The 57,671-nt window shown below is 71.4% G+C and carries 32 protein-coding genes and 1 pseudogene (2 of these 33 only partly in view); 13 read left to right on the plus strand and 20 right to left on the minus strand.

Going from position 1 to position 57,671, the window contains the following annotated elements; translation table 11 throughout:
- The 3 genes and pseudogenes from OOJ91_RS07670 to OOJ91_RS07680 all read left to right on the plus strand — a co-directional run.
- Nucleotides 1-6,425, plus strand: the 3' portion of a protein-coding gene (locus tag OOJ91_RS07670) for an SDR family NAD(P)-dependent oxidoreductase (RefSeq protein ID WP_439117053.1). It extends 166 nt beyond the left edge of the window; 6,425 of the gene's 6,591 nt are visible here — the last part of the coding sequence; its start codon lies beyond the left edge, outside the window; the stop codon is at nucleotides 6,423-6,425.
- A 48-nt stretch (nucleotides 6,426-6,473) separates the two neighbouring features.
- Nucleotides 6,474-18,302, plus strand: coding sequence for a type I polyketide synthase (locus OOJ91_RS07675; protein WP_266243887.1), 11,829 nt, complete (start codon nucleotides 6,474-6,476; stop codon nucleotides 18,300-18,302).
- A gap of 40 nt (nucleotides 18,303-18,342) precedes the next feature.
- Nucleotides 18,343-22,791: pseudogene (locus tag OOJ91_RS07680) on the plus strand (type I polyketide synthase); the annotation flags it as partial.
- 69 nt (nucleotides 22,792-22,860) lie between these two features.
- Here OOJ91_RS07680 and OOJ91_RS07685 read toward each other — a convergent pair.
- The 9 genes from OOJ91_RS07685 to OOJ91_RS07725 all read right to left on the minus strand — a co-directional run bounded on the left by OOJ91_RS07685 (nucleotide 22,861) and on the right by OOJ91_RS07725 (nucleotide 29,505).
- Nucleotides 22,861-23,064 (minus strand): ferredoxin, encoded by a 204-nt coding sequence (locus OOJ91_RS07685; RefSeq protein ID WP_266243889.1) that lies wholly within the window; start codon nucleotides 23,062-23,064, stop codon nucleotides 22,861-22,863.
- Nucleotides 23,065-23,088: 24 nt separating this feature from the next.
- Nucleotides 23,089-23,865, minus strand: coding sequence for a thioesterase II family protein (locus OOJ91_RS07690; RefSeq protein ID WP_266243890.1), 777 nt, complete (start codon nucleotides 23,863-23,865; stop codon nucleotides 23,089-23,091).
- Nucleotides 23,866-23,880: 15 nt separating this feature from the next.
- The gene (locus OOJ91_RS07695) at nucleotides 23,881-24,972 is read right to left on the minus strand and encodes an alpha/beta hydrolase (protein WP_266243891.1); all 1,092 of its coding nucleotides are present in this window, start codon (nucleotides 24,970-24,972) and stop codon (nucleotides 23,881-23,883) included.
- Entirely contained in the window at nucleotides 24,969-25,730 is a 762-nt protein-coding gene (locus OOJ91_RS07700) for a 2-oxo acid dehydrogenase subunit E2 (protein WP_266243893.1), read from the minus strand. Before OOJ91_RS07700 ends, OOJ91_RS07695 begins: the two co-directional genes overlap by 4 nt.
- Complete coding sequence (locus tag OOJ91_RS07705; protein WP_266243894.1) at nucleotides 25,730-25,951, minus strand: acyl carrier protein; 222 nt, start codon at nucleotides 25,949-25,951, stop codon at nucleotides 25,730-25,732. Before OOJ91_RS07705 ends, OOJ91_RS07700 begins: the two co-directional genes overlap by 1 nt.
- Nucleotides 25,952-25,953: 2 nt before the next feature.
- Nucleotides 25,954-27,003, minus strand: coding sequence for a 3-oxoacyl-ACP synthase III family protein (locus tag OOJ91_RS07710; RefSeq protein WP_266243895.1), 1,050 nt, complete (start codon nucleotides 27,001-27,003; stop codon nucleotides 25,954-25,956).
- The gene (locus OOJ91_RS07715) at nucleotides 27,000-28,529 is read right to left on the minus strand and encodes an FAD-dependent monooxygenase (RefSeq protein ID WP_266243896.1); all 1,530 of its coding nucleotides are present in this window, start codon (nucleotides 28,527-28,529) and stop codon (nucleotides 27,000-27,002) included. Before OOJ91_RS07715 ends, OOJ91_RS07710 begins: the two co-directional genes overlap by 4 nt.
- On the minus strand, nucleotides 28,529-29,104 hold the full coding sequence (locus OOJ91_RS07720) for an allene oxide cyclase barrel-like domain-containing protein (protein WP_266243897.1): 576 nt from the start codon (nucleotides 29,102-29,104) through the stop codon (nucleotides 28,529-28,531). The genes OOJ91_RS07715 and OOJ91_RS07720 overlap by 1 nt, the downstream gene beginning before the upstream one ends.
- A 101-nt stretch (nucleotides 29,105-29,205) precedes the next feature.
- Complete coding sequence (locus OOJ91_RS07725; RefSeq protein WP_266243898.1) at nucleotides 29,206-29,505, minus strand: hypothetical protein; 300 nt, start codon at nucleotides 29,503-29,505, stop codon at nucleotides 29,206-29,208.
- Between the two features lie 202 nt (nucleotides 29,506-29,707).
- On the opposite strand from OOJ91_RS07725, the gene OOJ91_RS07730 reads away from it, so the two are divergent.
- The 4 genes from OOJ91_RS07730 (at nucleotide 29,708) to OOJ91_RS07745 (ending at nucleotide 36,543) form a co-directional block, all read left to right on the plus strand.
- Nucleotides 29,708-31,618: an HAD-IIIC family phosphatase gene (locus OOJ91_RS07730; RefSeq protein WP_266243899.1), complete on the plus strand. Its 1,911-nt coding sequence runs from the start codon at nucleotides 29,708-29,710 to the stop codon at nucleotides 31,616-31,618.
- Between the two features lie 399 nt (nucleotides 31,619-32,017).
- Nucleotides 32,018-32,851 (plus strand): AfsR/SARP family transcriptional regulator, encoded by an 834-nt coding sequence (locus tag OOJ91_RS07735; protein ID WP_266243900.1) that lies wholly within the window; start codon nucleotides 32,018-32,020, stop codon nucleotides 32,849-32,851.
- Nucleotides 32,848-33,618, plus strand: coding sequence for a thioesterase II family protein (locus OOJ91_RS07740; RefSeq protein ID WP_266243901.1), 771 nt, complete (start codon nucleotides 32,848-32,850; stop codon nucleotides 33,616-33,618). The genes OOJ91_RS07735 and OOJ91_RS07740 overlap by 4 nt, the downstream gene beginning before the upstream one ends.
- Before the next feature lie 102 nt (nucleotides 33,619-33,720).
- The gene (locus OOJ91_RS07745) at nucleotides 33,721-36,543 is read left to right on the plus strand and encodes a helix-turn-helix transcriptional regulator (RefSeq protein WP_266243903.1); all 2,823 of its coding nucleotides are present in this window, start codon (nucleotides 33,721-33,723) and stop codon (nucleotides 36,541-36,543) included.
- Nucleotides 36,544-36,596: 53 nt separating this feature from the next.
- Here OOJ91_RS07745 and OOJ91_RS07750 read toward each other — a convergent pair whose 3' ends face one another.
- The 3 genes from OOJ91_RS07750 to OOJ91_RS07760 form a co-directional block, all read right to left on the minus strand.
- The gene (locus OOJ91_RS07750) at nucleotides 36,597-37,478 is read right to left on the minus strand and encodes a TIGR03619 family F420-dependent LLM class oxidoreductase (RefSeq protein WP_266243905.1); all 882 of its coding nucleotides are present in this window, start codon (nucleotides 37,476-37,478) and stop codon (nucleotides 36,597-36,599) included.
- Between the two features lie 83 nt (nucleotides 37,479-37,561).
- A complete protein-coding gene (locus tag OOJ91_RS07755) occupies nucleotides 37,562-39,097 on the minus strand; it encodes an FAD-dependent monooxygenase (protein WP_266243906.1) in 1,536 nt (511 codons plus the stop codon).
- 5 nt (nucleotides 39,098-39,102) lie between these two features.
- Complete coding sequence (locus tag OOJ91_RS07760) at nucleotides 39,103-40,323, minus strand: cytochrome P450 (RefSeq protein WP_266243907.1); 1,221 nt, start codon at nucleotides 40,321-40,323, stop codon at nucleotides 39,103-39,105.
- Between the two features lie 150 nt (nucleotides 40,324-40,473).
- Here OOJ91_RS07760 and OOJ91_RS07765 point away from each other — a divergent pair, with 150 nt between their 5' ends.
- Both OOJ91_RS07765 and OOJ91_RS07770 read left to right on the plus strand, forming a co-directional pair.
- Entirely contained in the window at nucleotides 40,474-42,033 is a 1,560-nt protein-coding gene (locus OOJ91_RS07765; RefSeq protein WP_266243908.1) for an MFS transporter, read from the plus strand.
- Nucleotides 42,034-42,164: 131 nt separating this feature from the next.
- Nucleotides 42,165-42,713, plus strand: a complete 549-nt coding sequence (locus OOJ91_RS07770; RefSeq protein ID WP_266243909.1) for an acyl-CoA-like ligand-binding transcription factor — start codon at nucleotides 42,165-42,167, stop codon at nucleotides 42,711-42,713.
- Nucleotides 42,714-42,734: 21 nt separating this feature from the next.
- Here the strand turns inward: OOJ91_RS07770 and meaB are convergent, their stop codons facing one another.
- Genes meaB through OOJ91_RS07785 form a run of 3 tightly spaced genes read right to left on the minus strand, consistent with a single transcriptional unit; the run spans nucleotide 42,735 to nucleotide 47,829 of the window.
- Nucleotides 42,735-43,739 carry a methylmalonyl Co-A mutase-associated GTPase MeaB gene (gene meaB / locus OOJ91_RS07775; protein WP_266243910.1) on the minus strand — a complete coding sequence of 335 codons (1,005 nt, stop codon included), beginning with the start codon at nucleotides 43,737-43,739 and terminating at the stop codon, nucleotides 42,735-42,737.
- A complete protein-coding gene (scpA, locus tag OOJ91_RS07780) occupies nucleotides 43,739-45,940 on the minus strand; it encodes a methylmalonyl-CoA mutase (protein ID WP_266243912.1) in 2,202 nt (733 codons plus the stop codon). The genes meaB and scpA overlap by 1 nt, the downstream gene beginning before the upstream one ends.
- The gene (locus OOJ91_RS07785; protein ID WP_266243914.1) at nucleotides 45,937-47,829 is read right to left on the minus strand and encodes a methylmalonyl-CoA mutase family protein; all 1,893 of its coding nucleotides are present in this window, start codon (nucleotides 47,827-47,829) and stop codon (nucleotides 45,937-45,939) included. The genes scpA and OOJ91_RS07785 overlap by 4 nt, the downstream gene beginning before the upstream one ends.
- Before the next feature lie 215 nt (nucleotides 47,830-48,044).
- Here OOJ91_RS07785 and OOJ91_RS07790 point away from each other — a divergent pair, with 215 nt between their 5' ends.
- Nucleotides 48,045-48,890: a metallophosphoesterase family protein gene (locus OOJ91_RS07790; protein WP_266243915.1), complete on the plus strand. Its 846-nt coding sequence runs from the start codon at nucleotides 48,045-48,047 to the stop codon at nucleotides 48,888-48,890.
- Between the two features lie 62 nt (nucleotides 48,891-48,952).
- Here OOJ91_RS07790 and OOJ91_RS07795 read toward each other — a convergent pair whose 3' ends face one another.
- The gene (locus tag OOJ91_RS07795; RefSeq protein ID WP_266243916.1) at nucleotides 48,953-51,142 is read right to left on the minus strand and encodes an MMPL family transporter; all 2,190 of its coding nucleotides are present in this window, start codon (nucleotides 51,140-51,142) and stop codon (nucleotides 48,953-48,955) included.
- 178 nt (nucleotides 51,143-51,320) lie between these two features.
- On the opposite strand from OOJ91_RS07795, the gene OOJ91_RS07800 reads away from it, so the two are divergent.
- Together OOJ91_RS07800 and OOJ91_RS07805 are read left to right on the plus strand one after the other, a co-directional pair.
- On the plus strand, nucleotides 51,321-52,541 hold the full coding sequence (locus OOJ91_RS07800) for a sensor histidine kinase (protein WP_266243918.1): 1,221 nt from the start codon (nucleotides 51,321-51,323) through the stop codon (nucleotides 52,539-52,541).
- Nucleotide 52,542: 1 nt separating this feature from the next.
- Entirely contained in the window at nucleotides 52,543-53,226 is a 684-nt protein-coding gene (locus OOJ91_RS07805) for a response regulator (protein WP_266243920.1), read from the plus strand.
- Between the two features lie 52 nt (nucleotides 53,227-53,278).
- Here the strand turns inward: OOJ91_RS07805 and OOJ91_RS07810 are convergent, their stop codons facing one another.
- The 4 genes from OOJ91_RS07810 to OOJ91_RS07825 form a co-directional block, all read right to left on the minus strand.
- Nucleotides 53,279-54,676 (minus strand): acyl-CoA synthetase, encoded by a 1,398-nt coding sequence (locus OOJ91_RS07810; RefSeq protein WP_266243921.1) that lies wholly within the window; start codon nucleotides 54,674-54,676, stop codon nucleotides 53,279-53,281.
- 73 nt (nucleotides 54,677-54,749) lie between these two features.
- Complete coding sequence (locus tag OOJ91_RS07815; RefSeq protein WP_266243922.1) at nucleotides 54,750-56,027, minus strand: MFS transporter; 1,278 nt, start codon at nucleotides 56,025-56,027, stop codon at nucleotides 54,750-54,752.
- Nucleotide 56,028: 1 nt separating this feature from the next.
- The gene (locus OOJ91_RS07820; RefSeq protein ID WP_266243924.1) at nucleotides 56,029-56,613 is read right to left on the minus strand and encodes a winged helix-turn-helix domain-containing protein; all 585 of its coding nucleotides are present in this window, start codon (nucleotides 56,611-56,613) and stop codon (nucleotides 56,029-56,031) included.
- Nucleotides 56,614-56,843: 230 nt separating this feature from the next.
- Nucleotides 56,844-57,206 carry a hypothetical protein gene (locus tag OOJ91_RS07825; protein WP_266243925.1) on the minus strand — a complete coding sequence of 121 codons (363 nt, stop codon included), beginning with the start codon at nucleotides 57,204-57,206 and terminating at the stop codon, nucleotides 56,844-56,846.
- A gap of 309 nt (nucleotides 57,207-57,515) precedes the next feature.
- On the opposite strand from OOJ91_RS07825, the gene OOJ91_RS07830 reads away from it, so the two are divergent.
- Nucleotides 57,516-57,671 carry the 5' portion of a hypothetical protein gene (locus OOJ91_RS07830; protein WP_266243926.1) on the plus strand. The gene runs 417 nt beyond the window's last position, so only the first 156 of its 573 coding nucleotides appear in the window; the start codon lies at nucleotides 57,516-57,518; the stop codon falls past the right edge of the window.

The following is a 57,671-nucleotide window of genomic DNA, read 5'->3' on the forward strand; positions in this document are numbered from 1 at the left end:
GCCCGGAGGACCTGTGGGACCTGGTCCTCAACGAGCGCGACGTGGTGAGCCCGTTCCCGCGCGACCGCGGCTGGAACGTCGAGGAGCTCTACGACCCGGAGCCCGGCCTGGTGGGCAAGTCCTACGCCCGCGAGGGCGGCTTCCTCGACGACGCCGACTACTTCGATCCGGAGTTCTTCGGGATGAGCCCCCGCGAGGCGCTCTCCACCGACCCGCAACAGCGGCTGCTCCTGGAGACCGCGTGGGAGGCGGTCGAGCGCGCCGGCATCGACCCGACGTCGCTGAAGGGCAGTCGTACCGGTGTGTTCGCCGGTGTCATGTACAACGACTACGGCGCGCGGCTGCTCTACCGGGGCAGCGCCGGCCTGGCGGCGTTCGACGGCAGCGCGGGCAGCGTGGCGTCCGGCCGGGTGTCCTACACGCTGGGTCTGGAGGGCCCCGCGGTCACTGTGGACACGGCCTGTTCGTCGTCGCTTGTCGCCGTACACCTGGCCTGTCAGGCCCTGAAGCAGGGTGACTGCTCGCTCGCTCTGGCCGGCGGCGTCGCGGTGATGGCGACGCCTGTGGCGTTCCTGGAGTTCAGCCGGCAGAAGGGGCTGGCGCCGGACGGGCGCTGCAAGGCGTTCGCGGCCGGCGCGGACGGCGTGGGCTGGGGTGAGGGCGCGGGTCTGTTCCTGTTGGAGCGGTTGTCCGACGCGCAGCGCAACGGCCACAAGATCCTCGCCGTGGTGCGTGGGTCGGCGGTCAACCAGGACGGCGCGTCGAACGGGCTGACCGCGCCGAACGGTGTGGCCCAGCAGCGCGTGGTGCGACAGGCGTTGGCGAACGCGCGCCTGGCCGGGGACGAGGTCGACGTCGTGGAGGCGCATGGGACGGGTACGACGTTGGGTGACCCGATGGAAGCCGAAGCGCTCCTGGCGACCTACGGACAGGACCGACCCACCGACCAACCCCTCTACCTCGGCTCGGTCAAATCCAACATCGGTCACACCCAAGCCGCCGCCGGCGCCGCCGGCATCATCAAAATGATCTACGCCCTACGCCACGCCACCCTGCCCGCCAGCCTCCACATCGACGAACCCACCCCCCACGTCGACTGGTCCACCGGCACCATCCGCCTCCTCACCCACACCACCGACTGGCCACAACACCAACGCCCCCGCCGCGCCGGCATCTCCGCCTTCGGCGTCTCCGGCACCAACGCCCACGTCATCCTCGAACAAGCCCCCGACCCCACCACCACCACCAACCCCGACCCCGACCCCGCTGCCACCGACACGGCCGGCAACGAGAACACCAGCCCGTGGCCCACCACCTGGCTGCTATCCGCCCGCGACACCCACGGCCTGCACCGCCAAGCCACCACCCTGCACCACTGGAACACCACCACCGGCCACCACGAACACCCCGACACCATCGCCACCACCCTCGCCCACCACCGCACCCACCACCCCTACCGCGCCGCCATCCTCACCACCGACGAACACCCCCACCTCACCACCACCCTGCACACCCTCACCACCACCACCGACCACCCCGCCCTCATCACCACCCCACCCACCGGACCCACCACCGGCAAAACCGTCTTCGTCTTCCCCGGCCAAGGCAGCCAATGGGACCGCATGGCCACCACCCTGCTCCCCACCTCCCCCACCTTCCGCCAACACCTACACGACTGCGCCGACGCCCTCACCCCCCACACCGGCTGGAACCTCATCGACGTCCTCACCCAACACCCCGACGCACCACCACTCGACGGACCCGACATCATCCAACCCGCCCTCTGGGCCGTCATGATCTCCCTCGCCAAACTCTGGCAACACCACGGCATCCACCCCGACGCCGTCATCGGCCACTCCCAAGGCGAAATCGCCGCCGCCCACATCGCCGGCGCCCTCACCCTCGACGACGCCGCCACCCTCATCACCCGCCGCTCCCAAACCCTCACCCACCTACCACCCGGCGCCATGGCCGCCATCAACCTCCCCGCCCACACCATCACCGAACACCTCACCACCTACAACAACCCCACCACCACCCTCACCATCGCCGCCCACAACAGCCCCACCCACACCGTCATCGCCGGCAACCCCGAACAAATCCACCACTACATCAACCACTGCCACACCCACAACATCAACGCCAAACTCATCCCCGTCACCTACGCCAGCCACAGCCACCACATCGAACCCCTCAAACCCCACCTCCTCACCACCCTCAACACCATCACCCCCCACCCCGCCACCATCCCCTTCCACACCACCACCAACCCCCACCCCACCGGCGAACCCACCGACACCACACACCTCACCGCCCAATACTGGTACGACAACCTCCGCAACCCCGTCCACCTCCACCCCACCATCACCACCCTGCTCACCACCGGCCACACCACCTACATCGAAACCAGCCCCCACCCCGTCCTCACCCCCGCCATCACCACCACCACCGAACACCACCCCCAACACCCCAAAACCACCATCACCGGCACCCTCCGCAAAAACCACCACGACCCCACCCAATTCCTCACCAACCTCGCCACCATCCACACCCACACCACCCACACCCCCACCTGGCCCACCAACACCACCCACACCACCACCACCCCCACCTACACCTTCGACCGGCGCCGCTTCTGGCTCGACGTGCCGTCGACGACAGGCGACCCGAGCGACGTCGGACAGGAAGCGGCCGAGCACGGCCTGCTGGGCGCCGTGGTCGCTGTGGCAGAGGGCGACCAGCTCCTGCTGACCGGCCGGATCTCGCTGGGGACGCATCCCTGGCTCGCCGACCACGCCGTCCTGGGCACCGTCATCCTCCCCGGCGCCGCCCTCGTCGACATGGCCCTCACCGCGGGGCAGCGCACCGGTACGCCGTACCTGGAGGAACTCACGCTGGCGAACCCGTTGTCGCTGCCCGATGAGGGCGGCGTCCGGGTGCAGGTCGCCGTGCAGGCCGCCGACGCGGGGCGCCGTACGGTCGCCATCCACGCCGCTCCCGAGACGTCCGAGCAGGACGGCTGGACACTGCTGGCGTCCGGGACGCTGAACGCGCAGGCGACGACGACCGACGCGTACGAGACGGCCGCCGAGTGGCCCCCGCCCGGAGCGGTGGCGGTGGACGTCGCCGACCACTACGAGCGGCTCGCCGAGCGCGGCTACGACTACGGTCCGGCGTTCCAGGGGCTGACCGCCGCCTGGCGTCTGGGCGACAGCATGGTCGCCGAGATCGAGCTGCCCGCCGAGCGGGAGGCCGAGCTGACCCGGTTCACGGTGCACCCCTGCCTGCTCGATGCCACGCTGCACGCCCTGGCGCTGGACGGCGACGAGAGCGGCGGCATCCGGCTGCCGTTCGTGTGGAGCGGCGTCCGGCTGCACCAGGGCGGCGCGCGGACGCTGCGGGTGCGGCTGACACCGGAGGGTGCCGACCGCATCCGGGTGTCCGCCGCCGACGCCGAGGGCCGGCCGGTGTTCACAGTCGACAGTCTTGTGGTCCGCGCGACGTCGGCCGGCCAGCTCACCCCGGCCGGCGACTCCCTGTACCGGCTGGACTGGCAGGACGTGCCGCTGGCCGCGGACACACCGGAACCGGCCGAGGGCGCCTGGGCGGTGCTCGGGCCCGACCCGGACGGCGTGGCCGACGGCCTCGGTTTCCCGGTCACCCGGCACGCCGATCTGGCCGCGTTGCAGGCCACCCTCGACGCGGGCGGCGCGGTCCCGGACGTCGTACTCGCGCCGTGCCCGGCCCCGTCCCCGGCGATCGGCCCGGTGCCCGCCCAGGCCCGGGGCGCGGTCGCCGACGCCCTCGCGCTGATCCAGCAGTGGCTGGCCGACGAGCGGGTGGGCGGAGCCCGACTGGTGCTGGTGACCCGGGCCGCGGTCGCGGCCGTGCCGGGCGATCACGTACGGGACCTGACGAACGCGCCCGTGTGGGGACTCGTCCGCACCGCCCAGGTGGAGAATCCGTACCGACTGGTCCTGCTGGACCTGGACGGGCGACCCTCCTCGCTGGCGGCGCTGCCGGCCGCGCTGGCCACGGCGGAACCGCAGATGGTGCTCCGCGACGGCACCGCCACAGCGGCGCGGGTCGCCCGCTCCGGCGACCACCACGGGCTGCCCGTACCCGAGTCGGCCCCGGCATGGCTGCTCGGCACCACCGGCACCGGAACCCTCGACCAGGTCGCCCTGCTGCCGAACGACGAGGCGGCGGCACCACTTCAGCCCGGTCAGGTACGCGTCTCGGTGCGGGCTGCCGGCCTCAACTTCCGCGACGTCCTCATCGTCCTCGGCGTCGTCGACGACACTCGGCGGCTGTCCGACGAGGGGGCCGGGGTCGTCGTGGAGGTGGCCCCCGACGTCACCGACTTCACGCCCGGCGACCGTGTCATGGGCCTGTTCACAGGTGGCGTCGGGCCGCTGACCGTGACCGACCACCGCTTCCTGATCGGCATCCCGCCCGGCTGGACGTTCGCGCAGGCAGCAACGGTGCCTGTCGTGTTCATCACCGCCTACCACGGGTTGGCCGACCTGGCGCAGGTGCAACCCCGGGAGTCGGTGCTGGTGCACGCCGCCACCGGAGGGGTCGGCATGGCCGCGCTACAACTGGCCAAGCTCTGGGACCTCGACGTGTACGCCACCGCCAGCGAGGGCAAGTGGGACACCCTGCGCGCCCTCGGGATACCCGACGAGCGCATCGCCTCATCCCGCAACCTGGACTTCGAGGCCACCTTCCGGGACGCCACCGGGGGCCACGGCGTCGACGTGGTGCTCAACTCCCTCGCCAAGGACTACGTGGACGCCTCGTTGCGGTTGCTCGACAACGGCGGACGGCTGATCGAGATGGGCAAGACCGACATCCGCGACGCCGCCGAGGTCGAGGCCGCCCACCCGGGTCGTACGTACGCCGCCTTCGACCTTGCCGACCCCGGCCCGGAACGCATCCGGGAGATCCTCACCGACCTGGCCCGGCACTTCGCCAAGGGCCACCTGAGCCCGCTGCCGCTGACCGGCTGGGACATCCGGCAGGCGCCTGACGCGCTGCGGTTCCTCAGCCAGGCCCGGCACGTCGGCAAGATGGTGCTGACCCTCCCGGTCACGCCGGAGCCGGAGGGCACCACACTGATCACCGGCGGCACCGGCGTCCTCGGGGCGATGCTGGCCCGTCACCTGGTGGCCGCCGGCACCCGTCGCCTGCTGCTGACCAGCAGGCGCGGCCCGGCCGCGCCCGGCGCCACCGAACTGCGGCAGGAGCTCGCCGACCTGGGCGCCGAGGTCACCATCGCCGCGTGCGACGCCGGTGACCGCGAAGCCCTCGCCGCCACGCTCGCCGCGATCCCGACCAAGCACCCGCTCACCACAGTCATCCACGCCGCCGGCGTCATCGGCGACGGCACGATCGAGGCGCTCACCGCCGAGCACATCGACCTGGCCATGCGACCGAAGGCCGACGCCGCCTGGCATCTGCACGAGTTGACCCGCGATCTGGACCTGGCCCGGTTCGTGCTGTTCTCGTCGGCGTCCGGCACGCTCGGCTCGCCGGGGCAGGGCAACTATTCCGCAGCCAACAGCTTCCTCGACGCACTGGCGCACCGTCGTCGCGCCGAAGGACTGCCGGCCATCTCGCTGGCGTGGGGGTACTGGGAGCAGGTCACCGGGATGACCCAGCATCTCAACGACAACGACCTGCAGCGGATGTCCCGCGGTGGCATCCTGCCGATCAGCGACGAGGACGGGATGGCCCTCTTCGACGCCGTACAGGACACCGCCGCGGCCAGCCTCGTCCCGGTACGGCTCGACCTGCGTGCCATCCGAGCCAGCACCGCGTCGGCGGACATGGTGCCGCCGCTGCTGCGTGGCCTGATCCGCCCGGCCGTCAGGCGCTCCGCCACGACGGGCCCGGCCGGAGCGGGCACCGAGGCGCTGCAGTTGGCCGGCCGGTCGGAGCAGGAGCAGCTCAGCCTTTTGCTGGCGCTGATCCGGCAGAACGTCGCGGCCGTGCTGAACCACTCGGCCGACGGTATCGACGCGGACCGGTCCTTCAAGGACCTCGGCTTCGACTCGTTGACCGCTGTCGAGTTCCGCAACCGGCTGACGACGGGGACCGGCGTCACGTTGCCGGCCACGCTGGTCTTCGACCATCCGACCCCGAACGCTCTGGCCGAGTCGCTGCGCGAAGCGATGCTGCGAGACGCCGCACCTGCCGCGCCGTCGGTGCTCAGCGAGATCGACCGGCTGGCCGCCCAACTGGGCGTTGCCGCCCGCGACGACGCGCTGGCCGAAGAGGTCGCGCGACGGCTGCGCAGCCTGATGAACGCGTGGAGCGACGCCCGTGGCGAGGTCGCGGGGACCGACCCCGCCGACGACCTCGAGGCGGTGACCGACGATGAGCTGTTCCGTGCCCTGGACGACGAGCTCGAGACGAGCTGAGCCGCAGGTGTTCCCGATCGTGACCCGACTGACCAGGGCGGAGACCCGATGAGTGACAACGAAGAGAAGCTCCGGGAATACCTGAAGCGTACGACCGCCGACCTGCGTCAGGCTCGCCGACGCCTGCGCGAGGCCGAGGAGCGGCACCTGGAACCGATCGCGGTCATCGGCGTCAGCTGCCGGTTCCCCGGCGGGGTGCGCAGCCCGGAGGACTTCTGGGAACTGCTGGAGACCGGCACCGACGCCATCGGCCCCGGACCCACCGACCGCGGTTGGGACCTGCGCGAGCTGTACCACCCGGACCCGGACCACTCGAGCACCACGTACGCCACCGAGGGTGGCTTCCTGGACGACGCCGGCGACTTCGATCCGGAGTTCTTCGGGATGAGCCCCCGCGAGGCCCTGGCGACCGACCCGCAGCAACGGATCCTGCTGGAGCTGGCCTGGGAGGCGTTCGAACATGCCGGCATCGTGCCGGCGTCCGTGCGGGGCAGCCGTACCGGCGTCTTCACGGGTGTCATGTCGCAGCACTACGCCCAGGCGGTCAAGGACTTCGAGGGCTACATCATGACCGGCACGCTGAGCGCTGTCGCGTCCGGGCGGATCTCGTACACCTTCGGGTTGGAGGGTCCGGCGGTCACCGTGGACACGGCCTGTTCGTCGTCGCTTGTCACCCTGCACCAGGCGTGCCAGTCCCTGCGGACCGGTGAGTGCGACCTCGCGCTGTCCGGTGGGGCCACCGTGATGGCCACCCCCAACGCCTTCCTGGAGTTCAGCCGCCAGCGGGGCCTGGCGCCGGACGGCCGCTGCAAGGCGTTCGCGGCAGCCGCCGACGGGACCGGTTGGGGTGAGGGCGCCGGCCTGCTGTTGTTGGAGCGGTTGTCCGACGCGCAGCGCAACGGCCACACGATCCTCGCCGTGGTACGCGGCTCGGCAGTGAACCAGGACGGCGCGTCCAACGGGCTGACCGCGCCGAACGGGCCCTCACAGCAGCGGGTCATCCAGGCCGCGCTGGCCAATGCCCGGCTCACCGCGGATCAGATCGACGCGGTGGAGGCGCATGGGACGGGTACGACGTTGGGTGACCCGATGGAAGCCGAAGCGCTCCTGGCGACCTACGGACAGGACCGACCCGCCGACCAACCCCTCTACCTCGGCTCGGTCAAATCCAACATCGGTCACACCCAAGCCGCCGCCGGCGCCGCCGGCATCATCAAAATGATCTACGCCCTACGCCACGCCACCCTGCCCGCCAGCCTCCACATCGACGAACCCACCCCCCACGTCGACTGGTCCACCGGCACCATCCGCCTCCTCACCCACACCACCGACTGGCCACAACACCAACGCCCCCGCCGCGCCGGCATCTCCGCCTTCGGCGTCTCCGGCACCAACGCCCACGTCATCCTCGAACAAGCCCCCGACCCCACCACCACCACCACCACCACCACCAACCCCGACCCCGGCCCCGACCCCGCTGCCACCGACACGGCCGGCAACGAGAACACCAGCCCGTGGCCCACCACCTGGCTGCTATCCGCCCGCGACACCCACGGCCTGCACCGCCAAGCCACCACCCTGCACCACTGGAACACCACCACCGGCCACCACGAACACCCCGACACCATCGCCACCACCCTCGCCCACCACCGCACCCACCACCCCTACCGCGCCGCCATCCTCACCACCGACGAACACCCCCACCTCACCACCACCCTGCACACCCTCACCACCACCACCGACCACCCCGCCCTCATCACCACCCCACCCACCGGACCCACCACCGGCAAAACCGTCTTCGTCTTCCCCGGCCAAGGCAGCCAATGGGACCGCATGGCCACCACCCTGCTCCCCACCTCCCCCACCTTCCGCCAACACCTACACGACTGCGCCGACGCCCTCACCCCCCACACCGGCTGGAACCTCATCGACGTCCTCACCCAACACCCCGACGCACCACCACTCGACGGACCCGACATCATCCAACCCGCCCTCTGGGCCGTCATGATCTCCCTCGCCAAACTCTGGCAACACCACGGCATCCACCCCGACGCCGTCATCGGCCACTCCCAAGGCGAAATCGCCGCCGCCCACATCGCCGGCGCCCTCACCCTCGACGACGCCGCCACCCTCATCACCCGCCGCTCCCAAACCCTCACCCACCTACCACCCGGCGCCATGGCCGCCATCAACCTCCCCGCCCACACCATCACCGAACACCTCACCACCTACAACAACCCCACCACCACCCTCACCATCGCCGCCCACAACAGCCCCACCCACACCGTCATCGCCGGCAACCCCGAACAAATCCACCACTACATCAACCACTGCCACACCCACAACATCAACGCCAAACTCATCCCCGTCACCTACGCCAGCCACAGCCACCACATCGAACCCCTCAAACCCCACCTCCTCACCACCCTCAACACCATCACCCCCCACCCCGCCACCATCCCCTTCCACACCACCACCAACCCCCACCCCACCGGCGAACCCACCGACACCACACACCTCACCGCCCAATACTGGTACGACAACCTCCGCAACCCCGTCCACCTCCACCCCACCATCACCACCCTGCTCACCACCGGCCACACCACCTACATCGAAACCAGCCCCCACCCCGTCCTCACCCCCGCCATCACCACCACCACCGAACACCACCCCCACCACCCCAAAACCACCATCACCGGCACCCTCCGCAAAAACCACCACGACCCCACCCAATTCCTCACCAACCTCGCCACCATCCACACCCACACCACCCACACCCCCACCTGGCCCACCAACACCACCCACACCACCACCACCCCCACCTACACCTTCGTCGCCGAGCGGCACTGGCTCACGGCGAACGCCACTGTGAAGCCCGGACAGCTCGGGCTCGACGACCCCCGACACCCGATCCTGCGCGGCAGCATCAGCCCGGCCCGCAGTCAGACGACAGTCCTGAGTGGACAGCTCTCCCTCGACACGCATCCGTGGCTCGCCGACCACGCCGTCCTGGGCACCGTCATCCTCCCCGGCGCCGCCCTCGTCGACATGGCCCTCACCGCCGGCGCCCACGCCGGCGTACCGCACCTGCGGGAACTGACCCTCGCCAGTCCCCTGCTCGTCCCGGAGACCGGAGAACTACGGATCCAGGTCCAGGTGGGCAAGCCGGACGCCGACGGACACCGCGCCGTCACAGTCGACTCGACGCCGGCGGGCGTGCGGGACACGGAGAGCACCGTGGCCGGCTGGACGACGCACGCCACTGGCGTCCTCACCGAGACGCCCGAGCGACTGCCGGCCGACGAACCCGCGCCGGCCACCTGGCCGGCGGCCGGCTGGAAGCCGTTCGACGTCGAGGACGGCTACACCGAACTGGCCGAACGCGGGTACGAGTACGGCCCGGCGTTCCGCGGGTTGGAGGCCGCCTGGCGCGCGGGCGACCACGTGTACGCCGAGGTGCGCCTGCCCGACGCGGCCGGCAGCGGATTCGCCCTGCACCCCGCGCTCCTCGACGCCACGCTGCACGCGGCCGGGTTGGGACGCCCGGACGACGGGACGGTACGCCTGCCGTTCGTCTGGAGTGACGTACACCTGCACTCCGCGCCCGCGACGGCCGCCCTGCGCGTACGGATCTCCCCGACCGGCCCGGACGCCATGTCCGTGCGTCTCTGGAACACCGAGGGCGAACCCGTCGCCACGATCGGCACGCTTGCCCTTCGGCCTCTCCCCGCCGGCGGCCTGACCGCGCTCGCCGGCGACGCCGCCCGGCCGTACCACGTCGACTGGACCGTCGTCGCCTCCGCTGGCGCGACCCCGCGCCAGTACGCGCTGATCGGCGCGGCCGGCGACGAGCCGGCGGACGCGCTGCGGGCGGACGGACACACAGTGCGCAGCTATCCCGGGATCGGCGTCCTGCGCGAGACCGGCCACACCCCGGACGTCACGCTGCTCTTCACCGGCACCGACGGTGAGGACCCGGTCGGCGACGCACACGACGCGGCCCGACGCACCCTTGCGGACGTCCAGGAATGGCTGCGTACCTCGGACGGCCGGCTCATCGTCGTCACCACTGACGCGCTGGCGGTATCGGTGTCCGACCACGTCGACGGCCTGCCCGGCTCGGTCGTGCACGGCCTGGTGCGCTCCGCCAACTCGGAACACCCGGGTCGGTTCGGGCTGATCGACCTGCAGCGACCGGCCGAGGACGCCGCGCTGCTGTCGGCGGCCGTGGAAGCCCTGACCGACGAGGAGACCGAGATCGCCGTCCGCGACGGCGAGGTGTACGCGCCTCGGCTCAGCGACTCCGCCGGCCGAGCCCTGTCGGTCCCCGAGACGACCGAGTGGTCGCTGGCGGCCACCGAGAAGGGCACGTTGGATGCTCTCGCGCTGGCGCCCGACCTGTCGGCGCGGCGGCCGCTCGGTCCGAACGAGATCCGCCTCGCGGTCCGGGCCAGCGGCCTGAACTTCCGCGACGTGCTGATCGCCCTGGACATGTATGGAGGTGACGTACCGCTGGGCAGCGAGGGCGCTGGTGTCGTCACCGAGATCGGCGCCGAGGTCACCGGCATCGCACCCGGCGACCGGGTGACCGGCCTCATCCCCGGCGGCATCGGGCCGGTGGTGGTCACCGACCACCGACTGGTCGTTCCGATCCCCGGCGGCTGGTCGTTCGCGCAGGCCGCCACGGTCCCGGTCGCCTTCCTCACCGCCTGGTACGGCCTGGTCGAGGTCGGGCAGCTCAAGGCCGGGGAGACCGTGCTGGTGCACGCGGCGGCCGGTGGTGTCGGCATGGCGGCGGTCCAGGTGGCCCGCGCCCTCGGCGCCCGCGTGCTCGGCACCGCCAACCCCGCCAAGTGGGGCGTCCTGGCCGCGATGGGCCTGGACCCCGGCGACATCGCCTCCTCCCGCGACGCCACCTTCGAAGCCGCCTCGCGGGCGGCCACCGGCGGCAGGGGCGTGGACGTGGTGCTCAACTCGCTTACCGGTGAACTTCTCGACGCTTCCCTTCGACTGCTCGCGCCGGGCGGCCGACTGGTGGAGATGGGCATCACCGACCGTCGCGGTGACCAGGTGCAGGCCGCCTATCCGAACGTCTCCTATCTGCCGTTCGAGCTGTTCACGGCCGAGCCGGACTGGATCCGGGCGGCCCTGGGGGAACTGGTCGCCCGATTCCGCGACGGCGTGCTGTCGCCGTTGCCCCTCACGGCCACCGACGTACGCTTCGCGCCCGACGTGCTGCGCCGGTTCGCCCAGGGCCGGCACACAGGCAAGCTGGTGCTGACCATGCCGACCCGGCCGGACCCGGAGGGCACGGTCCTGGTCACCGGTGGCACCGGAACGCTCGGCGCGCTGCTCGCCCGACACCTGGTGCAGACAGGTGTGACCCGACGGCTCGTCCTGACCAGTCGTCAGGGGGCCGACGCGCCGGGCGCCGACGACCTGCGCCGGGAACTGGCCGACCTCGGCGCGGACGTGGACGTGGTGCCCTGCGACGTCGCCGTCCGCGCGGACGTCGCGCGCGTGCTGGCCGGGATCGATCCGGCGCATCCGCTGACCGCTGTGGTGCACGCCGCCGGGCGCCTGGAGGACCACCTGGTCACCGACCTGAGCGCGCAGGACGTCGAGGACGTGCTGCGGGCCAAGGTGGACGGCGCGTGGCACCTGCACGAGCTGACCGCCGGGGCCGACCTTCGGGCGTTCGTGTTGTTCTCCTCGGTAGCCGGCATCCTGGGTGCACCCGGGCAGGCCAACTACGCGGCCGCGAACACCTTCCTGGACGCGTTGGCGCAGCACCGTGCGACTGCCGGGCTCCCGTCGACATCGATGGCCTGGGGGTACTGGGAACAGGCGACCGGTCTGACCGAGCACCTCGGCGAGACCGGGGCACGCCGCATCAGCGGCAGCGGTCTGATCCCGCTCACCGCCGCGCACGGCCTGGCGCTGTTCGACGCGGCGCTCGCCGGCGCCCATCCGCTCAGCGTCCCGGCCGGGCTGGACCTGACCGCCCTGCGTGCCCGCGCCGCGCGTACGGCGGTTCCCGCAGTGCTGCGTGACCTGGTCCGGTCCGGCGCTCGGCGTGCCGGGGCGGGTTCAACCAGCCCGGTACGTCGGCTCGCCCGGATGGACGAGGCCGAGCGACGCGCCGCCCTGCTCGACCTGGTCCTGGCCAGCGCCGGCGCGGTTCTCGGCCACGCCGACGGCCAGACCATCGACCCGGGTCGGGCGTTCAAGGAGCTGGGTTTCGACTCGTTGACCGCTGTCGAGCTGCGCAACCGGCTCGGCGCGGCCACCGGCCTGCGACTGCCGGCCACGATGATCTTCGACTATCCGACGCCCGGCGAACTCGCCGCGTTCCTGGACACCGAGTTCGCCGGTTCGGCCTCGGCAACCGTGGCGCCCGCCGCGCCGGTGGCCGTGCGGGTCGACGATGACCCGATCGCCATCGTGGGCATGAGCTGCCGGTACCCGGGCAGCGTGGCCAACCCCGAGGATCTCTGGCGGCTCGTCGAAGCCGGCCGGGACGTCATGTCCGACTTCCCCGCCGACCGCGGCTGGGACGTCGACACGCTCTACGATCCGGAGCCCAACCAGCGCGGCCGCAGCTACGTGCGGCGGGGCGGATTCCTCGACGGGGCGGGTGACTTCGACGCCGACTTCTTCGGCATGAGCCCCCGCGAGGCGGTGGCCACCGACCCGCAGCAGCGGCTGCTGTTGGAGACCGCGTGGGAGGTCGTGGAGGCGTCCGGCATCGACCCGACCTCGCTGCGCGGCAGCCGCACAGGCGTGTTCGCCGGTGTGGTCGCCCAGGAGTACGCCCCCCGCCGGGACGAGATCCCGGAGGACCTGGAGGGCTACATCATGACCGGCAACACCACGAGCACGGCCTCCGGCCGCGTCTCGTACGTGCTGGGCCTCGAGGGCCCGGCGGTCACTGTGGACACCGCGTGCTCGTCGTCGCTCGTCGCCCTGCACCAGGCCTGCCAGTCCCTGCGCGGCGGCGAGTGCGACCTGGCCCTCGCCGGCGGCGTCACCGTGATGGCCACTCCCGGCCTGTTCGTCGAGTTCAGCCGGCAGCGCGGGCTCGCGGCCGACGGCCACTGCAAGCCGTTCGCGGCCGCGGCCGACGGGACCGCCTTCGCCGAGGGCGTCGGGCTGCTGCTGCTCGAACGGCTCTCCGACGCTCAGCGCAACGGGCATCAGGTGCTCGCCGTGGTGCAGGGCAGCGCCATCAACCAGGACGGCGCCTCCAACGGCCTCACCGCGCCGAACGGCCCGTCGCAGCAGCGGGTCATCCGCGCGGCGCTGACCAGCGCCGGGCTCTCCGCCGCCGACGTGGACGTCGTCGAGGCGCACGGCACCGGCACCGCGCTCGGGGATCCCATCGAGGCGCAGGCGCTGCTCGCGACGTACGGCAGGGAGCGGCCGGCGGACCGGCCGCTGCTGCTCGGCTCGGTGAAGTCGAACCTCGGGCACACCCAGGCCGCCGCCGGCGTCGCCGGCATCATCAAGATGGTCCAGGCGATGCGGTACGGCGTCGTGCCGGCCAGCCTGCACATCGACGCGCCGACCCCGCACGTCGACTGGGCGGCCGGTGCGGTCCGGCTGCTCACCGAGCCGACGCCGTGGCCGGAGGCCGGCCGGCCGCGCCGTGCCGCGGTGTCGTCGTTCGGCATCTCCGGCACCAACGCGCACGTCATCATCGAACAGCCGCCCGCGACGGCGGCGGAACCGCTGGCCGGGGAGCATCCGCCGGTGCTGGCGTGGTCGCTGACCGCCAAGTCGCCGGATGCGCTGCGGGAGCAGGCCCGACGGCTGGGTGACTTCCTCGGCGAGCACCCCGAGGCGGCAGCGGACGAGGTAGCTGTCGCGCTGGCGACCACCCGCGCCCGCTTCGACCACCGGGCCGTGGCAGTGGGTGAGGCGGCCGAGCTGGTCGTGTCCCTGGACGATCTCGCCGCCGGGCGGCCGACTCCGGCGATCGTCACGGGTGCCGTGTCCGGCGGCCGCACCGCGTTCCTGTTCACCGGTCAGGGCAGCCAGCGCGCGGGGATGGGTCAGTCGCTGTACGGGACGTACCCGGCGTTCGCGACGGCGCTCGACGCAGTGGCGGCCGCTCTCGACGAACACCTCGACCAGCCGATCCGGCGGTTGCTCTTCGCCCCGCGCGAATCGGCCGACGCGCGGATGCTTGACCAGACGCAGTACGGCCAGCCCGCGTTGTTCGCCCTCGAAGTCGCCCTCTTCCGACTGCTCGAATCCTGGGGGGTGCGCCCCGATGTGCTCATCGGCCACTCGATCGGAGAGTTGGCCGCGGCGCACGTGGCCGGTGTGCTGAACCTGCCCGACGCCTGTGCCCTGATCACCGCCCGGGGCCGGCTCATGCAGCAGGCGCCGGATCGGGGCACGATGATCGCGGTCGCCGCGGCGGAGGACGAGGTCGTGCCGATGCTGGCCGGCTGGGAGGAACAGGTCGCGATCGCCGCGATCAACGGCCCCGCCTCGGTGGTCCTCTCCGGCGACGAGGCGGCCGTGACCCAGCTCGCCGAGCACTGGCAGCGGGCGGGCCGCCGCACCAAACGGCTGCGGGTCAGCCACGCCTTCCACTCGCCGCACATGGACCGGGTGCTTGCCGAGTTCGAGGCGGTGGCCGGGCGGCTCACCTTCGGTCCGCCCACGATCCCCATCGTCTCCAACCTGACCGGTGCGCTCGCGACCGACGAGGAGTTGTGCTCGCCGGCCTACTGGAGCGCCCAGATCCGCCGGCCCGTCCGCTTCCTCGACGGCATGCGTACCCTGGCCGGGCTGGACGTCCGCCGGTTCCTGGAGGTCGGTCCGGACGCGGTGCTGTCGGCCGCCGGGCCGGACTGTCTCCTCGACCAGGAACGCGCGGCGGCGACGTTCGCCTCCGCCCTGCGCTCCGAACGGCCGGAGGAACGGACGCTGCTCAGCGCCGTGGCAGCCGTCAACGTCCGCGGCACCGACGCGGACTGGGCCACGATCGCCGGCAGCCGGGGCGCCCGCCCGATACCGCTGCCGACGTACCCGTTCCAGCGCCGCCGCTACTGGCTGCGACCCATTGGCCGGCCGGGCGACGCCACCGGCTGGGGCCTGGACGCCACCGCGCACAGCTTCCTGGCCGGCGCTGTCGGCCTCGCCGACGGCGCGGGAACGATCTTCACGGGGCGGCTGTCCCGCGCCACCCAGCCCTGGCTCGTCGACCACGCGGTCGGCGGTGTGGTGCTGCTCCCCGGCACGGCGCTGCTGGAGATCGCGCTGGAAGCAGGGGCCGCGCTCGGCGTCGGCCATGTCGCGGAGCTCGCCCTGGAAGCTCCCCTGGTCCTCCCGGACGACGGGGCCGTCCAACTCCAGGTCTCGGTGGGGACCGACACGGGCAGCGGCGACCGGCCGATAAGCGTGCACGCACGGCCCGAGGACGGCACCGGCGCGGAGCGGCCCTGGACCCGGCACGCGGCGGGCGTGCTCACCGAGGTGCCGAACCGGACGTACGCTCCCGCCCCGGCGGCGTGGCCACCGCCCGGCGCCGAACCTCTGCCGGTGGAATCCCTCTATCCGGTCCTGAGCGACGCCGGCCTGGACTACGGGCCCGCCTTCCGCGGGGTGGAAGCCGCGTGGCGCTCCGGCGGTGACCTTCTCGCCGAGGTACGGCTGCCCGAGACGGCGCGCGCAGCCGGCGGCTTCCTCGCCCACCCGGCCCTTCTCGACGCGGCGCTGCATCCGCTGGCCCTGACCGCCGGCCCGGACGAGGACGGGGACTCCTCCGGCCCCCGGCTGCCGTTCGTGTGGCAGGGGGTCACGTCCTGGCAGCCGTCCGGTGATCTCGTCCGGGTCCGGCTGACACCGGACGGGTCGCAGTCGGTCGCGATCACCGTGACCGACGCCTCGGGACGGCAGGTGCTCAGCGCCGAGAGCCTGGCGCTGCGCCGGATCTCCGCCGATCAGCTGGCTGCGGCCGGCGCCACGAGGACCGACAACCTGTACGTCGTCGACTGGGTGGAGCCGCAGGTGGCGCAGACCCCGTCGGAGCCCACCCGGTACGCGGTCCTGGCCGACGCCGACCCGGAGGTCCGGGCGGCGCTGGCGGCCGAGCAGCACCTCGACGTTCCCGCCCTCGCGGCCGCGGTCGACGCGGGCACGCCGGTGCCGGACGTGGTCATCGCCGGCCTGCCGGCCCGCTCGAACGACCCAGCCGCGGACGTCCATCTGGTCAGTCAGGCGGCCCTGCGCCTGGTGCAGGCATGGCTGGCCGCCAGCTCCCTGTCCGGTGCGCGCCTCGTGCTTGTCACGCGCGGTGCGGTGGCACCGCGCCCGGGCCTGACCACCGACCCGGTCGCCACGGCCGCGTGGGGGCTGGTGCGCTCGGCGCAGTCCGAGCACGCCGGGCGGTTCACCCTCGTCGACCTCGACGAGCACGCCGATCCGCTGACGAGCCTGACGCGGGCCCTGGCTACCGGAGAACCGCAGGTAGCGGTGCGCGACGGGGTCGCGCTCGCGGCTCGACTGACGCCGTTCGACGCCACGGGCGACATCGACCGCCCGCAGGTGCGTCCGAACCCGAACGGGACAGTCCTGGTCGTCGGCGCGACCGGCGGTCTCGGTCGCCGGCTCGCGCTGCACCTGGCTCGCCGGCACGGCTCGGTGCGGTTGCTGCTCGTCAGCCGCAGCGGCCGGACCGCGGACACGGCCGAGTTCGAGGCGCAGCTCACCGCCCTGGGCGCCCGGTTCCGGATCGCCGCGTGCGACGCGTCCGACCGCCGGGCGCTCGCGGACCTGATCGCGTCGTTGCCCGCCGACGAGCCACTGACAGGCATCGTCAACGCGGCCGGTGTGGTCCACGACGGCGTGGTGGCCACCATGACGGCGGCGCAGGTGGACACGGTGCTCACCGCCAAGGCTGACGTCGCCTGGAATCTGCACGACCTCACCCGGGAGTCGGACGTCGCGCACTTCGTGATGTTCTCGTCCTTCGCCGGTGTGGTCGGCGGCCCGGGCCAGGCCAACTACGCGGCGGCCAACGCGGCCCTGGACGGGCTGATCGCGCACCGGCGTGCCGTCGGGCTCCCGGGGGTCTCGATCGCCTGGGGCGCCTGGGATCAGACCGGGCTCACCGCCGTCCTGGACCAGGCGGACCAGGCCCGGATGCGGCGGACCGGCATCGTGCCGCTCGCTGAGCAGCAGGGGCTCGCGCTCTTCGACGTGGCCACCGAGGCCGGGCCCGCCGAGCTGGTCGCCGCCCGCCTGGACCGCACGGTGCTGCGGCGGCAGGCGGCGGCCCTGCCACCGCTGCTGCGGGCGTTGGTGCCGTCGGCGCGCACGACGGCGCCGTCCGGGCCGGTGCTGGCGGACCGGTTGGTCGGTCTCGACGAGGAGCAGGCGGACGCCGCGGTGCTCGACTTCGTCAGGTCCAGCGCGGCAGCCGTGCTGGGCCACGCCGACGTCGGCGCGGTGGAGTCGGACAAGCCGTTCACCGCGCTCGGCATGGATTCGCTGGCCGCCGTGGAGATGCGCAACCTGCTCACCGAGGGGACCGGGCTCCGGTTGACCGCCACCATGGTGTTCGACTTCCCGACCCCGGCGGCGCTGGCCCACCATCTGCGGACGCAGGTGGCGCCGGCCGCGACCGACGCGGCCGGCTCGATCCTCGCCGAACTCGATCGGATCGAGGCCGCTCTCGCCGACACCAGCGGCTGGGACGACACCACCCGCGGCGGGGTCACCGGCCGCCTGGAGTCCCTGCTGGCCCGGTGCCGACCAAGCGCGGACCTCACGGTCGACGAGGTCGTCGACCGGATCCAGACCGCCAGCCACGACGAGATCTTCGAGTTCATCGATCGCGATCTCGGACGGAGCACGAAGTGAATCACCGGTACCCGGGAGGCGCAGTCCGATGACGAACGAGTCCAACGAGGCGAAGCTGGTCGACTACCTCAAGTGGGTCACCGGCGATCTGCACAAGGCCCGACAGCGCATCGCCGAGCTGGAGTCGGCGACGCCGGAGCCGATCGCGGTGGTGGGGATGGGTTGTCGGTATCCGGGGGGTGTGCGCTCAGCCGATGACCTGTGGGACTTGGTCGTTCAGGGCCGCGACGCCGTGTCCGGGTTTCCCACCGGACGGGGCTGGGACATCGACGCCCTCTACGACCCCGACCCCGACCACCCCGGCACCACCTACTGCCGCGAAGGCGGCTTCCTGCACGACGCCGGCGACTTCGACGCCGACTTCTTCGGCATGAGCCCCCGCGAAGCCCTCGCCACCGACCCCCAACAACGACTCCTGCTCGAAACCGCATGGGAAACCATCGAACACGCCGGCATCGACCCCACCACCCTGCGCGGCACCCGCACCGGCGTCTACACCGGCATCATGTACGCCGACTACGGCGCCCGCCTCATGCACAACCCACCCCCCGGCTACGAAGGATTCCTCGGCAACGGCAGCGCCGGCAGCATCGCCTCCGGCCGCATCGCCTACACGTTGGGCCTCGAAGGCCCCGCCGTCACCATCGACACCGCCTGCTCCTCATCACTGGTCGCCATGCACCACGCCGCCACCGCCCTACGCAACGGCGAATGCGACCTCGCCCTCGCCGGCGGCGCCACCATCATGGCCACCCCCAACGTCTTCATCGAATTCTCCCGCCAACGCGGCCTCGCCCCCAACGGACGCTGCAAACCCTTCTCCGACACCGCCGACGGCACCGGCTGGAGCGAAGGCGCAGGACTCCTCCTGCTCGAACGCCTCACCGACGCCCACACCAACAACCACCACATCCACGCCATCCTGCGCGGCTCCGCCATCAACCAAGACGGCGCCTCCAACGGACTCACCGCCCCCAACGGCCCCGCCCAACAACGCGTCATCCACGCCGCCCTCACCAACGCCCACCTCACCCCCACCGACATCGACGCCATCGAAGCCCACGGCACCGGCACCACCCTCGGCGACCCCATCGAAGCCCAAGCACTCATCAACACCTACACCCCCCACCGCACCCACCCCCTCTACCTCGGCTCCATCAAATCCAACATCGGCCACACCCAAGCCGCCGCCGGAGCCGCCGGCACCATCAAAATGATCCAAGCCATCAACCACGCCACCCTCCCCCCCACCCTCCACACCACCACCCCCACCCACCACATCGACTGGCACACCACCCCCCTACAACTGCTCACCACCACCACACCCTGGCCCACCACCAACCACCCCCGCCGCGCCGCCATCTCCTCCTTCGGCATCTCCGGCACCAACGCCCACATCATCATCGAACAACCACCCACCCCCACCACACCAACGCCGACCCCGACGCCGGCGCGGGTCACGCCGTGGATCCTGTCCGCGAGGACGCCACAGGCCCTCACCGAGCAGGCACACCGACTAGCCAGCCACCTCGACAGTCATCCCGACGCCGATCCCGTCCACGTCGGACGTGCGCTGGCCGGCACGCGTACCCGGTTCGCCGAGCGGATGGTCGTCACGGGCACCGATCTGGACGAGTTCCGTTCGGCACTGAGGGCGTACCCGGAGGGTGGCCGTGCGGTGCGCGGCCGGGCTCAGGGACAGCCCGGCCGGGTCGCCTTCCTCCTCACCGGCCAAGGCAGCCAACACCTCAACATGGGCCGCCAACTCCACCACACCTACCCCGCCTTCGCCCACGCCTTCGACACCACCTGCGCCGCCCTCGACCCCCACCTCCCCCAACCCCTCAAAACCATCATCTGGGGCACCAACCCCCACCACCTCAACCAAACCCTCTACACCCAACCCGCCCTCTTCGCCATCCACACCGCCCTACACCACCTCCTCACCACCCTCAACCTCACCCCCGACTACTACCTCGGCCACTCCATCGGCGAACTCACCGCCGCCCACCTCGCCGGACTCTGGACCCTCACCGACACCGCCCACCTCATCACCACCCGCGCCACCCTCATGCACCACCTCCCACCCGGCGGCACCATGCTCGCCATCAACACCCACCCCCACAACCTCCACCACACCCTCACCCACCACCCCACCGCCACCATCGCCGCCCACAACTCCCCCACCAACACCGTCATCGCCGGCCCCACACACACCCTCAAAACCCTCGCCCAACACTGGCGCGGCCAGGGTCGCAAAGTCACCGAACTCAAGGTCTCCCACGCGTTCCACTCGCCACTCATGCACGACGCCGCCGAACAGTTCGCCGAGGTCGCCGCCAAAGTCACCTACCACCCCACCACCACACCGATCATCTCCAACCTCACCGGAGAACCCGCCACCACCGAACAACTCACCGACCCCCACTACTGGGCAAGCCTCATCGAACAACCCGTCCAATTCGCCGCCGGTCTGCAAACCCTGCACAAGCACGGCGTCACCACCTATCTCGAACTCGGACCCGACGCCGTCCTCAGTGGCCTTGCCCGGGAGACGCTCCGCGACCCGACCACCGCCGAGCTGCTTCCGCTGATCCGTCGCGATCGGCCCGAGGCGACAACAGTCCTCGGGGCGGCAGCGGCGGCGTGGGTGAGTGGACGGAACGTGGACTGGACGGAGGTTGTCGGCACGGCCGCCCCGGGGCCGGCCTTCCCTCTGCCGCGGTATCCGTTCCAACGGCAGACGTACTGGCTCGAATCCGGCGCCGCGAGCGGGTCGGACGACGAGAACGAGGGTCAGTTCTGGGACGCCGTGACGAACCAGGACGCCAAGGCGCTCGCCGGCCTGCTGGGCGATTCGGACGCCACCGGGGCCCTGCGCTCGCTCCTGCCGGCCCTCGCCGACTGGCGCCGGCAGGGAAGCTGGTGGCACCGCATCGGCTGGCGGCCCGACACACGCGTCGCGACGACGGCCACCACCGGCCGGTGGATCGTGGCCGTCGCCGAGGGCGCCGAGGCCAAGGAGGTCGAGGAGGTCGTCGCGTGCCTGGCCGAGCACGGCGTCCAGGTCACCACGGTCGCCGTGGGAGCCAGCCTGGCGCAGAGTCTCCTGGCCGAGGCGGTCGGCGACGGCGACGTCGCAGGTGTGCTGTCGATGCTGGGGATGAGACCGACACGGGAACTCCTCGACGCCCTGCGGACGCTCGAGCGCACCGATGACGTCTGGTTGCTCACCCGTGGCGCGGCCGCCGTCACCACCGAGGATGACGCGCCGTCGCTCGACCAGGCGCAGCTGGCCGCGTTCGGCCGGGCCACGGTCACCGCGTATCCGCACCAGCCGATCGCCCTGGTCGACGTCGGTCCCGGCGCGGCCGCGATGGCGCAGCTACCGCACCTGCTCGCCGAGCGGGCCGAGGGTCAGGAGGTCGCGTTGCGGCCGGCCGGTCGGTTCGTCCGTCGTCTGGAACGAACCCGGGTCGCGCCGGCACACGACCCGTCGGCCTGGTCGCCGGCCGGCCGGATCATGCTGGTCGGCGAGGGAGCGCTCGCGTCGGCGACCGAGTCCTGGCTCCGGACGGCGGGCGCCGAGGTCGTCCGCGAACAACGGGACACGGTGGCCGACGTGCTCGGGCAGCCGGCGGAGACGCAACCGACCGCTGTCGTCCTGGTCGCCGACGGGCAGGGGAAGTCGCACGGCGAACCGCTCTCGGTCGCCGACGTCGAACGCGAGGTCGATTCCCTGGTGCCGGTGGCCACCGAGATCGACAGGCTCACCCGCGGTGCCGACGGACCGACGATGGTGGTCCTCAGCTCGCTGGCCGGGCAGCTCGGCGTACCGGAGATGGTGAACGCCGCACCGGCGCTCGCCGCACTCGACGCCCTGATCCGGCGCCGCCGCGCCGCCGGGTGCCCGGCGGTGGCGGTGGCCTGGGGCAGTGTCCGCGGTCAGAACGCCCAGCCGGCCCCGAGCGGGATGCGCCCGGTGGCGGTCGGCCTGGCCCTGTCCGCCCTCGACCGTGCCGGGCTGCTCGGTGAGCGCGGTGACGGCCTCGTCGTCGTCGACGCCGACTGGGCCACGATGGCCCGGTCGCTCCCCGGTCCGCTGCTGTCCGGGCTGGTCGGCACCGAGCCGGTGTCCGCCACCGAGACCGTCGGCGACACGGGCGGGCAGTGGCGGACCGCGTACGCGGCCGCCCGCGACGACGACGAGCGGGTCGCCCTCCTGCTCGGCCTGATCCGTGGCCACGCGGCCGCCGTACTGGGTCAGCCGGACGCCGACGCGGTGCCGGTGGACCAGGAGTTCCTGGAACTGGGGTTCACCTCCTTCACCGCGCTGGAGCTGTACAACAAGCTGGTGGAGGTGGTGGGGGTGGAGCTGTCTCCGCTCGCGATCTACGACCACGCGACGCCCGCGGCACTCGCCCGACACGTACGCGAGGAGCTGGCGCACGCTGGGGACGAGCTGGCGCCTGTCGACGGCGAGAGCTGAGCGCGGCGAAGTGGCCGCACCTCCACGGAGGTGCGGCCACTCGTCCTGCCCGCGACACGAGCGGGTGGGTCAGGTCTGCGCGATCTCGTTCAGGGAGATGGCCCCCGACGGGCACAGGTTCACCGCCTCGCGTACGTCCTCGTCCTCGTCGGCCCCACGCGGCTGCCGCAGCACCACGACCATGCCGTCGTCGTCCTGATCGAAGAGAGCGGGCGCCGTCATCACGCAGCGTCCCGTGCCGAGACAGATGTCCCGGTCGGCATTGGCGATCATGGGAAAGTCCTTCCGCAGAGGGGTTCAGACCACCGCGACGCGCCCGCTCGCGGAAGCGAGCAGGGTTCGCAGGTACGACAGCAGCAGCGGCCGGGACTCCTGGTGGAAGAAGTGGCCTCCCGGAAGCTCCCGCACAACGCCACCGGCCCTGGTCAGGCGACGCCAACGCGCCATCTGCTCCGGGGTGACGATCGGGTCGCCGGCGCCGGTGAAGATGTTGATGGGGCAGTCCAGGGGGTCGGTTTCGGAGCCGACCCCGTACAGGTCCCGTGGCTCGCAGAGCGCCAGGTCGTCGCGGAGCAGCGCGATGGCCGCGTCCCGCCACTGCGGGTAGGACATCAGCGCGGCCGACATCCCGCCGATGCCCACGAGCATCCGCTCCAGCTCGTCGTCGGGGCGGTCGAAGAAGCCCGGGGTCCGGCGATCGGTGCCGGGTGCGCCGGGCGGCTGACAGGCGCCGACGTTGACCATCAGCGGCCGCGACCGGCCGGTCTCGAACCGCATCCGAGCCCAGGAGTACGCGAGCATCGCGCCCATGCTGTGCCCGTAGAAGGCGTACGGCTCGTCGAGCAGAGCGCCGAGTTCGCCGTCGAGCTGCTCCAGCAGGACCGCCAGGTCGCGGATGCGCGGCTCATTGACACGCGCCTCGCGTCCGGGTAGCTGGATCGGCAGCACGTCGACGCCCGGCCCGAGGCGGTCGCGCCAGGTCATGAACGGCCGGGCCGTGGAGCCCGCGGGATGCAGGCACAGCAGGCGTACGGTGGCCGCCGGATCCGGAGCGGCCAGCAGGTACCGGCTCATCGGCATCTCCTCTGGTCAGTGCCGTGTCGCGCCGGGAAGACGGCGGCGGGCGCGCATGAGGCCGAGGGCGAGGCCCATCCCCGCGCGCGCCACCGGCAACCGCCCCGCCATCCGCAGGATCGTCGCGAGTGTCCACAGTCGGGTCTCGGCGACGTGCGCCGGCGCGCCGTGCACGTCGTCGTACTCGAGGACCCGTAGATCGCGCACGTGGTCGCGCAGCAGCGCCAGTTCGGAGCCGGGGATGATCTCGTCTCGGAGACACGACACGTAGGCGATCGGGACGCGGAGCCCGGCCAGGATCTCGGTGGGCAGCGCCCACTCCTCCAGGGGCGTACCGCTGTCCGTGAGCTTCGTTCCGGTCAGTCGGCTCAGGGTGTCGACGGTGATCCGTGGCACGCGCGGCCACCAGACCGGGTCCAGGAAGAACTCCCGCGCCGGGGCGCCGACGGTGACCACCCCGCGGATGCGCGCGTCCTCGGAGGCGCAGCGCAGGGCGAGATGCCCGCTGAAGCTGAGCGCCATGAGGATCGTGGTGGCGGTGTCCGCGCGGTCGCCGAGGGAATCCAGCAACGCGCTGAGAAATCCCGCGGACTCCGGCGTGTACCGCATGGTGTTCTCACCGACGCCGGGCAGCTCGGTGACGACGACTGCCATCCCGATGCGACCGGCGCCGGCGAGGACGGGCGCCCACTGTTCCTTCACGCTGACGATGCCCCCTGTCACGACCAGCAGGGGGCGCGGATCGGTGGCGGAGAGGCCGGCGGCCCAGGCGCGTACGCGACAGCCGTCGACAGTCACCTCCAGGGGCTCGATGTCGTCGCGGCCACGGCGCCAGGCGTCGAAACTCCGCACGCAGCCCTCCTGGGCCTGCGCCCGGGCCGGCCCGTCGACGTAGGGGAAGCGTGCCATGGCGTACCGGGCGCTGGCGCCCAGCAGGTCGCCGCGGTTCCGCGCCTCGCTCGCCGCCGCCGACCACTGGCACGCCCATGATCCGGGGGCGCCCTCCTCGTCGGACGTGATCCCGGCCAGCACCGCCTCGTAGTCGGCGATGCCCTGGCCGCGGGCGTGCAGCCGGGCGAACTGCCGCAGCTCGGCCAGGTCCCTCACGCGAACCCCTCCAAGGCGTCCTTGATGTCGGCGAGGACGTCGGCGGCCTCGGCACCGTCGATCACCCGGTGGTCGAAGGCCAGGCTGAGCCGCATCGAGGGCGCCACGGTGACCGCACCGTCGCGGGCCACAGGCCTGTCGACGATGCGGCCGACGCCCAACGTGATCGTCGTGCCGCCCACGGAGTAGAAACCGTCCACCGGCCGGTGCCCGAGCGAGGTGACCGAGAAGCTGCCGAGCAACTCCTCCCGCCGTACGGCGGAGCGTGTCACCACCCGGTAGGCCAGTCGGCCGAGCAGCGGGGGCAGGCGGTGCAGCAGTCGTACGCCCCGGAATTCGTCGTGCTCGGCCGGGTCGACGGCCTTGATGGCGTCGATCCGATCCTGCACCTCGTCGAGGCCGGCGGTGTCCAGGCCCGGCACGAGGGCGCTCAGCACGATGCGCTCGCCGGCGAGGGTGGAGTCGATGGCGAGCTTCCCGGTGACTGTGGCGTACCTCGTGACACGAGGTCGACCGCGCCCGCTGATGGCCGCGTTGGCGTCGGGGTGCTTGGCCAGCACGGCGCCCCCGGCGAGCAGCACGTACGAGACGAGCGAGTAGCGGCGGTCGTCGGCTTTGGCGGCTGCCCGGTGCCGAAGCACCGCGGTCATGTCCACCTCGGTGTCCAGGAAGACGGCGCCGAAGGGCCGGATGTACTCCAGGAAGTAGAGGGTGTGCCGTCGCTGTGCGGCGAGGGCGGAGGTGCCGTCGCCGCCCATCACGCCACCGACGCCACGTAGAGCTGTTCGAGGTTTGTGGCCTCGAGCAGGTGCGGAAGGGACAGCTGCCGGCCGGATGCGCTCTCCAGGGTCGTCAGCAGGCCGAGCAGGTGCATCGAGTCCCAGCCGGGCAGTTCGTCGAAGTGCCGGCCGATGTCGGCCGGTGTCACCTCGAGGCCCAGCTCGTCTCCCACCAGGTCAACGAACTCTTCGATGGTCACGGCTACCCCTTCGAGTAAGCGACTTCCAGAGCCAGTCCGGCCTTGATCCACTTGCTCGACTCGACTGCCACCAGTACCGAGCGCGACCCCGGAGCCAGCTCGTCGAGTCCCTGTTCGAGCTGGAGGAACGGCAGCGCGTTGCCGTTGTTGCCGGTCTGGGCGACACAACTGACCTCTCGGGTGGCCGGAGCGAGGCCCATCTCCTTGACGATGGTCTGGGTCATCCGGCCGGACAGCTGGGGTGGGAAGACGACGTCCAGCTCGTCCTTCGCCCAGCCCGTACGGTCCAGCAGCTCGTCCAGGATCTCGACGGCGAGGACGGGCACTCCGAGTTCGATGGCCTTGTAGTCCTCGAAGGCGCCGGGGCGGTCGGCGCCCCGGTCGGCCAGTCCGAACCATTCCACGGTCTGCCCGGGCGGTCGGCCCAGCCCGGTGAACCGGACGAACAGGTCGCGTACCACCACCTGCTTGCCCGGGCCCGGCTCGGCGCTGAGCACCGCGGCGCCCGCGCCGTCGCCGAACAGCAGCGCGTTGATCTGTTCGCCGGGGCTGCGGTCGCCGAACTCCACGCTGAGGTCGAAGTGCTTGGCGCAGACGTCGCCGCCGAGCACGAGCACGGTATGGTGCCGGCCGCTCGCGATGAGCTGCCGCGCGACGTCCAGTGCCTGGAGTGCGCCTGTGCAGCCGGACTGCATCTGGTAGGTCGGCACGTCGTTGATGCCGAGCCGGTCGGCGATCAGGTTGACGGTCGCGGGCATGAGCTGGTCGGGCGTCGCGGTGCCGAGCACGACCACGTCGACGTCCTGGGCCGTGATCCCGGCCCGGGACAGGGCGGCGTGCGCCGCGGTCTCACCCAGGTCGGCGAGGGAGAACCGGACCTCGGCGGTGTCGAGGTCGACGGCGAGATACCGGCTGCTGGTACCGACGAACATCGCCACCCACTGTTCCCACAGCCGGTTCTGACCGAAGCGCCGCGCCAGCATGGCGTTGTCGATCCGTTCGCCGGGCAGCGCGGATCCGACCGAGCGCAGGTAGACGTCGGGGGCGCTCATCGGCCCGCCTCCGCCGCTGTGGTGTCGTCGCCGCCGGGCGCACCGAGCCAGGTGGTCAGGGCCAGTTCGAGTCCCGCCGCGTCGGTGCCGGTGCGATCGGCCCAGGCGACCACCCCGTCCGGTCGGACCAGCAGCGCCGCCGCGTCCAACTCGGTTGACGGCTCCGCGGTGACGACGTCGAGGCGGCCGGCCCAGCCGGTGAGATCGGGCTGTCGCAGGGTCCCGCCGGAGGCGTCGACGAGCACGCCCCGGCCATCGTGCAGGGTCTGGGTCAGCGCGACCGCGCCACCGCTGGTGGCCACCTCGACCGCCGGCACGGGCCGGCCGAGCAGGGGGTGCGCGCTGGCCGGCTTGGACCGCCGCCCGGGATAGCTGATCGGGTAGCGCACCTCGGTGATGGTGCGGACGAGATGGTCGTTGACGTCCTCGAAGGCGACAAGCTCACCGAACATGTCGCGCAGGGGCCCGATGGTCTCCGGCGGGTACTGCAGTGCCAACTGGGCATCGGTGCTCATCCGGACGCGGTCGCCGACCGGGTGCCGCTCGGCGTGGTAGGTGTCGAGCAGACCCGGTGGCGCCCAGCCGTTGATCGCCCCGGCCAGCTTCCAGCCCAGGTTCGCGGCGTCGTGCAGGCTGGTGCTGGTGCCGTGGCCGGCGCCGAAGTAGTGCACGTGCGCGGCGTCACCGACGAGGAAGACCCGCCCCCGACGGTACGAGGTGACGAGCTGCGTCAGACCGGAGTAGCGGTAGATCCAGTCGGGTTGCCCGACGGTCAGGTCCTTGCCTGTGACTCGCGCGATGGACGCCCGCAGTTCCTCGACCGTCTCGGGTGCCTCGGGATCGTCGGGCAGCCTGCCGAACTCCATGGTCATGAGCCGCACCCGTGTCGGGTGCACGGGGTGCGGCACGACAGCGAAGATTCCCGTCGGGTAGTTCGCGGACTCCCACTCGCCGTCCGCCTCGTCGAAGTCGGCGAGGAGTCCGTACCAGGAGATGCTGCCCTGCCGGGTCGCGAAACCGGCGAGAGCGCGTACGGCGCTGTTCTCACCGTCGCAGCCGACCAGGTAGGCGGCCGTCAGGTCGTACTCGCCGTCCGGGCCGCTCACGCGGACGGCCACGTCGTCGGCATCGTCGTCCGGCCCTCGTTCGACGGCCGTCAGCGTGTGGCCTCGACGGATGTCGGCGCCCAGCTCGCGCGCTCGTTCCTCGAGCACCCGGACGGTGCTCGCCTGCGGGATCATCAGTGAGTGCTCGGTCGCGAGGAGCTTGCTCAGGTCCAACCAGAAATTGCCAAAGTGGATCATCGGCCAGACCGGCGGGTCCTCCTTGCGCAGCGGATCCATCAGCCCACGCAGGTCCAGCAGGTCGGCCGCCCGCGCGTGCAGCATGTGGGCCCGGAGATTCTCGCCCGTCGACCGGTCCGGGCTGCGCTCCAGCACCGTCACCTCCACGCCGGCCAGGCGCAGCTCGGCGGCGAGGAAGAGACCGGACGGCCCGGCACCGACGACGAGCACCGGCGCGGACATCAGGAGGACGCTTCCTGCGCGAGCGCCCCGGCGCCCGGACCGCAGAGCGTGATCCGGGAGTCGACCGGGATCTGCGGGTCGCCGATCGTGGTGACCCGCCAGGTCCAGACGCCCGCGAGGCCTCGGTACTTCCCGCTGGTGCCGTGGATCGGGATGCTCACCCACTGGAGGTTGGCCACCCGGTAGCGGTCCATGACGCCCTCGGCGACCAGGTTGCCGTCGGGCAGTTGGAACTGCTCCGTGACGTACTGCATGACGTGGCCCTCTGCCGTCCTGGACACCATGTGGTTGATCCCGGCGCCGTGCCCCACCAGGGTGGCGCCGTCGGCGGTGTAGATGTCGTCGAAGTAGGCGATCATGAGGCCGACCGGCACGTCCCGGGGATCGAAGTCGCGGTCCCCGTAGTAGTGGATGGTGCGCTCGACGTACTGCTGCGTGGCGCAGCCCTGCGTGGCCGGGGCCGGCGGGCGCTCGGCCTGCGCGGGGAGCGCGGAGGCACCGAGCACCAGTGCCGAGGCGGCCGACAGAACGGCGGCCGCGGAACGCAGGATCCGGCGTGATTCGAGCAGACGCATTTCGCTCCCTGTTCATGCTCGTCGTGATCGTCGAAGGCCACCGTCGGGCCGGTAGCGCAAACGAGCATCCGCCGGGGCGCTAAAGCGCCGCTTGGCCGGAACTACCTCTTCTCGCCGGAGACCCGGAAGCTCCCCAGGAAGCCGGCCTTCACCGTCCCGGACATCAGGTCGTCGTCCACAGTGGTGCGAAAAGTCAGGGTGACCGGCATCTTGCTCAACTTCGCCTTCCACTGCAGGTCCGTGGCCTCGGCGCGGCCTTCGAAGATCTCGGTGCTCATTCCGCCGGCCTCGTTGACCATCGTGCCGGTCAGCACCCCGTCGACGTTCGACAGGTTGAGCATGGTCTCCTGTTTCCCCATCGGACTGTCAATGATCAATTGCCAGATTCCGTCGACGCTCATGCCGAACTCCATTTCTGCGGACCGGGGGATATTCGCCGCGCACCCAGACCGGGCGGGCGCCTTAACGGTAGGATCACCGGCGACGCCCAGCAATGGCCGTGGCGGGGAATAGGGGGTTGTCGGACCGCTCTAGGGGTTGTCAATGACGGCCACCCGGTTCTGGTCCTAGCCGTGCTTTAGCGCACCTTCCGACGATGGCCGCATGTCTGCAGACATCCGATCAGTGACGTCGTCCACCCCGCCCGCGCCGACCCTTCGTGAGCTGCTCCGCGCGGGCCGGGTTCCGCAGCGCTACCCGGACGTCGCCCCCCTCCTGCGCGCGATGGACGACCACGAGCGTGAGCGGGCCGGACGCCTGCTCGCCCGGGTCTCCCCCGATGCCGTGCTCGCCGCACACCCGAAGACGCCTGTGGTCGCCGCCACGATCACCGGGCCCGGGACGCTCGCGGCGCTGGAGCCGGCCCTCACGGCGGACCTCGCGGCACACGGCATCCTGCTACGGAGCCGGGTCTCCCCCTTCGACTCGTGGATCGCCGACCTGTCCGACCCGGTCGGGCGCGGCCTGACGGACAGCGACCTGGTTCTGTGCGTGCTGGATCCCACCGTGATCACCGCCGAACTGCCCCAGCCGTGGCGGGTGGACGACGCCGAACGCGTGCTGACCGAGAAGATCCGGCTGATCCGCGGTCTTGCCGAGCGGTTCAGCGGCGCGACCCTGGTGCTGAACACCCTTCCGCTGCCGGCGACGATGACGGGTCAGCTGATCGACCTGCGCTCCCGTGCCCGGCTGGGCGCGCTGTGGCGTACGGCGAACGCCGACCTGCTGGCGCTGTCCGAGCGAAATTCCGGCGTCGTGGTGCTCGACCTGGACCCGATCCTCGCCGACGGCGTCCCCGCGACCGACGCGCGGCTGAGCGTCTATGGCGGGGCACACCTGTCCGGCCCCCTGCTTGCCCGGTACGCCCGTGAGGTCGGCGCGCTGGCCCGGCTGATCGCCGGCCGCCAGCGCAAGTGCCTGGTGCTCGACCTGGACCAGACGCTCTGGGGCGGCGTCCTGGGCGACGACGGCGCCGAGGGCATCGAGGTCGACGGCGGTCACCGGGGGGCGGCGTTCACCGCCTTCCAGCGGGTCGTGCAGCAACTGGGATCACAGGGGGTGCTGCTGGCCACCGCCAGCAAGAACAATCTTGCCGCGGTTACCGCGGTGTTACGTGACCACCCGGGGATGACACTGCGCGAGTCGGACTTCGTCCGTGTGCACGCCGACTGGCAACCCAAGTCGGCGGCCATCAGCCAGTTGGCCGCCGACCTGAATCTGGGCCGCGACAGCCTGGTGTTCGTCGACGACAGTCCATTCGAATGCGGCCAGGTCGGTGCCGAGCTGCCCGAGGTCGCGGTGGTGCAGTTGGACGACGAACCGGCCCGCCACGTGGAGAAGCTGCTGCGCGGCGGCTGGTTCACCGTACGCGAGCTGACGAGCGAGGACCGTACGCGAACCGACAAGTACCGGCAGGAGATCCGGCGGGGTGAGTATCTGGGTTCTGCGGCCTCCTTTGCGGACTATCTGCGCGGGCTGGACCTGGTCGTGCGGCTCGCCCCGGTGGCCGAGCGCGATCTTCCTCGGTTGTCCCAGCTCACGCTCCGCACCAACCAGTTCAACCTGACGACCCGCCGGATGCAGGAACTCGACGTCCGACGCCTGATCGAGGAGCCGGGTGGCCTGGCCCTCGCGGTGCACTCGGCCGACCGGTTCGGCGAGAACGGCCTGGTCGGGGCGATCCTGTTGCGCCGGGCGGCCGACGCCTGGCACATCGTCAACTTCGTGCTCAGCTGCCGGGTCTTCAGTCGCGGCATCGAACAGGCGGCGCTGGCGGCGGTGCTCCGCGCGGCCAGAGCTTCGGAGACCGGCTGTGTGACGGCGGAGTTTCGGCGCAGTGCCAGGAACGGGATCGTGAGCGAGTTCTATCCACGCCACGGCTTTCGGCAACAGGAGCGGCACGACGGCGGTGACGTGGCTTTCTACCGCCACGACCTCGCCGAACTCCTGGAGCACCCCACCCACATCCGGCTCCTCGACGGGCTGGCCGGAAACGAAGACTTCACCAAGTCGTAGCGCACTGCCGTTCTTCGTCAACCTCGCGTCTGGTACGCGAACTAGCAGGTACGGCCCCTATGGCGTAGATCACAGTCGATGGATTTAGGGGGGTGTACCGGTTCTGTGTTGCTACCAACACGGAGAGAAATTTAGGGGGTTGGCCGGGCCGAAGCGACGTCCTATCTTTCATGTTAGTCACTAAAGCCGTCGCCGACGTCTTGACGGACCGGCCCGACACCGCGGACCACGTGACTACGGGAAGCCCAGCGGAGACGCCGCCGGGCGGGAGTCGCGGGAGGCTCAACGGGGAGCCCCTCGCCAACTGTTGCCACCACCCCGCACGCATCGACAGGACGCGCTGTGGACACGCTCGACAAAGACCGTGGAGGGCACAACATGCGAGGTCACGTCTCGGGGATGGCGCAACCCGCCGTGCCCATCACGAGAGCCACGGGGGCTGACTGGGTCCAGTTCGGAGTACTGGGGCCTCTTCGCATCACCGGCGCCACCGGCGACCTGCCGTTGAACGCGCGCAAGATCCGCACCCTGCTGGCCGTGCTGCTCGTACGTGCCGACCAGTCGGTCACGGTCGACCAGCTCACCGACGAGATCTGGGGCGCACGGGCGCCCCGCCGGGCAACCGCCAGCCTGCACGTCTACGTGTCGCAGCTACGCAAGCTGCTGCCCGGCGGCGAGCACGGCGGCCTCATCCAGACCAGTTCCTCCGGCTACCAGATCCACGTGGAGTACGGAGACGTGGATCTGCACGCGTTCCGCGACGGTGTCGAGCGCGGCCGGGCGCTCGCCCGCGACGGTCACCACGAACTGGCCTTCGACCTCTTCCGGGAGATGCTCGACCTGTGCCGGGGGCCGGTCCTCGCCGATCTGCAGGAGAGCCCGATGATTCGGGCCTTCACCACCTGGCTTGACGAACTGCGCCTCGAGTGCACCGAGCTGATGATCGACTGTGGTCTCGCCATCGGACGGCACCGTGACCTCATCAGCCTCCTGCAGTCCCTCACCGTGCAGTACCCGCTGCGGGAGGACTTCTACCGCCAGCTCATGCTCGCGCTGTGCGGCGCACACCGCCGATCGGAAGCCCTCGAAGTCTACCGCACCGCCCGCCGCACCCTGCACGACGAACTCGGTCTGGAACCGTGCGCCGCCCTCCGCGACCTGCACCAGGCGGCCCTGCGAGGCGACGAGCCACCTCCCCTCGCCCACCGGCATCCGCTCAGGGAGACAGCATGACCCGACTGCCGAACGCCGGCCCGCTGACCGACCCCTGGTTGCAGCGCTTCCGCCCCCGCGACGACGCGACACTCCGGCTCGTCTGTTTCCCACACGCGGGCGGCTCGGCGAGCTTCTACCATCCGCTGTCGGCGGCGCTGCCCGAGCAGGTGGAGGTCGTCGCCGTGCAGTATCCCGGTCGTCAGGAGCGGCGCCACGAACAGCCGCTCGACACCATCGCCGACCTGGCCGACGAAACGTTCCGGGCACTGCGCCGATTTGCCGACCGGCCGCTCGCGCTCTTCGGGCACAGCATGGGTGCCGTGATCGCCTTCGAGGTGGCGCGCCGGCTGGAGCAGCACCTGGACGTGAGTCCGGCGATGCTGTACGCCTCCGGACGTCGGGCGCCATCCCGGGTCCGGCACACCACAGTCCACCTGCGCAGCGACGACGGCATCATCACCGAGCTGCGTCGGCTCAGCGGCACCGACACCACGTTGCTGGCTGATCCCGAGGTCGTCCGCATGATCATGCCGGCCGTGCGCGGCGACTACACGGCGATCGAACGGTACCGCGCGCAGGGCGACGCTTCGGTGCGCTGCCCGATCACCGTTCTCACCGGCCGCGACGATCCACAGACCACCGCCGACGAGGCCGCCGCCTGGCGCGGGCACACGACCGCGGACACCACGGTCACGACATTCCCGGGCGGGCACTTCTTCATCATGTCGCATCAGGACGCCGTCCTCGCCGAGCTGCGTAGCAGCCTGACCAGGCTGATCTGCTAGCGATCACGGCGTCGGCGTCTGGCCCGACAGACCGGTACACAGCCGGCTGGACGGCAGTTCCGAAAATTTCATGCCTGAGCGGATCCGGGGAAGAGATCAGCGATGGAGTTGGTTGAGCGGGGCGACGAACTCGAAGGCTTACATCAGATTTTGGAGGACATCCAGCAGGACAGAGGTGGCGGCGCCGTACTGATCGGGCCGGTCGGCAGTGGCAAGACCGCCGTGCTCCACCGGTTCATCCGGACAGCGACCGAGGCGAATACACTACCGTTGTACGCGGTCAGCTCCCGTCGGGAACGCGCTCTGCCGCTCGGCGTCATCGAGCAACTGTTCACACAGGCCAAGGTGCCATTCACCGTGCGGGACAGGCTGCTCGGCGCGTTCGCCAGCGAGGCGGTCCCACCCGAGCGGGTGGGAGTCACGCCGGTGCAGCTCATGCATGACGTGTGCCAGACCGTCATCGACCTGGCCGAGAAGCAGCCGCTCGTGATCATGGTCGACGACGCCCACCACTGCGACCCGATCTCCCTGGACTGCCTGGCCTACCTGGCCCGCCGGAGTCAGAACGTTCCGGTGGTCATCGTGTTCACCACCGCGATCCAGCCCGAGCCCTTCGTCTTCGCCGGCCTGGCGGACGTGCTGGCCCTCCCCTACATCAAACGGATCGACATCGGCCTGTTGTCGGCGTCCGGCGTCGCACAGCTGCTGGGCCGGCGTCTCGGTGGTCGTGCGGCCGCGGGGCTTGCCGACCAGGCACTGTGGGTCACCGGCGGTCTGCCGGCCCTGGTGGAGGCGATCACCCTGGACCAGTCGGCCAACTTCCCCGAGGGGGAGCTACACGTCGGGCCGCACTTCCGCCAGGCTTTCCTGCAGTGCCTCTATCGGTGCGAGTACTCAATGCTTGAGTTGGCCCGCAGCATCGCGATCCTGGGCAGCACGGCCGCTCGCGATCTGGTGGCCGCGCTCATCGGCTCGGGAGCGGAGATGCTCTGCGCGCCGGCGGCCGCTCTGGAGCAGAACGGCCTGCTGCGCGACGGCCGTTTCCGCCACCCGGAGGCCGAGGCCGCCGTGCGCGACAGCATCGGGCACGAGGAGCGGAAGCACAAGTACGCCCAGGCGGCCGAGTTGCTGCACTACGGCGGCGCCCCGGCCACGACTGTGGCCCGGTTCCTCATGGCGGCCGAGGGGTCGCACGCGGTGTGGGCCACCACGGTGCTGCGCGAGGCAGCCGAACACGAACTGGCCCAGGGCGACCTGGCTCTCGGCGTGTCCTTCCTGAACCGCGCCCTTCAACTGGCGAGCGAGCCGCACGGCCGAGCCGGTACGCTCGCGCTTCTCGCGGAGGCGCAGTGGCGCGTCGACCCGACGGCAGCGAGTCGACATCTGAGCGAGTTGCTCGAGGCTGGCCGCCGGGGCTTCCTCACCGGACGCCAGGCCCTGCTGCCCGTCGACTGGATGCTGTGGTTCGGCCTGATCGACGAGGCCCTACAGGCCCTCGCTGAGCTCAACCGCAGCGCCGTGCGCCCGGACGAGGACATGCAAGCCCAACTCGGCGCCACCGCGCGGCGCATGTCGGCCTTCTATCCGGCCCTGGCCCCGGCGGTCGAGGCCATGGGTCTGCGTCAGCCCGACCCGCACGGCGCGACGGCGAACCTTGAACTCGAAGCCGGCCAGGCTTTCGGCAACGTGTTGACCACCGGCCGCGCCGAGGCGCTCGACCTCGCCGAGGAGGTCCTGGCCGCCGCGCCGCTGAACGGCCGCACCTGGAACGCCATCGGCGCCGCCATCTCGGCTCTCATCCTGGGTGACCGCTGCCGGACGGCCGACACCCGGTTGGCGTTCCTGATCGCGCAGTCCCGGCAGCAGGGCGCCGTGACCTGGACCGGCGTCCTCACCGCGTTGCGCGCCGAGGCGCAGTTGCGCTGTGGCGACCTGGCCGGCGCGGCGCGGCTGGCCGAGCAGGCGTTGCAGGACGTCACGGCGACCGGCTGGGGCGTGGCGGTGGCCGTGCCGCGCTCGGTACTCGTGCACACGGCGGTGGCGCTCGGCGACTACGAGACCGCGCTCCAGCAGATCAACCTCGGCGTTCCCGAGGCGACCCATCACGGCCCGTTCGGCATCGTCCATCTCATCGCCCGGGGCGTCTACCGGCGATCGGTCGGTCAGTTCGCCGCCGCGCTGAGCGACTTCCGTACCTGCGGTGAGCTGCTCGTCGCCTGGGGCATGGACTACCCCGCGTTGACGGCCTGGCGCGTCGAGGCGGCGCGGACGCACCTGTGCACCGGCGCACTCGCCGACGCCAGACGGCTGGCCAAGGAGCAGCTCGCCCTTCTCGGACCGGAGCACCTCCGTACACGCGGCATCTGTCTGCAGACGCTCGCCATGGCCAGCCCGCCGGACGCACGGCTGGAGCTGCTGCGCCAGTCCGCCGAGGCGCTCGAACAGGCCGGCGACCAGTGGGAGCTGGCGCGGACGCTCGTTCGGATGAGTGAGGCGTTCCGGGTGGCGGGCCACGGCGATCAGGCCGGCGCACACGCCCACCGGGCACGCCTGCTGGCGCAGGAGTGCGGTGCGCCGCCCGGGGCACTGACCGCCGGGCCCGCGGCGGCTTTCGAGCCGGCTCCCGCCGCCACGGCGGCAAGCGAGGACAGGGAACCCGCGGTGCTCCTCGACAACGACGACAGGGACGAGGAACGCACGGGTGAACGTCCCGAGGAGGTGCTGGCGCGGCTGGCCGACCTGAGCGAGGCCGAGCGACGCGTCTGGACCCTGGCGGCGAGCGGGCTGAAGAACCGGCAGATCGCCGACAGCCTGTACGTCACGCCCAGCACGGTGGAGCAGCATCTGACGCGGGTCTACCGCAAGCTGCGGGTGAGTCGGCGCAGCGATCTGACCTGGGTACTGAACGCGGCGCTGCGGACCTGACCGGGCAGGCGGTCCGGCGCGCCGCACGGGGCGCCGGACCCGGGCCGCGAGGGTCACATCCGTTCGATGACCTCGGCGGCGAACCGCTCCATCGTCGCCTGCTTGAGCGCCAGGCCGGTGAGGTTGCGCTCGCTGTCGTTGGGCATGGCCCACGGCGTGGCCTGGGTGGCGTCGACGCCCTTGTCCTCGAGGCGGCGGTACAGATCCACCGACGGATACGCGGCGACCGCCGCCATCACCGTGATGTCGGACAGTGTCCGGCCGCGCTCGGCCAGGTGACGCGACAGCCGGCCGAGAACCTCGTCGAGCTGCTCGGGCCGGTACGCGCGGGCGCCGATCCAGCCGTCACCCACCGCGGCGACGCGCCGCAGCGCGGCTTCACTCTCCCCGCCGATGTAGACGGGAATCGGTTCGGTCGGCACCGGCGCGATGTTCAGCGGCGGGAAGTCGTAGTGCTCGCCGCTGTGGGCGTACCCCGGTTTGCCCTCCCAGAGCGCCCGTAGCACGGGAATCATCTCGTCGAGACGGCGGCCACGATTCTCGAACGGCTGGCCGGTGAGCGCGAACTCGTCGCGGCACCAACCCGCCGCCACGCCGAACGAGACCCGGTTGTCCGAGATGAAGGCGGCCGTGGAGACCGCCTTGGCGACGGTGAACAGGTCGCGGGCGGGCGCGACGTAGACCTTCGTGGCGAAGCGCAGCCGACGGGTCACCGCTGCCATCGCCCCGATCATGACCCAGGCGTCGGGCCAGTGCGTCTCGGCCTTCCACGGCGCCACCCCGTCGTCCGTGTACGGATAGCGTGACCCGTACTCGGTGTAGGCGAGGTGATCCGACAGCGCCAGGGTGTGGTAGTTGAGGTCGTCGGCCATCCGGGCGACGGTCACGGACTCGGCGGCGTCGATGAACGTAGTGCCCAGCCAGAACTGCACCATTGTCTCCTTCGGTGGTGTCGCGATGCCTGCGAATGCGGGCCTGGGGAGGGCCCGGTGTCCTCGCGCGGGCGCGGCTCGCGCGGTCAACGCGGTTCGGCGCCGAACCAGGCGGTCAGCGCTGCCCCGAGCCCGTCGCCGTGCGGTGCCGCGTCGGCGGCCCAGGCGACGTACCCGTCCGGCCGGATCAGCAGGGCGGTGGCCGGTGGCTCGGGCTCCGCCGCACGAGCGGTCACGATCTCGACACGGCCCTTCCAGGGGGCCGCCTCGGTGGCCGCGGCACCGTCCTCGCCCAGGTCGAGCAGCAGCGGGGCACCGCTGTGCATCAGGTCGTGGACGGCCCGCCTTCCGGTTGCCGTGACCACCTCGAAGTCGGGGAACCAACCCCCGACGAGCGGGTGGCTGTCGGAGCTGCGGGGGAAGTCGTACCGGACGTCCATGCCGCCGAACAGGTTGACGAAGGTCAGCAGGGTGGCCGGGTCCTCCAGCAGTTCCAGGAAGACCTTGCGGAGCTGGGTGATGTGCGGCCCCGGCGCGAGCAGACCGGTCTGCGCCTGGGTGTGCATCAGCACGCGTTCGGCGACCGGCCGGCGCTCACCCTGGTAGGTGTCCAGCAGGCGGGGCGTGGACCAGCCGTGCAGGACGGCGGCCAGTTTCCAGCCGAGGTTCACCGCGTCCTGCAGGCCGAGGTTGAGCCCTGGCCCACCGGTGGACGAGTGGACGTGTGCGGCGTCTCCGACCAGCAGGATCCGACCCCGGCGGTAGTCGTCGGCCAACCGCGTGTTGTCGAGCACCCGGGTGACCCAGCGCGGCGAACTCAGGGGGATCCGGGTGCCGAGCACCCGTTCGATCGCCTGGCCCAGTTCCTCGAGCGTCGCCGGGCCGTCGGTGCCTTTCACGTCGGCGTCCCACTCGGTCACCGCCAGGCGGTGCACGCCGTCGCGGCGGACCTGCGCGAACATGCCCCGGTCGGTACGGGTGAGGCCGAGCCGGACCCGGCCGACGCCGGGCAGGTCCAGTTCCCCGGTCTCGGGGATCACCAGTTCGTCGGGCACGACGGCGTCGCCCAGGTACGTCAGGATGTGTTCGTCGGTGTGGCCCGGGAAGTCGATGTCGGCCCACTTGCGTACCCGGCTACGGCCGCCGTCGCAGCCCACCAGGTACCGCGTGGTGATCCGCTGCTCGCCGGCCGGGCCACGGACGTGCACGTGCACCGCGTCCTCGTCCTGGTCGACCGCGAGGACCTCGTGGCCCCGGCGCAGGTCCACGTCGAGTTCCTCGGCCCGGCCGTTGAGCAGGCGTTCGATCTTCCACTGCGGGATCGACATCCGCCGCAGCGGAATGGTGCCGAGCTTGCGCAGGTCGAGCACCATGCCGCTGAACTCGAAGATCGGCAGCCGTCCCGCCACTGACGCCTCGGCCGTGAAGCGGTCGAGCAACCCGCGGAATTCCAGTACGTCGATGATCCGCCCGTTGATTCCGCTGGCCTTCGGCGGCCCACCCGCCTCCGTCATCCTCTCCAGGACCACCGGGCGGATACCGGCCAGCCGCAGTTCGCAGGCGAGGAACAGCCCGCAGGGCCCGGCGCCCACGATGACGACGTCGGCATCGGCGGGCAGCACGGCGCCTACCACGTGACCGGCAGTTCGGTCACCGAGTAGAACAGGGCGTCCTGCGCGAACGTGAGTTCGTTGACGCCCACCGCGAGCCGCAACCCGGGCACACGGGCGACGAGCCTTTCGATCACCGCCTCGATCTCCAGTCGCGCGAGGTTCTGCCCGATGCACTGGTGGATGCCGTAGCCGAAGGCGAGGTGCCGGGCGGAGTCCGGGCGCAGCCGGAACGAGGCAGGGTCGTCGAAGACCGCCTCGTCGTGGTTCGCGGACGCGTTGAGCACGAGCACGCCCTCGCCGGCGGGGATTGTCGTTCCGGCCAGCTCGATGTCGGCCGTGGTGACCCGCGCCGTGGCCCGGTCGGCGACGCTGAGGAATCGCAGCAGTTCCTCGACCGCGGCCGGGATCAGCGTCCGGTCCGCCTTGATCTGGTCGAACTGTCCCGGATTGTCGAGCAGGACCGCGATACCGGTGGAGATCATCGCTGCGGTGGACTCGTGCCCGGCGGTACGCAGGGCCATGATCAGCCCGATCAGCACCTCGTAGTCGACCTCCGCACCCACCGCTTCCTTGTACTTGACGACGAGGCGACTGATCAGGTCGTCGGCGGGGCGCGCCTCGCGCTCGGCGATCAGGTCACCGACCAGTGACCGCACCGCGCCCCAGGAGGCGGCGCGGTCCTCGTTCGAGGTGCGGGTGCCGAGCAGACGGTCGAGGTGGACGTTGAAGGCGTCGTTCTGCTCCTCGGGGATGCCGAGCAGCTCACAGATCACCTGTCGCGTCACGGGCAGCGCCAGCGCCGTGACCAGGTCGACCGGCCGAGGGCCGGCCAGCACCTCGTCGATGCGGGTGTCGATGAAGCGTTCGATCGGCTCGCGAAGATGGCCCATCCGCCGGTAGGTGAACTCGTTCATCAGCATCCGTCGGTAGACGCTGTGTTCCGGGGGGTCCATCCAGGTGAGCATGCCTTTGGGTTGAATCGACCCTCGTGCGCCGCCGCGTCCGGTCACGTCCGGAAAGGCGACGTGGCCACGGAAGACCGACAGGTGCTCGTTCATCAGTAGTTCGCGCGCCAGGTCGTAGCGGGACACCGCCCAGACCGCGGAGCCGTCGGGCATCCGCACACGGGTGACGCCGCCCTCGCCCCGCATCTTCTGGTATTCGGGCGGCATTCCGAACGGGCACGTCCGGGGCATCGGAAAGCTCGCGCCGGGCTCGTCAGCAGGCTCGGACATGGTCGGACTCCTCGGGAGACGACTGTGGTCCGTTCATCGTGGGCAACCTGCCTAAAGCGCTGCTTAGGCCGTCGAGCGCCTGCTTGTTTCGGCCCCGTCGCTGGGTTAGCCTATAACATGTTAGTCGCTAACTCGAAGGGACCGCACACGATGAGCACGCGCGTTGATCGCCGCTGGTTGATGCTTATTGCCGTCTGCCTCGCCGTACTGGTGCTGAGTCTCGACTTCACGGTCCTGAACGTGGCCCTCCCCAGCATCTCGAGCTCCCTGGGCGCCGGCACCTCCGAACTCCAGTGGATCGTCGACGCCTACTCGCTGGCGATCGCCGGCGCGATGCTGCCCTCCGGTGCGATAGCCGACCGCATCGGCCGCAAGAAGGTCATGCTGGCGGGGCTCGGCCTCTTCTTCGTCGCCTCGTTCGCCGCCGCGCTGTCGGAGACGGCGGGCCAGTTGATCGCGGCCCGCGCCGTGATGGGTGTCGGATCCGCGATCATCCTGCCGCTGACCCCGGCGCTCGTCATCACGACCTTCTCCGGCCGTGAGCGCACCCGGGCCATGGCCGTGTTCACGGCAGCGGTCGGCGCCGGGATGCCATTCGGGCCGATCGTCGGCGGTGCCCTGCTCGAACGCTACTCGTGGAGTTCGGTCTTCTGGATCAACGTTCCGATCCTCGCGATCGCGTTCGTGGCCGGCCTGCTGCTGATCGACGAGTCGCGCAGCGAGACGCAGCGCCCACTGGACGTCGTGGGCAGCGTCCTGGCCGTCCTCTCGACCGTCGCCCTGGTCTACGGCGTCATCCGCGGCCCCGAGTCGGGCTGGTCGGACGGCCTGACCATCGCCCTGCTGGTCGGCGCGGTGATCGCGATCGCGCTGTTCGTGGCCTGGGAACGGCGCGTCGCCCACCCGCTGATGGACCTCCGGCTGTTCCGCAAGCCGCAGTTCACCTGGAACACCGTCGCCATCATGATCGTCGCCTTCGCGCTCGCCGGTGTGATCTTCGTGGTCCCGCTCTACCTGCAGGCGGTGCGGGGCTTCGACTCGCTCGGCACCGGCCTGCGGATCATCCCGATGATGGCCGGCCTCCTGGTGTCCGGCGCCCTGGCCACAAGCCTGGACCGCAGGTTCGGCGGGAAGGTCATCGTGATCACCGGCCTGGTGGTGATGGGTGCCGGGCTGCTCCTGCTCACCCGGGTCGACGACACCAGCGGGTACGAGTGGCTGGCGATCGGCCTGGCCGGCTGCGGGTTCGGCGTCGGCGCCGTGATGGCCACCTCGCTGGAGGCGGCGGTCGGCTCGGTCGGTGACGACGCCGCGGGCAGCGGCTCGGCGGTGGTCAACACGCTGCGCCAGGTCGGTAGCGCCGTGGCGGTGGCCGCCATGGGCAGCGTGCTGTCGGGCGTCTACCAGAAGGATCTCGATCCGGCGCTCGGCGGTCTCCCGTCCGCCGCGGCCGATGCGGCGAAGGAGTCGGTGTTCGGCGCGGCCGCCGTCGCGGAGAAGCTCGGACCGCCCGGTTCCGCGCTGTTGCGCGCCGCCCAACTGGCGTACGTCGACGGAATGTCGATGGTCATGTGGTGCTGCTTCGGCCTCGCCGTGGTCGGTGCCGCGCTCTGCCTGGCCTTCCTGCCGAAACGCGAATCGTTCGCATCGTTGACGCCGCACGAGGACGACGAATCCCCGGTGAGCACCACCGCGCAGAGCAAAGGCTAGGCTGCCACAGTATCCAGATGAATCCGCAGAATGAGCACCCTGTGAGCAGTACCGATGTCTCCCGCGCCGCAGGATCCGACTGGCGCCGTGAGAAAAGAGAGCGCACTCGCCGGCAGCTTCAGAAGAATGCCATGCGGCTGTTTCTGGAGAAGGGTTTCGACGCCACCACGGTCGAGGAGATCGCCGCCGCCACCGGCGTCTCACACATGACGTTCTTCCGCTACTTCCCCACGAAGGAGGACGCGGCACTCGAGGACGACTACGACCCGATGATCGCCGACCTGATCGCCAAGCGTCCGGCCGACGAGCCCGCCATCGACAAGATTCGGCACGCTCTCACCCACGGGCTCAACCAGCTGTACGACAGCGAACGCGACGTGCTGCTGTCCCGGATGCAACTGGTCTACCAGACGCCCGCGCTGCGGGCCGGCACCGGGCAGCGGCGCGACGCCGACCAGCAACTGCTCATCGAGGCGCTGGCACCGTCCGCCACGGGATCCCGAGGCAAGCTGCACCTGCGGGTTCTGGTCGCGGCAGCGCTGGCGGCCACCACTGAGGCCATCCGATACTGGGCGGAGAGCAACGGCGCGGACGACCTGCGCCACCTCATCAACGAGGCGTTCGACGCGCTGCGCGCGGAGTTGACGCAGGACGCACCGGCCGACGGGCCCTCCGACTGAGCGACGTCCGTCCCGCGCCGGTCAGCCGGTGCGGTGACCCTGACCGTCGTAGCAGGCGAGCAGGCGATCGGCCGCCTGCGCCGGAGTGAGCGAACCGTCCCGGACCGCCTGTTCGAGGCCGCCTGCGACGGCACGCACCCGCGGGTGCGCACGCCAGCGGCTCAGCACGGTGTCCTGGGCCATCGCCCACATCCACCCGACCTGCTGCCTGCGGCGCCGCTCCGCGAGATCCGTACCGGACTCCAGCGCCTCACGGTGGGCGCGCAGACGCGACCAGACCTCCCCGACGCCGGTCCCGTCCAGGGCACTGCAGGTGATCACCGGTGTCGTCCAGAGTGGCCCACCGCCGCCGCCAAGCATCCGCAGGGCCCCCGCCAGTTCGCGAGCGGCCCGCCGCGCCTCGGCGGCGTGCGGGCCGTCGGCCTTGTTGATCGCGATGACGTCGGCCATCTCGAGGATGCCCCTCTTGATTCCCTGCAGTTGGTCGCCCGTGCGGGCCAGGGCCAGCAGCAGGAACGTGTCGACCATGTCGCCGACAGCGGTCTCGCTCTGCCCCACGCCGACCGTCTCGACCACGACGATGTCGTAACCGGCGGCCTCCACCACCACTATCGCTTCCCGGGTCGCCTTCGCCACCCCGCCGAGGGTGCCGGCCGAGGGCGACGGCCGAACGTAGGCGCCGGGGTGGGACAGCAGACGCGTCATGCGCGTCCGGTCGCCGAGGATGCTGCCCCCGCCGCGGGAGGACGACGGGTCCACCGCGAGAACTGCGACCCGGTGGCCCGCCACCACCAGGTCACTGCCCAGCCTGTCGATGAACGTGGACTTGCCGGCGCCCGGCACCCCTGTGACACCGATCCGGTGCGATCGACCGGTGTACGGCGTCAGCGCCGCCAGGAGTCGCTGCGCCGCGCGCCTGTGGTCGGCCCGGGTGGACTCGACGAGCGTGACCGCGCGGGCCACCCAGACCGGCGAGCCGGCCCGTACCCCGGCCACCATCGCCTCGACGTCGACGGCCGCCGTCACTACGCCGGCACCGGATGGCCACGCCGGCCGGCGAGACCCGCGAGCAGGTCGAGAGCCGCGTCGGCCAGGACGGTGCCCGGCGCGAAGATGGCGGCCGCGCCGGCGGCACGAAGCTCCTCGTAGTCCTGCGGCGGAATGACGCCCCCCACGATGATCATGAGGTCTTCGCGGCCGTGCGCGGCGAGTTCGTCACGCAGTGCGGGGATGAGGGCTAAGTGGCCGGCGGCGAGGGAGCTGACGCCGACGATGTGCACGTCTGCTTCGACGGCCTGCCGGGCCACCTCGGCCGGCGTGGCGAACAGCGGCCCCACGTCGACGTCGAAGCCCAGGTCCGCGAACCCGGTGGCGACCACCTTCTGGCCCCGGTCGTGGCCGTCCTGGCCCATCTTGGCCACCAGGATCCGGGGCCGGCGCCCCTCGGCCTCGGCGAACGCCTCCACGGCTGCCCGGACGCGTTCGATGCTCCCTCCGCGGCCGGCCTCCTCCCGGTAGACACCGGAGATCGTGCGGACGCGTGCGACGTGTCGGCCGTACACCTGCTCCAGGGCGTCGGAGATCTCACCGACCGTGGCGTGGGCCCGGGCCGCCGCGACGGACAGGGCGAGCAGATTCTGCTCCAGGCCCGGCCCTCGGTCGCCCACGCGCTGCGCCTCGGCAGCGCGCGTCAGGGCGTGCAGCGCGGCGCGGCACGCGGCGTCGTCGCGCTCCGCGCGCAACCGGCGCAGCTTCGCCATCTGGTTCGACCGCACCGCGGCGTTGTCCACCTTGAGCACGTCCACGGGCCGATCGGTGTCAGTGCGGTACTTGTTCACGCCGATGACCGGCTGCCGCCCGGAGTCGATGCGCGCCTGGGTACGGGCCGCCGCCTCCTCCACCCGCAACTTCGGGATGCCCTCGTCGATCGCCCGGGCCATGCCGCCCACGGCCTCGACCTCGGTGATGTGGTCCCGGGCGCGGGCGGCCAGATCACGGGTGAGCCGCTCGACATAGGCGCTGCCGCCCCACGGATCGATGGCGCGGGTGGTGCCGGACTCCTGTTGGAGAAGCAACTGGGTGTTGCGCGCGATGCGGGCGGAGAAGTCGGTGGGCAGCGCCAGCGCCTCGTCGAGTGCGTTCGTGTGCAGCGACTGGGTGTGCCCCTGCGTGGCGGCCATCGCCTCGACGCAGGTCCGCATGACGTTGTTGAACACGTCCTGCGCGGTCAGGGACCATCCGGAGGTCTGGCTGTGCGCGCGCAGACTGAGCGAGCGGGGATCCTTCGGCCCGAACTCACGTACCAGCTCGGCCCAGAGCAACCGGCCGGCACGTAGTTTCGCCACCTCCATGAAGAAGTTCATGCCGATGCCCCAGAAGAACGAGAGGCGGGGCGCGAACGTGTCGATGTCCAGACCGACGTCACGGCCCGCGCGCAGATACTCCACGCCGTCGGCGAGGGTGTACGCGAGTTCCAGGTCGGCGGTCGCCCCGGCCTCCTGGATGTGGTAGCCGGAGATGGAGATGGAGTTGAAGCGCGGCATCCGCCGGGACGTGTACGCGAAGATGTCCGAGATGATCCGCATGGAGGGCGCGGGCGGGTAGATGTAGGTGTTGCGCACCATGAATTCTTTGAGGATGTCGTTCTGGATGGTGCCGGACAGCTGCTCCGGCGCGACGCCCTGCCGCTCGGCGGCGACGATGTAGAACGCCAGCACCGGCAGCACCGCGCCGTTCATGGTCATCGACACGCTCATCCGGTCCAGCGGGATGCCCTCGAACAGCTCGCACATGTCGTACACCGAGTCGATGGCCACACCTGCCATCCCGACGTCACCGGTGACCCTCGGGTGGTCGGAGTCGTATCCCCGGTGGGTGGGCAGGTCGAAGGCCACCGACAGACCCTTCTGCCCGGCCGCGAGGTTGCGGCGGTAGAAGGCGTTGGACTCCTGCGCCGTGGAGAATCCCGCGTACTGCCGGATGGTCCACGGCTGGTTGACGTACATGGTCGGGTAGGGGCCGCGCACGAAGGGGGCGATACCGGGGTAGCCGCCGTCCGCTTCGGCAGCGGTGAGCACCGGGGGAACGACGATGCCCTCGGGCGTACGCCAGCTGAGGTCCTCGATGCTCGTACCGGTCTCGGCCACGACTGCCGCACGCCAGGCGTCGTCGGCGTCCGGGCGCGGCGGCGGCGAGGTCAGCTGCGCCGTCGAGAAGTCCGGAATCACTGCGCAACCCCCAGGTCGTCAAGCGTGGTGGTGAGCGCCGCGACCGCGTCGCAGCCCTGATGGACGTAGCCGTCGACGCCGGGTTGGTGGTCACGGCCGGCGAGCCACACGCGTCGCGCCCCCGCGCGCCGCAGCGCCTCGGCCACCGGTCCGGCGTGTTCGGCGTACGCCTTGTCGGTGCCGCACACGCAGGCGACAGGCGATCCGCTGGCGACGAAGGCGTCGGCCAGCGCAGCCGGGTCCACGCCGGCGCCGGTGCTGACGGCGACGCCGCCGGCAGCGAACAGGTTGGTGGCGAAGCTCAACCGCGGCCCGTGGGCGGCCGGTGCGCCGAGAGCGGCCAGAAAGACTGTCGGCGGGCTACCGGTGGCCGCCCGGTGCGCGTCGCTGCGATCCCGCAGGCGCTCGAACGCCTCCGCGAAGCGGCGCACCGGCAGGCCACCACGCGCGGACGCGGGGGCGGGCCGACGCGGTACGAACGGCTCGGCGGGAGCCGGAAACTCGCTCACCCCGGTGATGGGATCGTGGCGGCACGCGATGTTGGCCGCCCGGAACTGCCAGGTCTGGTCGATCCGCTCGGCGACGAGGCCGCTGTCCAGAGCGGCCGCTAGGCCCCCGTTCGTCTCGATGGCGGTGAACCAGTCCCAGGCGGCCTGCGCCAGGTCCTCGGTGTACCGCTCGACGTACCAGGAGCCACCCGCCGGGTCAAGCACGCGCGCGAGGTGGGCCTCGTCGAGGAGCAGCGCCTGGGTGTTGCGCGCCATGCGACGGGAGAAGGCGTCGGGCTGGCCGAGACTGTGGTCGAAGGGGAGGATCGTCAGCGCGTCGGCTCCGCCGATTCCCGCGGCGAAGGCCGCGACGGTGGTGCGCAGCAGATTCATCCACGGGTCCCGGGCGGTCATCATGGCCGCCGATGTCACGGCGTGCTGACGTTGCCCGCCGCGGTGGGCCGCGCCGCACATGTCGGCGACCCTGGCCCAGATCCGCCGTGCGGCACGCAGTTTCGCGATCGTGCCGAACTGGTCCGCCGTAGCCGCGTAGCGGAACTCCAACTGCCCGAGCGCCGCCGTGACGGACAGGCCCGCGTCGGTGAGCGCCCGCAGGTAGGCGACCCCGGCGGCGGCCGCGCAGCCCAACTCCTGCGCGGCGGAGCCGCCGGCCTCGTGGTAGACGGTCGCGTCCACCGTGATCGCCCGAAGGCCCGGCGCCTCCGCCGCACACCTGGTTGCCACAGCCGCGGCGTCGCGCAGGGCTCCCGCCAGCGCGTCGGCCGCGCCGGTACGGGCGCGCAGGCCCAGGGGGTCGGCGCCGAGATTGCCGTCCGGCCGGACCGGGCCGCCGGCCTGCCTGGCGAGCAGGTCCAGCCAGGCGTCGGCGGCGGCGACGACGTGCTCCCCCGGGTCGAGGACCACGCCGGCCCAGTCCAACCGGACGCCGTCGAGGGCCTCCGGCAGGGCGTCGATCGGCAGGGCGGGAGCGCCGACAGCGAGCCAGATCGACCCGGCGCCGTTCTCCAGATCGTCGAGGATGGCAGTCCGCGCTGCCACCGGGTCGTTGACGACGTGGCGCTGCCGCACGTCCCACCCGGCGACCAGGCCACCCGACGCGCGGGCGCCCCGGACGTACGGTGGCTGGCCGGGCAGGCCGGTCGGCGGGGGCGCCGGATCGCCCGGTGTGTGCAGGGCGGCGACCCGCAGGCCGTCGTAGGTGGTCGCGGCCAGCAGCTCGTCGACCTGCTCGATGCGTGTGCTCTCCGTGGCGTCCCCCGACCTGCGGAGCGCGGCGAGAGCCAGGCGACGCCACTGGCCCTCGGTGGCGGCCGGGAACCCGGTTCCGGGTTCGGGATCGTCGGTCGACGCTGTCGTGCCCTCGTAGCGCGGATTCGCCATCTCGCCCCTCGTGTCGGCCGTCCCCGCCCACGATGCACAGCACTGGGTACGCCTGCCTACCCCAGTCTTTGCGACTGCCGGATGGTGCCGCCGGGTGCCCACGAATAGGGGGTCCACCAGCCGGGAACCAGGTGCTGGCCGCTGCTTCGTGGGCTACGAGGATCTCGTGGCGCAGGGGGTCGAGGGGCGGCATCGACACTGGCAAGATTGACCCCATGGGGGCATCCCTTCTGGCGGTCAGTGACCTGCACGTGTCGTTCGAGGACAATCGGCCCGTCGTCGATCGCCTCCGGCCGGGCTCCGACGACGACTGGCTCATCGTCGCCGGCGACGTCGGGGAGATCTTCCACGACGTCGAACAGACCCTCCGGACCCTGCGCGACCGGTTCTCCACAGTGATCTGGGTTCCCGGCAACCACGAGCTGTGGACCCATCCGTCGGATCCGGTGCAGTTGCGGGGCGAGGCCCGCTACGAGGCCCTGGTCCGGATGTGCCGGGACAACGACATCGTCACTCCGGAGGATCCGTACCGGCTGTGGGACGGCCCGGGCGGCCCGCTGCTCGTCGTGCCGCTGTTCCTGCTCTACGACTACTCGTTCCGTGCGCCTGGCACCACCACCAGGGAGGAGTCCCTGCGCAAGGCCCACGAAACCGGCGTGGTGTGCACCGACGAGATGCTGCTCCACCCGGACCCGTACCCGAGCCGGGAAGCCTGGTGCTGGGCGCGGGTCGCCGCCACCGAACGCCGACTCGCCGCGATCGACCCGGACGTGCCCACCGTGCTGGTGAGTCACTGGCCGCTGGTACGCCAGCCGACCGACGTGCTGTGGTACCCGGAGTTCGCCCAGTGGTGCGGCACCGACCTCTCCGCGGACTGGCACACGCGGTTCGGCGCCTCCGTCGCGGTCTACGGCCACCTGCACATTCCCCGTACGACGACGTACGACGGGGTCCGGTTCGAGGAGGTCTCGCTCGGCTATCCCCGGGAGTGGCGGCGGCGCGGCGGTGAGCCTCGGCCGATGCGCCGGATAGCCGGCGGTGACGCGGGGCAGCCCGCCTGACCGGCGGTGCTGGGGAGACCGTGCTGCGGACGGGCGGGGGGTCCGTCCGCAGCACGGCGTCTTCACCCGGCGGCGGTCGCCGGTTGCCACTCCCCCGGGTCCTCCTCGGCGTCGGCGAGCCGCTTGGTGAGCCGCTCTCCCTCGACGTCGACGTTGGGCAGGACCCTGTCGAGCCAGCTCGGCAGCCACCAGGCCGAACGACCGAGCAACGACAGCGTGGCGGGAACGATGGTCATCCGAACGAGGAAGGCGTCAACCGCGACACCGAAGGCCAGGCCGTAGCCAAGCATCTTGATCACAGCATCCTCGGCCAGGATGAACCCGGCGAAGACACTCATCATGATCAACGCCGCAGCGGTGACCACCCGGGCCCCCTGGCGCATACTTGTGACGACCGCGTCGTTCGGGGCGGTGCCGTGCACGTACTCCTCGCGGGTGCGGGTGACAAGGAAGACTTCGTAGTCCATGGCCAGCCCGAAGAGGATTCCGATGAGGAAGATCGGGATGACGCTGACGATCGGGCCGCTGGACGGCAGGCCGATCAGGTCGGCGAGGTGACCCTGCTGGAAGACGAAGACCAGCGCGCCGAAGGCCGCGGCCACGCTGAGCAGGAATCCGATGGTGGCCTTGATCGGCACCAGAATGCTGCGGAAGATCAGCATCAGCAGGACGAACGCGAGCCCGACGACGATCGCCAGATAGGGCACCAGGGCCCCGGTGAGCCGGTCCGAGACGTCGATGTCGACGGCGGTGGCCCCGGTGACCGACACCGTCGCGTCGGCCACCGTGCGTTCGCGGATCTCGTGGACCAGGTCCTTGGTGCCCTCGCTGGCGGGCGCGCTGGCGGGGATGACGGTCAGCAGAGCGGTGTCACCCGCCCGGTTGAGCGCGGCGTCGGTGACCATGACGACGTCGTCGAGTGCCCCGATCGTCGTGCGTACCCGCTCGGCGGCGGCCCCAGCAGCGCCCGGGCCCGCCTCGACGACCACCAGGAGCGGGCCGTTGAAGCCCGCGCCGAACCCCTCGGCGAGCTGGTCGTACGCCTTGCGCTGGGTGGACTCCCGGGCCGCGGTGCCGTCGTCGGGCAGGGCCAGCCGCAGATCCAGTGTGGGCAGCGCGACCAGGGCGATCAGCCCGAGCGGAATCAGCAGCGCCAGCACCCGGTGCCGCAACACGCCGCGCGCCCACCGCTCACCGAAGGGCCGCTTGTCGCTCCTGCCCACCTGCGGCTCGGGACCGCGCTGCCGCTTCGGGAGGATCCTGCGGTTGGCGAAGCCGAGAATCGCGGGCACGAAGCTGAGCGTGATCAGCACCGCGACGGCAACGGTTCCGGCCGCCGCGACGCCGACCGCGGTGAGGAACGGGATGCCGGTGACCGACAGCGCGACGAGGGCGATGATCACGGTGAGGCCGGCGAAGACGACCGCGGAGCCCGCGGTGCTTGTCGCCCGCGCGGCGGCCTCCTCCCCGGCACGCCCCGCCGCCAGCTCCTGGCGGTAGCGGGAGACCACGAACAGCGCGTAGTCGATTCCGACCGCGAGGCCGAGCATGGTGGCCAGCGCGGGGGTCGAGGAGGAGAGGTCGAAGAAACCGGTGGCGATCTGGATGCCGAGCATGCCCGCGCCCACCCCGACCACCGCGGTGAGCAGCGGCAGCCCCGCGGCGACCAGGGAACCGAACGTGATCAGCAGGACGAGCGCGGCGATGATGATGCCGAGCGCCTCGGCCGCATGGCCCTGCGCGGGGGTCTTGGTGACGTCGCCGGAGAACTCCACCCCGATGCCGGCGGCCTTCGCGGCGGCACCGGCGGAGAGCAGCTTCTCGCGGTCGGCGACGCTGATGTCGGTAACGGGGACGGAGTAGTCGACTGTGGCGTACGCGGTTCGTTGATCAGGCGAGACCGTACCCGCCACGAACGGGTCGGTCACGCCGGTAACCTGCGGCACACCGGTCAGCGCCGCGACCGTCTGCCCGATCGCGGCCTTCTGGGCGGCGCCGGTCAACGTCGCGTCGCCCGGGACGGTGAACACCACCCGCGCCGAGGCCACGTCCGTCGCGCGGCCGAACTTGTCGGCGATGACCCCCAGCGCCTGCGACGACTCGGTCCCCGGAATGGAGAAGGCGTCGGTGGTCGGCTCGGACAGTCGACTCGCACCGAGGCCCAGCAGCGCCAGCGCGATGACCCACGCCGCGAGCGTGAGCCGTCGGCGCCGGAACGAGAACCGGCCCAGCCGGTACAGCAGCGTCGCCACGTCAGTCCTCCGTCGATCGTCACCCGAATCACCAGACCCGTCCAACCATCGAGGGAAGAGGTACGAATGTCGTCCGACCAGCGCAGGCGTCCGCGTACCGCGGACGCAGTACACGGCTAGAAGCGCGATACCGCTGATGCGGGACGATGCGGGCGGCAGGGCCGCCTACCGTCGGGACATGCACGACGTGACCGCGGGATGGGGTCCGGCCTGGCTACGCTGGCACCTCCGGGCCTGGCTGGGCGACGTGGTGCTCGCCACCGCGCTGTTCGTGCTCGTGCTGAAGCTCGACGAGCGACCCGTGAACGGTTGGGCGATCGCGCTGGCGGCGCTCGCCGCCGTCGCCGCGCCGGTACGGCGGTGGTATCCACAGGGAGCCCTCGTCGCGGTCACCGCCCTCGCGGCATGCGCCATCCTGACCGGGTTGCCGGCGTCGGGTCTGGTCATCACCCTGGGTGTGCTGACGTACTCGGCGGCGCTCTACAGCCCCAGCCGGCGCCCCTGGTTCTACGCCACGCTTGTGTGGGGAACGCTCATCGTCGCCGGGTCCGTGGCCCACTTCTCGCAGTGGTGGTCGGCCGGACAGTTCGGGCTCTTCGCCTGGCTGTTCGGAGGCGCGGGGGCCGGCGACTCGACCAGGATGCGCCGGGCCTACATCGCCGAGGTGACCAAGCGTGCCCGGCAGGCTGAGATGAGCCGTGAGGAGGAGGCGCGCCGACGCGTGATGGACGAGCGACTGCGGATCGCACGCGAGCTGCACGACGTCGTGGCCCACCACATCGCGGTGATCAGCGTGCACGTCGGTGCCGCCGACCATGTCCTGCGCAACGACCCGGACAGGGTGTGGCCCGTGCTCGGGCACATCCGCCTGGCCGCCGACACGGTGCTGGAGGAGATCAAGTCAGTGATCAGCGTGTTGCGCGACCCGTACGAGCTGGCCAGCACCGAACCCGCCCCGGGCCTGGACCGCGTCGACGACCTGCTCGACGGCCTGCGCGCCATCGGCTTCCGGGTCGACCACCACCTGCGCGGCACGGCTCGGCCGCTGCCCGCCGTGGTGGATCTGGCCGCGTACCGGATCCTGCAGGAAGCCCTGACCAACGCCCACCGGTACGGCGACGGGACGGCCGAATTGACCACCGAGTTCACCGCGGACGCGGTCACCATCGAGGTCACCAACCGGATCGCCGCGCCCGGCCCGCACCATCCCGGATCCGGGTTCGGCCTGCTGGGCATGCGCGAGCGGGCCGCGGCCGCGCACGGCGCCCTCACCGCCGCGCCCGTCGAGGGCGGCCGGTTCCGGGTGCGCGCCGTGCTGCCGGCCGACGAACACACAATCAGCCTGAGCGCAGCGGTCGAGAGCCGCCGGGCCTCCGTCGCCGAACGGCCTGGGGTGTGACATGACGATCCGCATCCTGCTCGCCGACGATCAGGCGTTGATTCGGGCGGGCTTCAAGATGATCATCGACGCCGAGCCGGGCTTCGAGGTGGCCGGGGAGGCCGCCGACGGCCGGGAGGCCATCGACCTGATGCGCACGACCTGGGTGGACGTCGTCCTGATGGACATCCGGATGCCGCACATGGACGGTATCGAGGCCACCCGACGGATCTGCGCCAACGCGCATCTCGCCCGGACCCGCGTCCTGATCCTCACCACCTTCGACGACGACGACAACGTCGTCCTCGGACTCCAGGCCGGGGCCAGCGGCTTCCTCGGCAAGAACGTCGCACCGGCCGACCTGGTCAACGCCGTCCGGGTGATCGCCGCCGGCGACGCGCTGCTCTCCCCCCGCGCGACCCGCGGCCTGCTCAGCCGCTTCATCCACCGCATCCGGCCGACCACCAGGCCGCGCCTGCCCGCGCTGGACCTGGTCACCGAGCGGGAGATGGAGATCCTCATCCTGGTCGCGCACGGGCTCTCCAACGACGACATCGCCCGGCGGCTGCGGGTCTCGCCGCTCACGGTCAAGACCCACGTCAACCGTACGATGATGAAGGTGAATGCCCGGGACCGGGCACAACTGGTCGTCATCGCCTACCAGAACGGCCTGGTCGAGGCCGGGGACACTCTGCCCGACCCGTGAGCCCGGTGGGCACCGCTCGACGCCGCGCCCCGCGCCACCGGCCTCCCGACGGTCAGCCGGCGAGCAGGTGCTTCTGCACCTTGCCCATCGCGTTTCGGGGCAGCGTGTCGAGGAACCTGATCTGTCGAGGCCGTTTGTGGACCGACAGCGTCCGCGCCACGAAGTCGACGAGCTCGGCCGCGGTGACCTGGTCCGCGACGACGAAGGCTGTCACCTCCTGGCCGAGGTCGTCGTCAGGCGTACCGACGACCGCGGCCTCACGAACGCCCGGGTGGGCCAGCAGCGCGTCCTCGACCTCGCCCGCGCCGATCCGGTACCCACCGCTCTTGATCAGGTCGGTGGATCGGCGACCGACCAGTCGGTGCAGGCCGTCGGGTGACACGCTCGCGATGTCGCCGGTGCGGAACCACCCGTCCCCGTCGAGCAGTCGGGCGGTGACGTCGGGTTTGCCCAGGTAGCCGTCGAACAGCATCGGCCCTCGAACCCACAGCTCCCCGATGGCCGTACCGTCGGCGGGCACCTGGTGCCCGTCGTCGTCGACGACCCGCGTCTCCGCCCCCGGCACCGGCGTGCCGACCATCCCGGGCCGACGGGACGGGTCGTCGGCCCGGTTGCTCAGCGTGATCAGCGTCTCGGTCATGCCGTAGCGCTCGACCGGCCGGTGACCGGTGAGTTGGCGCATCCGCTCGAACGACGGCGCGGGCAGTGCCGCACTGCCGGAGACCAGCAGCCGCGCCGAGCCGAGGCGAGCGGCGGCGGTGGGCTGGGCGCAGATCCGCGACCAGACGGTCGGCACACCGAAGTAGAGGGTGCCGCCCGCCCCGGCGTACGCCTCCGGGGTCGGCCGTCCGGTGTGGTGCAGCCGGCAGCCCACCCGCAGTGCGCCGAGCACGCCGAGCACGAGACCGTGGACGTGGAACAGGGGCAGACCGTGCACCAGGAGGTCGTCGGGGGTCCAGGCCCAGGCGTCGGCGAGCGCGTCGATGCCGGCCTCGACGGCGCGGTGCGACAGGACGGCACCCTTGGGCGCCCCCGTGGTGCCGCTCGTGTACATGATCAGAGCGGTGCGTTCGGGGGCCGGATCCGGATAGCGGGTGTCCGAGGTACGCCCCAGGTCGACCCGACTGACAGCTACCTGCGCCGGCTCGTCTCCGGTGCCGCCGACCAGCAGCGTCGCCCCGGAATCGCGCAGGATGTGCGCCCTCTCCCGAGGGCCGGAGTCGGGCGGCACGGGAACGACGGCGGCCCCGCTGAGCAGCGCGCCGACCACCCCCACCACGGTCTCGGCGGTGGCGGTGGCGTGCACGGCGACGACCGGTACGCCGTGCAGGTCGTCCGCCACCGCGGCGGCGCATCCCCGCAGACGCTCGGCGGACATCGTCACCGGACCGAGCCGGATCAGGTCGCCGACGGTCGAGTTGGCGCTGGAGAGACCGGCGAGCAGGCGCATGGGCCGAGGCTACGCCGGATGTGACGCGTACACGACTGTGCGTGCCCGACCGGATCGCCCTGGACGGCCGCGGCTACGGAGCAGACTCGGCAGTCTCCCGACGCTCGCCCCCGCTGACCAGGACCGTCGTGCCCGACCGGGGAGCGACGCCGCGCAGGCCCACGTAGGCGACCACACCGGAGGCCAGGTACAACACGGCCTGCACGTGGAGGACGAGCACGACACTGAGCGCATCGCCGAGCAGGCCGGCCGCCGCCATGCCCAGGCCCTGTGCCGCGTTGTAGATCGCGTAGTAGACGCCGAAGGCCCGGCCGAGATCGGTGTCCGGCACGCTCCGCTGGATCTGCGCGAAGGCCCCGCTGCTGTAGGCGACGCCCGGCACGCCGACCAGGATGAACAGCAGGACGTACCACCCGGGTTGACGGGTGACCGCCGGTCCGTTCCAGATGATCAGGCTGATCAGGCCGAACGTGGTGGCGCCGAGGCTCATCAGCAGCCGGGAACTGAGCCGCGCCCCCAGCATGCCGACGATGAGCCCGCCGGCCACACCGCCGATCGCCTGTACGCCACGGAGCACGCCGGTGAGCGTGCCGTCGGCCTGCAGCGCGCGGCTGACGAAGACCACGAAGAGCACCACGAACAGGCCCTGCGCGATACCGCCCAGCGCCACACTCAGAATCGTCACCCGTACGGTGCGGTTGCCCAGCATGGTCGCGAGGCCGGACCGCCAGTCGGCGAGGAACGACGACGTACGCCCCGGCGGTTTCGACCGGGCGGCGTCGCGACGCGCGGCCCGGCGGCCGGCGACGATCAGGGCTGCCGCGGTCGTGAAGGCCACCACGCCGCCGACGGCGAGGTAACCGGTGCCGGCGCGGGTGATCGCGAACCCTCCGAGCGAGCTTCCGATGAGCCGCCCCACACTGATGTTGAGCGCCACCATGCTGTTGGCGCTCACCAGGTGCGCGGGCTCGACGAGGCTGGGCAGCGCCGCGTTGCGGGCGGAGTCGAACGCCTGGGTCAGCACGGCCTGGGCGCCGGCGACCAGGCAGATGATCCACAGATGGTGGCCGGGTTCGGCGAGCAGGGGAAGCACCACTGCCGCCTGCGCCACGGCGACGCAGCTCATGAGCCGGAACCTGTCGAGGCGGTCGGCCAGGGCCCCGGCGAACGACCCCAGCGTGATGCCGCACAGCAGCTCGACCAGGAAGACGGCGGAGGTGGTGAACGCCGAGCCGGTCACACCGAACACATAGATCGGCAGCCCGGTGAGCAGCAGCCAGCTCGCCACGCTCGAGCAGAGCCCCGCGGCCCAGATCAGGACGAATCCGCGGGAACGCAGCAGCGGCGCCATGTCAGAGGAATTCCGGTGTGGGGTACGCCTGGAGGCTGAGGCTGACCGGTCGGGCGTCGCTCGGGGGCGCGTTGCGCAGGGGGCGCAGGTACGGCCGGATGACGGCGTCCAGGGTCAGCGTGAGGTGTCGCAACTCCTCCGGGGTGAGCGACAGCGTGTAGTTGTGGAATGTCGCGCTGCCCCGCCACTCGTCTGTCAGCGTGTGCTGCCGGTTCTGGTAGCGCCGCAGCGACCGGAACACCTCGTCGAGGTCGAGCGCTGTCAGCGCGTCGTTGACCTGCTGTCCGTCGGCATCGTCGGACTCGGGAAGGAATTCGATACCGGTGCCGGCGGCACGCCAGGGCCGGTCTCGTCTGTTGGCCCCCTCGGCCGGGACCCGTTCGATGAGGCCGTGCCGGGCCAATTGATGCAGGTGGTAGCTGCAGTTCGACCCCGTGTCGTCGAGGGCCTCGGCGCACTGGGCGGCGGTTCGCGGGCCGGCGGCCAGCAGATAGCGCAGCAGGCGCAGGCGCAGCGGGTGGGCGAGCGCGCGCAGTGTGGTGGCATCGCGTACACGTACGCGACGTTCCGACCCGGTCGGTTCCATGGGGCGACACTCCTAAGCGAAAGACTTCTTTCGTTTATACGCGCCCAGGGCTGGTTTTCGCAATGAGTGTTTCGTATCGCCGAGGAAGTAGGCAGCGGCGTGAGCCTCATGCGGGAGATGACGTGTCAGGACCCGCCGGGCCGGCCGGCCGAGCGAGAAGCGGAGCGAAAGGCGGTAGCGACAGCGGTGGCCGAGTCCGGTTGACGACTGACGGGCATCACCAGATGCGATTACGTAAGCGCGTCGCTACTATGGGTCAGCAATCCAGAGGGGATGGGGGTCATGCCGGCGTGCGAAGTCCCGTCAACGGAACCGCGACGATGTCCGCGCCAGGCCGATCGGCTCCGCTCGTGGCCGGCCGACTGCGCAGGCTCGCCCGGCGGATGGTGCTGATTGCGGCTGCCGTCGGGGCCGGTTTCCTGCTGGCCGCCCTGTTCCAGGAGCCGGCCGCGGCCGACGGGATCCGCGGCCATCCCGGCGACGAGCCTCATCGGCAGCTCGGCGCTCTGGCCGAGCCGATCGCGCGACTCACGGTCGCCGAGCGCGCCGAGGGTGCGCGCCCGCGCGTCGTACGGGCAGACGGACCCCGCCATGATCGTCCCCGCGCCCCGTTGGCAGGGGCCATCGGTAGCGTCGTCACCCCCCGTGCCGTGACACCCCTGGCGGTGCCTCGTCGGTCGACCAACGCATCGCCCGGGTTCGTGCCGCTGCCTCGGGTCCGCTCAACCGCCCCGGCCGGCACCGCCGAGCACACGTGGCTCCGGCCCGCCTCCCCGGCACCCGCGGCTCGTCGCCCCGTACGCCGTGGGCAAACGCCCCGGCCGGCCAGCGATACGGCGCCGCGGCCGGTTCCCGCCGCGGCCGACACACCCGCGCTGCCCGTACCGGCCGGTTCTCTCGCGGTGGGCCTGATCACCGCCCCCCTGCCGCACGTCGTCGACATCGTGCGCACCGCGCCGATCCAGTCGGTCGTCATCGCGCTTCTCCGTGTCATCGACGCCGTTCTCCCGCCCGCGCTCCGGGCGGTGCTCCCTCCGGCGGCGCCTCCGCTGACCACT

It is taken from the genome of Micromonospora lupini (assembly GCF_026342015.1).
Taxonomy (GTDB): domain Bacteria; phylum Actinomycetota; class Actinomycetes; order Mycobacteriales; family Micromonosporaceae; genus Micromonospora; species Micromonospora lupini_B.

Bases quoted from the DNA above. Each gene is read 5' to 3' on its own strand.
- OOJ91_RS07675 (WP_266243887.1), top strand. From the start codon at position 6,474: ATGAGTGACAACGAAGAGAAGCTCCGGGAATACCTGAAGCGTACGACC.
- OOJ91_RS07825 (WP_266243925.1), bottom strand. From the start codon at position 57,206: ATGGCGGGGTCCGTCTGCCCGTACGACGCGCGGGCGCGCACCCTCGGC.
- OOJ91_RS07710 (WP_266243895.1), bottom strand. From the start codon at position 27,003: ATGAGCGCCCCCGACGTCTACCTGCGCTCGGTCGGATCCGCGCTGCCC.
- OOJ91_RS07750 (WP_266243905.1), bottom strand. From the start codon at position 37,478: ATGGTGCAGTTCTGGCTGGGCACTACGTTCATCGACGCCGCCGAGTCC.
- OOJ91_RS07785 (WP_266243914.1), bottom strand. From the start codon at position 47,829: ATGGCGAATCCGCGCTACGAGGGCACGACAGCGTCGACCGACGATCCC.
- OOJ91_RS07700 (WP_266243893.1), bottom strand. From the start codon at position 25,730: ATGGGCGGCGACGGCACCTCCGCCCTCGCCGCACAGCGACGGCACACC.
- OOJ91_RS07810 (WP_266243921.1), bottom strand. From the start codon at position 54,676: ATGCGCCTGCTCGCCGGTCTCTCCAGCGCCAACTCGACCGTCGGCGAC.
- OOJ91_RS07820 (WP_266243924.1), bottom strand. From the start codon at position 56,613: ATGGAACCGACCGGGTCGGAACGTCGCGTACGTGTACGCGATGCCACC.
- OOJ91_RS07740 (WP_266243901.1), top strand. From the start codon at position 32,848: ATGACCCGACTGCCGAACGCCGGCCCGCTGACCGACCCCTGGTTGCAG.
- OOJ91_RS07735 (WP_266243900.1), top strand. From the start codon at position 32,018: ATGGCGCAACCCGCCGTGCCCATCACGAGAGCCACGGGGGCTGACTGG.
- OOJ91_RS07760 (WP_266243907.1), bottom strand. From the start codon at position 40,323: ATGTCCGAGCCTGCTGACGAGCCCGGCGCGAGCTTTCCGATGCCCCGG.
- OOJ91_RS07690 (WP_266243890.1), bottom strand. From the start codon at position 23,865: ATGAGCCGGTACCTGCTGGCCGCTCCGGATCCGGCGGCCACCGTACGC.
- OOJ91_RS07815 (WP_266243922.1), bottom strand. From the start codon at position 56,027: ATGGCGCCGCTGCTGCGTTCCCGCGGATTCGTCCTGATCTGGGCCGCG.
- OOJ91_RS07770 (WP_266243909.1), top strand. From the start codon at position 42,165: ATGCGGCTGTTTCTGGAGAAGGGTTTCGACGCCACCACGGTCGAGGAG.
- OOJ91_RS07720 (WP_266243897.1), bottom strand. From the start codon at position 29,104: ATGCGTCTGCTCGAATCACGCCGGATCCTGCGTTCCGCGGCCGCCGTT.
- OOJ91_RS07715 (WP_266243896.1), bottom strand. From the start codon at position 28,529: ATGTCCGCGCCGGTGCTCGTCGTCGGTGCCGGGCCGTCCGGTCTCTTC.
- OOJ91_RS07745 (WP_266243903.1), top strand. From the start codon at position 33,721: ATGGAGTTGGTTGAGCGGGGCGACGAACTCGAAGGCTTACATCAGATT.
- OOJ91_RS07805 (WP_266243920.1), top strand. From the start codon at position 52,543: ATGACGATCCGCATCCTGCTCGCCGACGATCAGGCGTTGATTCGGGCG.
- OOJ91_RS07685 (WP_266243889.1), bottom strand. From the start codon at position 23,064: ATGATCGCCAATGCCGACCGGGACATCTGTCTCGGCACGGGACGCTGC.
- OOJ91_RS07765 (WP_266243908.1), top strand. From the start codon at position 40,474: ATGAGCACGCGCGTTGATCGCCGCTGGTTGATGCTTATTGCCGTCTGC.
- OOJ91_RS07790 (WP_266243915.1), top strand. From the start codon at position 48,045: ATGGGGGCATCCCTTCTGGCGGTCAGTGACCTGCACGTGTCGTTCGAG.
- OOJ91_RS07725 (WP_266243898.1), bottom strand. From the start codon at position 29,505: ATGAGCGTCGACGGAATCTGGCAATTGATCATTGACAGTCCGATGGGG.
- OOJ91_RS07800 (WP_266243918.1), top strand. From the start codon at position 51,321: ATGCACGACGTGACCGCGGGATGGGGTCCGGCCTGGCTACGCTGGCAC.
- OOJ91_RS07730 (WP_266243899.1), top strand. From the start codon at position 29,708: ATGTCTGCAGACATCCGATCAGTGACGTCGTCCACCCCGCCCGCGCCG.